The organism is Mesorhizobium sp. WSM4849 (assembly GCF_055811385.1).
Genome location: NZ_JBVVPW010000012.1, coordinates 165,985 through 218,448, shown reverse-complemented (window position 1 = coordinate 218,448; position 52,464 = coordinate 165,985). Strand labels below are relative to the sequence as shown.

At 62.6% G+C, this 52,464-nt stretch carries 44 protein-coding genes and 2 pseudogenes (1 of these 46 only partly in view); 19 read left to right on the top strand and 27 right to left on the bottom strand.

Annotated features, from left to right (window positions below; translation table 11 throughout):
* Positions 1 to 341: 341 nt before the first annotated feature.
* On the bottom strand, positions 342 to 3,491 hold the full coding sequence (gene uvrB, locus AC0L3L_RS16160; protein ID WP_473638290.1) for an excinuclease ABC subunit UvrB: 3,150 nt from the start codon (positions 3,489 to 3,491) through the stop codon (positions 342 to 344).
* 111 nt (positions 3,492 to 3,602) lie between these two features.
* Complete coding sequence (locus tag AC0L3L_RS16155; RefSeq protein WP_473638289.1) at positions 3,603 to 4,853, bottom strand: hypothetical protein; 1,251 nt, start codon at positions 4,851 to 4,853, stop codon at positions 3,603 to 3,605.
* A gap of 142 nt (positions 4,854 to 4,995) precedes the next feature.
* Between AC0L3L_RS16155 and AC0L3L_RS16150 the strand changes: the two genes are divergently transcribed.
* Together AC0L3L_RS16150 and AC0L3L_RS16145 are read left to right on the top strand one after the other, a co-directional pair.
* Positions 4,996 to 6,036, top strand: coding sequence for a CapA family protein (locus AC0L3L_RS16150; protein WP_473638295.1), 1,041 nt, complete (start codon positions 4,996 to 4,998; stop codon positions 6,034 to 6,036).
* Between the two features lie 132 nt (positions 6,037 to 6,168).
* Positions 6,169 to 7,140 (top strand): hypothetical protein, encoded by a 972-nt coding sequence (locus AC0L3L_RS16145; protein ID WP_473638294.1) that lies wholly within the window; start codon positions 6,169 to 6,171, stop codon positions 7,138 to 7,140.
* Here AC0L3L_RS16145 and AC0L3L_RS16140 read toward each other — a convergent pair.
* A complete protein-coding gene (locus AC0L3L_RS16140) occupies positions 7,137 to 7,646 on the bottom strand; it encodes a hypothetical protein (protein ID WP_473638288.1) in 510 nt (169 codons plus the stop codon). The two genes, AC0L3L_RS16145 and AC0L3L_RS16140, sit on opposite strands and share 4 nt — an antisense overlap.
* 949 nt (positions 7,647 to 8,595) lie before the next feature.
* Between AC0L3L_RS16140 and AC0L3L_RS16135 the strand changes: the two genes are divergently transcribed.
* On the top strand, positions 8,596 to 9,534 hold the full coding sequence (locus AC0L3L_RS16135; protein ID WP_473488722.1) for a diacylglycerol/lipid kinase family protein: 939 nt from the start codon (positions 8,596 to 8,598) through the stop codon (positions 9,532 to 9,534).
* A 91-nt stretch (positions 9,535 to 9,625) separates the two neighbouring features.
* On the opposite strand, the gene AC0L3L_RS16130 is transcribed toward AC0L3L_RS16135, so the two are convergent.
* The 4 genes from AC0L3L_RS16130 to AC0L3L_RS16115 all read right to left on the bottom strand — a co-directional run bounded on the left by AC0L3L_RS16130 (position 9,626) and on the right by AC0L3L_RS16115 (position 14,013).
* Positions 9,626 to 10,549 (bottom strand): NAD(P)-dependent oxidoreductase, encoded by a 924-nt coding sequence (locus tag AC0L3L_RS16130; protein ID WP_473527738.1) that lies wholly within the window; start codon positions 10,547 to 10,549, stop codon positions 9,626 to 9,628.
* Positions 10,546 to 11,757 (bottom strand): mandelate racemase/muconate lactonizing enzyme family protein, encoded by a 1,212-nt coding sequence (locus AC0L3L_RS16125; RefSeq protein ID WP_473638287.1) that lies wholly within the window; start codon positions 11,755 to 11,757, stop codon positions 10,546 to 10,548. Before AC0L3L_RS16125 ends, AC0L3L_RS16130 begins: the two co-directional genes overlap by 4 nt.
* Positions 11,754 to 13,370, bottom strand: a complete 1,617-nt coding sequence (locus AC0L3L_RS16120) for a GMC family oxidoreductase (protein WP_473638293.1) — start codon at positions 13,368 to 13,370, stop codon at positions 11,754 to 11,756. The genes AC0L3L_RS16125 and AC0L3L_RS16120 overlap by 4 nt, the downstream gene beginning before the upstream one ends.
* 163 nt (positions 13,371 to 13,533) lie before the next feature.
* Positions 13,534 to 14,013, bottom strand: a complete 480-nt coding sequence (locus AC0L3L_RS16115; RefSeq protein ID WP_473638292.1) for a GNAT family N-acetyltransferase — start codon at positions 14,011 to 14,013, stop codon at positions 13,534 to 13,536.
* A gap of 210 nt (positions 14,014 to 14,223) precedes the next feature.
* On the opposite strand from AC0L3L_RS16115, the gene AC0L3L_RS16110 reads away from it, so the two are divergent.
* A complete protein-coding gene (locus AC0L3L_RS16110) occupies positions 14,224 to 14,619 on the top strand; it encodes an acyl-CoA thioesterase (protein ID WP_473638286.1) in 396 nt (131 codons plus the stop codon).
* A 490-nt stretch (positions 14,620 to 15,109) separates the two neighbouring features.
* Here AC0L3L_RS16110 and AC0L3L_RS16105 read toward each other — a convergent pair whose 3' ends face one another.
* A complete protein-coding gene (locus AC0L3L_RS16105) occupies positions 15,110 to 15,478 on the bottom strand; it encodes a winged helix-turn-helix transcriptional regulator (protein WP_167391288.1) in 369 nt (122 codons plus the stop codon).
* A 92-nt stretch (positions 15,479 to 15,570) separates the two neighbouring features.
* On the opposite strand from AC0L3L_RS16105, the gene AC0L3L_RS16100 reads away from it, so the two are divergent.
* The gene (locus AC0L3L_RS16100) at positions 15,571 to 16,176 is read left to right on the top strand and encodes an NADPH-dependent FMN reductase (RefSeq protein WP_473638285.1); all 606 of its coding nucleotides are present in this window, start codon (positions 15,571 to 15,573) and stop codon (positions 16,174 to 16,176) included.
* A 63-nt stretch (positions 16,177 to 16,239) separates the two neighbouring features.
* On the opposite strand, the gene AC0L3L_RS16095 is transcribed toward AC0L3L_RS16100, so the two are convergent.
* The gene (locus tag AC0L3L_RS16095; RefSeq protein ID WP_473638284.1) at positions 16,240 to 16,662 is read right to left on the bottom strand and encodes a winged helix-turn-helix transcriptional regulator; all 423 of its coding nucleotides are present in this window, start codon (positions 16,660 to 16,662) and stop codon (positions 16,240 to 16,242) included.
* A gap of 97 nt (positions 16,663 to 16,759) precedes the next feature.
* On the opposite strand from AC0L3L_RS16095, the gene AC0L3L_RS16090 reads away from it, so the two are divergent.
* Positions 16,760 to 17,740, top strand: coding sequence for a quinone oxidoreductase family protein (locus AC0L3L_RS16090; RefSeq protein WP_473638283.1), 981 nt, complete (start codon positions 16,760 to 16,762; stop codon positions 17,738 to 17,740).
* Positions 17,741 to 17,985: 245 nt separating this feature from the next.
* On the opposite strand, the gene AC0L3L_RS16085 is transcribed toward AC0L3L_RS16090, so the two are convergent.
* Positions 17,986 to 18,423 carry a hypothetical protein gene (locus AC0L3L_RS16085; RefSeq protein ID WP_473638297.1) on the bottom strand — a complete coding sequence of 146 codons (438 nt, stop codon included), beginning with the start codon at positions 18,421 to 18,423 and terminating at the stop codon, positions 17,986 to 17,988.
* Positions 18,424 to 18,606: 183 nt separating this feature from the next.
* On the opposite strand from AC0L3L_RS16085, the pseudogene AC0L3L_RS16080 reads away from it, so the two are divergent.
* From AC0L3L_RS16080 to AC0L3L_RS16070, 3 genes and pseudogenes are all read left to right on the top strand, one after another.
* Positions 18,607 to 18,855: pseudogene (locus AC0L3L_RS16080) on the top strand (winged helix-turn-helix domain-containing protein); the annotation flags it as partial.
* A 126-nt stretch (positions 18,856 to 18,981) separates the two neighbouring features.
* The gene (locus AC0L3L_RS16075; RefSeq protein WP_473638296.1) at positions 18,982 to 20,133 is read left to right on the top strand and encodes a tetratricopeptide repeat protein; all 1,152 of its coding nucleotides are present in this window, start codon (positions 18,982 to 18,984) and stop codon (positions 20,131 to 20,133) included.
* 725 nt (positions 20,134 to 20,858) lie between these two features.
* Entirely contained in the window at positions 20,859 to 25,961 is a 5,103-nt protein-coding gene (locus tag AC0L3L_RS16070; protein WP_473638282.1) for a RecQ family ATP-dependent DNA helicase, read from the top strand.
* 240 nt (positions 25,962 to 26,201) lie between these two features.
* Here the strand turns inward: AC0L3L_RS16070 and AC0L3L_RS16065 are convergent, their stop codons facing one another.
* The 5 genes from AC0L3L_RS16065 to AC0L3L_RS16045 all read right to left on the bottom strand — a co-directional run bounded on the left by AC0L3L_RS16065 (position 26,202) and on the right by AC0L3L_RS16045 (position 31,699).
* Positions 26,202 to 26,948 (bottom strand): class I SAM-dependent methyltransferase, encoded by a 747-nt coding sequence (locus tag AC0L3L_RS16065; protein WP_473638281.1) that lies wholly within the window; start codon positions 26,946 to 26,948, stop codon positions 26,202 to 26,204.
* 350 nt (positions 26,949 to 27,298) lie between these two features.
* Positions 27,299 to 28,576, bottom strand: a complete 1,278-nt coding sequence (gene otnK / locus AC0L3L_RS16060) for a 3-oxo-tetronate kinase (RefSeq protein ID WP_473638280.1) — start codon at positions 28,574 to 28,576, stop codon at positions 27,299 to 27,301.
* On the bottom strand, positions 28,573 to 29,391 hold the full coding sequence (gene otnI, locus AC0L3L_RS16055) for a 2-oxo-tetronate isomerase (RefSeq protein ID WP_473638279.1): 819 nt from the start codon (positions 29,389 to 29,391) through the stop codon (positions 28,573 to 28,575). The genes otnK and otnI overlap by 4 nt, the downstream gene beginning before the upstream one ends.
* Positions 29,392 to 29,410: 19 nt before the next feature.
* Positions 29,411 to 30,355, bottom strand: coding sequence for an L-threonate dehydrogenase (gene ltnD / locus AC0L3L_RS16050; protein ID WP_473489042.1), 945 nt, complete (start codon positions 30,353 to 30,355; stop codon positions 29,411 to 29,413).
* Between the two features lie 30 nt (positions 30,356 to 30,385).
* Positions 30,386 to 31,699, bottom strand: a complete 1,314-nt coding sequence (locus AC0L3L_RS16045) for an MFS transporter (RefSeq protein ID WP_473489041.1) — start codon at positions 31,697 to 31,699, stop codon at positions 30,386 to 30,388.
* A 214-nt stretch (positions 31,700 to 31,913) separates the two neighbouring features.
* On the opposite strand from AC0L3L_RS16045, the gene AC0L3L_RS16040 reads away from it, so the two are divergent.
* Positions 31,914 to 32,930, top strand: coding sequence for a LacI family DNA-binding transcriptional regulator (locus AC0L3L_RS16040; RefSeq protein WP_473489040.1), 1,017 nt, complete (start codon positions 31,914 to 31,916; stop codon positions 32,928 to 32,930).
* Positions 32,927 to 33,592, top strand: coding sequence for a 3-oxo-tetronate 4-phosphate decarboxylase (otnC, locus tag AC0L3L_RS16035; protein WP_123148408.1), 666 nt, complete (start codon positions 32,927 to 32,929; stop codon positions 33,590 to 33,592). The genes AC0L3L_RS16040 and otnC overlap by 4 nt, the downstream gene beginning before the upstream one ends.
* A 7-nt stretch (positions 33,593 to 33,599) precedes the next feature.
* Here the strand turns inward: otnC and AC0L3L_RS16030 are convergent, their stop codons facing one another.
* From AC0L3L_RS16030 to AC0L3L_RS16005, 6 genes and pseudogenes are all read right to left on the bottom strand, one after another.
* Entirely contained in the window at positions 33,600 to 34,289 is a 690-nt protein-coding gene (locus AC0L3L_RS16030) for a hypothetical protein (protein ID WP_473489039.1), read from the bottom strand.
* Between the two features lie 376 nt (positions 34,290 to 34,665).
* A complete protein-coding gene (locus AC0L3L_RS16025) occupies positions 34,666 to 35,976 on the bottom strand; it encodes a hemolysin family protein (RefSeq protein WP_473489038.1) in 1,311 nt (436 codons plus the stop codon).
* Between the two features lie 179 nt (positions 35,977 to 36,155).
* Positions 36,156 to 36,862: pseudogene (locus tag AC0L3L_RS16020) on the bottom strand (LssY C-terminal domain-containing protein).
* An 89-nt stretch (positions 36,863 to 36,951) separates the two neighbouring features.
* Positions 36,952 to 37,752 (bottom strand): extensin-like domain-containing protein, encoded by an 801-nt coding sequence (locus AC0L3L_RS16015; protein WP_473638278.1) that lies wholly within the window; start codon positions 37,750 to 37,752, stop codon positions 36,952 to 36,954.
* Positions 37,753 to 37,953: 201 nt separating this feature from the next.
* The gene (locus AC0L3L_RS16010) at positions 37,954 to 38,922 is read right to left on the bottom strand and encodes an extensin-like domain-containing protein (protein ID WP_473638277.1); all 969 of its coding nucleotides are present in this window, start codon (positions 38,920 to 38,922) and stop codon (positions 37,954 to 37,956) included.
* 125 nt (positions 38,923 to 39,047) lie between these two features.
* The gene (locus AC0L3L_RS16005) at positions 39,048 to 39,473 is read right to left on the bottom strand and encodes a DUF3775 domain-containing protein (RefSeq protein ID WP_095491539.1); all 426 of its coding nucleotides are present in this window, start codon (positions 39,471 to 39,473) and stop codon (positions 39,048 to 39,050) included.
* A gap of 196 nt (positions 39,474 to 39,669) precedes the next feature.
* On the opposite strand from AC0L3L_RS16005, the gene AC0L3L_RS16000 reads away from it, so the two are divergent.
* Positions 39,670 to 40,209, top strand: coding sequence for a tetratricopeptide repeat protein (locus AC0L3L_RS16000; protein ID WP_473638276.1), 540 nt, complete (start codon positions 39,670 to 39,672; stop codon positions 40,207 to 40,209).
* A 285-nt stretch (positions 40,210 to 40,494) separates the two neighbouring features.
* Positions 40,495 to 40,968, top strand: coding sequence for a transcription elongation factor GreA (gene greA / locus AC0L3L_RS15995; protein ID WP_095491538.1), 474 nt, complete (start codon positions 40,495 to 40,497; stop codon positions 40,966 to 40,968).
* 261 nt (positions 40,969 to 41,229) lie between these two features.
* Here the strand turns inward: greA and waaC are convergent, their stop codons facing one another.
* From waaC to rfaD, 3 genes are read right to left on the bottom strand one after another with little or no spacing between them, the layout of a single operon-like run.
* Positions 41,230 to 42,216, bottom strand: a complete 987-nt coding sequence (gene waaC / locus AC0L3L_RS15990) for a lipopolysaccharide heptosyltransferase I (protein ID WP_473489031.1) — start codon at positions 42,214 to 42,216, stop codon at positions 41,230 to 41,232.
* Positions 42,213 to 43,220 carry a lipopolysaccharide heptosyltransferase II gene (gene waaF, locus AC0L3L_RS15985; protein ID WP_473489030.1) on the bottom strand — a complete coding sequence of 336 codons (1,008 nt, stop codon included), beginning with the start codon at positions 43,218 to 43,220 and terminating at the stop codon, positions 42,213 to 42,215. The genes waaC and waaF overlap by 4 nt, the downstream gene beginning before the upstream one ends.
* A complete protein-coding gene (gene rfaD / locus AC0L3L_RS15980; RefSeq protein ID WP_473638275.1) occupies positions 43,193 to 44,143 on the bottom strand; it encodes an ADP-glyceromanno-heptose 6-epimerase in 951 nt (316 codons plus the stop codon). Before rfaD ends, waaF begins: the two co-directional genes overlap by 28 nt.
* A 166-nt stretch (positions 44,144 to 44,309) precedes the next feature.
* On the opposite strand from rfaD, the gene AC0L3L_RS15975 reads away from it, so the two are divergent.
* The 4 genes from AC0L3L_RS15975 (at position 44,310) to AC0L3L_RS15960 (ending at position 47,822) form a co-directional block, all read left to right on the top strand.
* Positions 44,310 to 44,942 carry a LysE family translocator gene (locus tag AC0L3L_RS15975; RefSeq protein WP_473638274.1) on the top strand — a complete coding sequence of 211 codons (633 nt, stop codon included), beginning with the start codon at positions 44,310 to 44,312 and terminating at the stop codon, positions 44,940 to 44,942.
* A 151-nt stretch (positions 44,943 to 45,093) separates the two neighbouring features.
* The gene (rfaE1, locus tag AC0L3L_RS15970; RefSeq protein WP_473638273.1) at positions 45,094 to 46,584 is read left to right on the top strand and encodes a D-glycero-beta-D-manno-heptose-7-phosphate kinase; all 1,491 of its coding nucleotides are present in this window, start codon (positions 45,094 to 45,096) and stop codon (positions 46,582 to 46,584) included.
* A 7-nt stretch (positions 46,585 to 46,591) separates the two neighbouring features.
* Positions 46,592 to 47,164, top strand: coding sequence for a D-sedoheptulose-7-phosphate isomerase (locus AC0L3L_RS15965; protein WP_095491532.1), 573 nt, complete (start codon positions 46,592 to 46,594; stop codon positions 47,162 to 47,164).
* Positions 47,157 to 47,822 (top strand): D-glycero-alpha-D-manno-heptose-1,7-bisphosphate 7-phosphatase, encoded by a 666-nt coding sequence (locus tag AC0L3L_RS15960; protein WP_473489027.1) that lies wholly within the window; start codon positions 47,157 to 47,159, stop codon positions 47,820 to 47,822. The genes AC0L3L_RS15965 and AC0L3L_RS15960 overlap by 8 nt, the downstream gene beginning before the upstream one ends.
* Here AC0L3L_RS15960 and AC0L3L_RS15955 read toward each other — a convergent pair.
* Complete coding sequence (locus AC0L3L_RS15955; protein ID WP_095491530.1) at positions 47,819 to 48,304, bottom strand: Lrp/AsnC family transcriptional regulator; 486 nt, start codon at positions 48,302 to 48,304, stop codon at positions 47,819 to 47,821. The two genes, AC0L3L_RS15960 and AC0L3L_RS15955, sit on opposite strands and share 4 nt — an antisense overlap.
* Positions 48,305 to 48,562: 258 nt before the next feature.
* Between AC0L3L_RS15955 and trxB the strand changes: the two genes are divergently transcribed.
* Both trxB and AC0L3L_RS15945 read left to right on the top strand, forming a co-directional pair.
* A complete protein-coding gene (gene trxB, locus AC0L3L_RS15950) occupies positions 48,563 to 49,537 on the top strand; it encodes a thioredoxin-disulfide reductase (protein ID WP_123148546.1) in 975 nt (324 codons plus the stop codon).
* A 72-nt stretch (positions 49,538 to 49,609) separates the two neighbouring features.
* Positions 49,610 to 50,506, top strand: a complete 897-nt coding sequence (locus AC0L3L_RS15945; RefSeq protein ID WP_023799796.1) for a LysR family transcriptional regulator — start codon at positions 49,610 to 49,612, stop codon at positions 50,504 to 50,506.
* A gap of 301 nt (positions 50,507 to 50,807) precedes the next feature.
* Here the strand turns inward: AC0L3L_RS15945 and AC0L3L_RS15940 are convergent, their stop codons facing one another.
* Positions 50,808 to 51,305, bottom strand: a complete 498-nt coding sequence (locus tag AC0L3L_RS15940; protein WP_473489026.1) for a methyltransferase family protein — start codon at positions 51,303 to 51,305, stop codon at positions 50,808 to 50,810.
* A gap of 965 nt (positions 51,306 to 52,270) precedes the next feature.
* A protein-coding gene (locus AC0L3L_RS15935; protein ID WP_473638272.1) for an elongation factor G crosses the window boundary here: on the bottom strand, positions 52,271 to 52,464 show its 3' portion. It continues 1,858 nt past the right edge of the window; only the last 194 of its 2,052 coding nucleotides appear in the window; the start codon falls outside the window, past its right edge; its stop codon occupies positions 52,271 to 52,273.

The following is a 52,464-nucleotide window of genomic DNA, read 5'->3' as shown; positions in this document are numbered from 1 at the left end:
ACGGGGGCTGCGCGGCGGACACGCCAACGTCACCGCTGAATGCCACGCCATTTTTGCAGAACTTGACGCACACAACTGCTGACGGTGGTGGTCGAAAGTCACGCAGCCCCTCCTTTCAAGACGTTGAGTTATGGAAACTGGCTACACCAGGGGCAGGGCCGATGGCAAGCGGCACCGCCAATAGGGCTTCAGACAAGCGGTAGCGCCGATCTCCGGAGCAGGCACTGTCGGCGAAGCTGCCGATCTCCCCCCTTGCGGGGGAGATCGGATGTCGCTTCGGCTTCGCCAATCATCAACGCTGGAACGTGGTGAGCAGCGCAAATTTGAAGCAATTGCCTGCCCTACCGTCCCGGCCTGCCCGTCTTACCCGGCCGGCGCTTTTCACGGCGGGCATCGGCTGGATCTTCGTAGGAACCGATGCCGGCACGTTCGCGCTTGACTGGCTTGTCGCCCTCAACAGGCTTTTCGGTCCGGCGCACGGTCATCTCGTCGAGCGAGTTCTTCTTGAACAGCGGCTTGGTCGAGTCGCCGGGGATGCCGAAATCGGAGCCGTGCGCCTCTTCGGCCGACTGTTTCTTGAACAGCGAGCGCGACACCGCCCCGGCGGGCGTCGGCATGTCGGAGCCCGGACCCATCGCATCGAGCGAAGGCTTGGCGAATAGCGGCTTCTTGACCGGCACGGCGCCGTCTGCGCCCATCTCGTCGAGCGCGGGCTTGCGGAAGAGACCCTTGCCGTCATCGTCGACCGTGCGGTGAATGGCGCGGCCCTTGTTGTGCTTGCCCTTCTCGCGGCCCGAAACCGGGCTTTCCATATCGGCATATTTGGCCAGCGGATCGTCGGAGATGGACAGTTCCATCTCGCGCAGCCGCTTGATCTCGTCGCGGATGCGGGCCGCCTTTTCGAAGTCGAGATTGGCGGCGGCGTCGCGCATCTGCTTGTCCATCGCGTCGAGATGGGCTTTCAGATTGTTGCCCATCATGGCGCCGGCGCTGTCGGTGAACTGCGAGATGTCGGCGCGGACATGATCCTTCTCGTAGACCGAGTCCAGGATGTCGGAGATGCGCGACTTGACCGATTCCGGCGTGATGCCGTTGGCCGCGTTCCACTCCATCTGCTTTTCGCGACGGCGGTTGGTCTCGGCCATCGCCCGCTCCATCGAGCCGGTGACCTGGTCGGCGTAGAGGATGACCTTGCCGTCGACGTTTCTGGCGGCGCGGCCGATGGTCTGGATCAGCGAAGTTTCGGAGCGCAGGAAGCCCTCCTTGTCGGCATCGAGAATGGCAACGAAGCCGCATTCGGGAATGTCGAGACCTTCGCGCAAAAGGTTGATGCCGACCAGCACGTCGAAGGCGCCGAGGCGCAGGTCACGCAGGATCTCGATGCGCTCCAGCGTGTCGATGTCGGAGTGCATGTAGCGGACGCGAATGCCCTGCTCGTGCAAATATTCGGTCAGGTCCTCGGCCATGCGCTTGGTCAGCACGGTGACCAGCGTACGGTAGCCGGCCTTGGTGGTTTCGCGGATTTCGCCGACGACATCATCGACCTGGGTCTTGGCCGGGCGCACCTCGACCGGCGGATCGATCAGGCCGGTCGGGCGGATGACCTGCTCGGCAAAGACGCCGCCGGACTGCTCCATCTCCCAGGCGCCAGGCGTCGCTGAAACCGCGACGGAGAGCGGGCGCATGGCGTCCCATTCCTCGAAGCGCAACGGCCGGTTGTCCATGCAGGACGGCAGACGGAAGCCGTACTCGGCCAGCGTCGCCTTGCGGCGAAAGTCGCCGCGATACATGCCGCCGATCTGCGGTATGGTGACATGGCTTTCGTCGATGAAGACCAGCGCGTTGTCGGGGATGTACTCGAACAAGGTCGGCGGCGGATCGCCCGGCTGGCGGCCGGTGAGATAGCGCGAATAGTTCTCGATGCCAGCACAGGAACCGGTCGCCTCAAGCATCTCCAGATCAAAGCGGGTGCGCTGCTCCAGCCGCTGCGCCTCGAGCAGGCGTCCTGCCCGTTCGAGTTCGACCAGTCGGTGCTTGAGCTCTTCCTTGATCGACTTGATGGCCTGGTTCAACGTCGGGCGCGGCGTCACATAGTGCGAATTGGCGTAGATCTTGACGCTCTTCAGCTCGCCGGTCTTCTGGCCGGTCAGTGGGTCGAACTCGGTGATCGCCTCGATCTCGTCGCCGAACAGCGAAATGCGCCAGGCGCGGTCTTCCAAGTGGGCAGGGAATATCTCGATCGTGTCGCCGCGCACGCGGAATGAGCCGCGCACGAAATTGATATCCTGCCGCTTGTATTGCTGGGCGACGAGATCGGCGAGCAGCGCGCGCTGGTCGAGCCGATCACCGATCTGCATCTGGAAGGTCATCGCCGTGTAGGTCTCGACCGAGCCGATACCGTAGATGCAGGACACCGAGGCGACGATGATGACGTCGTCGCGCTCCAGCAGCGAGCGCGTCGCCGAATGGCGCATGCGGTCGATCTGCTCGTTGATCGAGGATTCCTTTTCGATGAAGGTATCCGTCCGGGGCACATAGGCTTCCGGCTGGTAATAGTCGTAGTAGGAGACGAAATACTCGACGGCGTTTTCCGGGAAGAATTTCTTGAACTCGGAATAGAGCTGCGCAGCCAGCGTCTTGTTGGGGGCGAGGATCAAAGCAGGGCGCTGCGTCTCCTCGATCACCTTGGCCATGGTGAAGGTTTTTCCCGAGCCGGTGACGCCGAGCAGCACCTGGGTGCGGTCGTTGTCGTTGACGCCTTCCACCAGATCCTTGATCGCCGTCGGCTGGTCGCCGGCCGGCTCGAAATCCGACACCATCGTGATGACGATGCCGCCTTCGGACTTTTCAGGCCGGGCAGGGCGGTGCGGCGTCCACAGCACGCCGTCTTTGTGCAGCGGGTTGCCGGATTCGATCAGCGCCGACAGCGCCGCAACGGTGGCGGTGACGCCGCCGGAGGCCATGGTCTCGGCTTCCTCCAGCGAAACATCGAGGCCGGCAACTGGATTGAGACCGGCTGCGGTGCGCTCCCGCGCCGACGCCGCGCCGCCCATTGAGGTGCCCCGCGCCGTGCGGCCGGGGGAGGAGGAGCGTTCGGGGATCTTCTTTTGCTTGGCGCCTTCTCTCCCCCTCGAGGGGAGGGCGGCGGCGGAGCCGCCGGGTGGGGTCGGTGCGGCAGCGCTCGGCGATGCCTTATGTTGAGCGCTTCCTTTGCCGACCCCCTCTCTCGCCTTCGGCGACATCTCCCCCTCAAGGGGGGAGACTTGGCGCCCTTCCTTTTCGGCTTCCTGCTCGATCTGCTCGGCCCAATCGGCGATCGAGCCGGTCAGCGGCGCGCCTGAAAACTCGGTCTGCGGCGTCTCGGCAAAACCGCCCTTGTGCAGCGGCTCCGACGCATCGAGGAAATCGGTCAACGGGCTGCGCCGCTTGGGCGGCGAAGCACGATCATCACGCGCCGGCGGCGGCGTTTTTTTATCAGAAAGTTTGGCCATGCCCCGAATATGGGAGGTATCGGCCAAAATGGAAAGAGCGGAGTGACGAGGGGCGCGAGAGGAAACCAAACTCCTGACACAAGGGTGTCAGGAGCGATGTCGAAACCGCGCTCAGTTGAACCACAGCGCAAATGTCAAAAACCCGGCGCCGCCGAACTGGCGCTGGATCTGGTCGAACTCTTCGCTGGTGAGGATCTTTCCGCTCTCGAGATAGGGCGCGATAGCCGGGCCGGTGATCGATAGCACCAGGTCGAAGGGCTTTGGTTCGTCAAAGAAGCGCTTCATATTGATGCCTTTGTCGGCGAAGCGGAAATGCGGCAGCAAGATGCGGCCTTCGAGCAGGTCCTCGGCCATATCAAGCGCGGCGTGCCAGGCTTGGACCTGCTCCTCGCCGACTTCCAGGCCGGTGAGCGGGCTGGCGCCTTTCTGTTGCGGGCCAGGCAGCCATTCGCGGTCGTTGTCGGTCTCGGCGCGGATCGCCTTCCAGTCTTCGCGGGACAGCCGGATCATTTCCATGAGATGGCGGCGCGCCGCCTGCCGCCGCTCCGGTTCGACCACCGGCCAGTTGACCAGATGGACCAGCGAGATGAAATCGGCGATGCGCCATTCGGACGACAACATGCCGCCGCTCATGCCGCCGTCCAGCGGAACGAGCGTGTCCTGCAGAGGCAGTTTGGCGCGCGGGAACAGCATGTGGAACGAACCGTCGAAGGCGTTCCTGAAATCATGGGCGAGCCAGAAATCGGCCTGCGCCATCAGGAATTCGGCATAGCCCTGCAGCCAGTAGCCATCGGCGCGGTCGAAGCGGAAGGTGAGGGCGGGTGCGGCCGGGTCTGGCGCGCCGCCGCGTGACAGCGATGCCATGATCGCGGCGGCGCTTTCGTCCGGCGCGATCTGGCCATCCTCGTTGAGGTCGATGCCGAGACGTGTGAGGTCGACCTCCATGCCGATGTCGGCATCGGCAGGCACGGATCCAAGCGTGGCGGCGGACTTTTCCAACCGATCGCGGAAGGCGACCAGGATGGCGCGGAAGTCGTCGTAGGTCAGCGGCTCGGGATTGGGATTATCCGGCACCGGCAGCCGCATCAGCGGCAGTATGAATGATTGCGGGCTTTCGAAACCGTGCCGGTGCAGGCCGCCGGCCAGGATCTCCAGCGCGGTGAAGAATTGGCCGGCGCCCGCGGCGTAGGCCGACGCGGGATCAGTGGGCGCAGCGGCTTCCAACGCGGTAAGCGTGCTGTCGCGGTCGGCTACGGTTTTTGCCTCGAACAGGGCGGCCGGTTCGGGGGCTGCGGCACCGGCAGAAGCAACCGGCAGCAGCAGAATAAGGGCGGATGCCAGCAGGCTCGAAAATCGCGTCATCTTGGTCCTCCGGTATGCTGTTCGGCGGCAAGCATACACGCAAGTCGCGTGCCGCGCCTTGTCCGCACGATTCCGAACAGAGGCGCTTCGCTATATCGGGCGCATCGTCTACCGTAGCAGTTCATTCCGGTACAGGCTGCGCGTGTCGAACTATCCGCTTTCCTACAAATTGTCTTGGCTGCCGCGTTTCCTGAAGCCGACGCTCGGCGGCGACGCTCGTGGTTTTGCACCGGCGGCAGGAACGATGATCGAGCCGCCGCCTGAGCGGACGGCGCGGCTCGCCTTTGTCGGCGATATCTCGGCGGTGGCCAATCGCAGTGCGCCGCAATGCGACCCGGCGATCGCCACGTTGCTCGGCTCCGCCGATCTGGTGGTCGGCAATTGCGAAAGCCCGGTGGTGGAGCGACCGAGCGCGGCGATGGGCACGAAGCTTGGCACCCGTCACGCCATGACCGAGCGGTTTCTTGCCGAGACGCTGGCGGCCGTCGGCATCTCGCGCGAGAAACTGGTGCTGTCGCTCGCCAACAATCATGTGCTCGATCAAGGCGTCGAGGGTTTCGACGAGACCGTGGCGGCGCTGAATCGTCTCGGCATCCGCAGCGTCGGTACCGCCGCCGGCGATCCGGTCGAACGCCTTGCGGTCGGGCCGCTGACAATAGGCTTCGCCGCTTTCACGCTGTGGCGCAATGCCGGCGCGGCTGCGTTCGCGGGCCGTGTGTCGATGCAAGGCGACCCGGCACGATGGCCGCGCGGCGCCGCCGTCGACCTCACCTGTGCCGTGCCACACTGGGATTGGGAATTCCGGCATTTTCCACAGGCTGAAACGCGGGCACTGGCACGGTATTTGGCCGCGCAAGGCGTCGGGCTGATCGCTGGCCATCATGCCCATGTCGTGCAGCCGGTGGAACGGATCGGCAAGGCGCTCGTCGCCTATGGGCTCGGCGATTTTCTTGGCACCGCCTTGGCGCGACAGCCATGGCCCGGCCGCATCGGCGGCATCCTGACCGCCGATGTCAGCGCTGATGCCGACACGCGTGGCGCCATTGCCGCCTACCGGCTGCATCCCTTCATGCGGCTGCGCGCCGGCGATCATGAGCGGCTGGTTCCCTTTGAGGCGCTGGAGGGCGCATTAAGGCAAAACGTTACGGACCGTTTCGTTGCGGTTTTTGGTAACGGGAATTGATGGCCACAGTTGACTGATGGCTCAGATAAATCGTGTGGGCTCACCACCATCCCAACGCTGTAGTCGCGCGACTTTTCGCAAGATCGGCTATTGTCCGAGCTGGGTGTTCGGTCTTTCGACGGTGGGATGGCGATGGAAGCAGCGGATTTCATGCCTGATGATACTGACATCGCCGGCATCAAGAGCAATCTCGCGGCCTACGAGGCCGAAAGGGCTTCGGCCTACTGGCAAGTCCGCTGGCGGGTGCCGCTGTTCGTCGGCCTGGTGCTGGTGTTCGTGGCGCTGGTGGCCTGGCTTTTCAACATGATTGCCGATCCACACGAGCAATGGTTCTCGACTCCGCATGTGTTCCTCTATGTCATCGGGTTCGTGGCGGCGATCCTGCTCTATTTCCAGGCGATCAAGCCGACGAGCACATTGCAGCAATCGTTCCGCAAGACGCTGCTGCCGATCATCTTCGGTTTCATCGAGGACATGCGCTACCAGCATGATGTGACGCCGAATTCGTTCGATCGGCTGCCGCGCGAGACGATCGGCACTTTCAACACCAAGCGCTTCGACGACATCGTATCCGGCCGCTACGAGGGATTTCCGTTCGAGCTTTACGAAGCGGATCTCCGGCAAGGCACGGGCAAGAGCGGCACGATAGCATTCAAGGGGATCGTCGTTGCCTTCGAGACGATCGTGCCGTTCCCCGGCATATTGGTGGCCGCCCGCCGGACTGACATGGCCGTCGGGTTCTTCCGCGGCATGTTCGCCAGCAGGATGCAAGAATTGTCATGCGGCGTGCCCGAGCTCGATGCCGCCTACGACTTCCGCACCGACAATGTCGAGGCGGCGCAGCCGCTGGTGAGCGGCAGGCTGGCGCAGGCACTCACATGGCTCAGCGAGACATGGCCCGATGATCCAGCGCGGGTTGCGCTCAATGGTAGCGATGGTTTTCTACTGTTGCCGCAGACGAAGGATTTTTTCGAGCTGCCTGATATCTCGGTGCCGCTCGACTACGCCAAGCATGTCGCGCCGATGATATCAGACATCGGCGCGATGCTGGCGACGGCTGCGCTGGTGCGCAAGATCGGTGCAAAGGACGAGGCAGCGGGTTAGCCGCCGGGCATCTTGGCCGCCAGCCAATTCGCCGACCGCTTGGCCATGCCGATGGTCGCGGATGCGGCGCGGCCAAGGTCTGTCTTGACGACGCCGTAGCCGTTCTTTGTGCGATACAGCACCGGGCGTCCGCTATCGACCACAGAGTCATAGGCAACCGGTGTGGCAGCTTCTGTTTCCGTCGCCGTTGCCTGCGATCCGACAGCAACGTTGGGCCGATGGCTCAATTCCAAGGGGAGCGGGTCGGTGCCTGTCTGCGCTGCCGTCGTCAACGCGGGCATTGAGGCCGTCGCGGCAAGCTGCGATGACGGCGTTTGCGTCGTGCGACATATGCCCGAGATCAGCGGGTAGTTGAAATTGCGCGCGTGCAACGTCTGGCTTTTCATGGCCGCTTCGCAATCGGCGATGGTCGACCACTTGGCCGGCGTCTCGCCAATATATTCGCAAAGCCTGGCATCGCAGTCGCAGCCGACGATGGTCATGGCGACAAGGGCGGTCTTGATCACGGTCTTGTCCCTTCGAGTTGCTTGAAAAATACCGCCGGGGTTCTTCGCGTGACCGAACAGGATGCGCGACGCTCAGGCATCGTCAATCACCGTGGAACAAGGCGGGATTTGGCCGCGATTATGGAATGAGCGTGAAGGGTACGCCACGGAACCTTTCACCATTGCTGACTGTGGCCGAAAGGTCTCACCAATCGTAGATGTGTTCGACTTGACGTCTGCTGCAAAGCTTCTGAATCAACGTCAGGAAGTTTCCGTCCGGGGCGATCGTAGTCGATCCGATGCGCGTGAGCCTGGCGGTCAAATCGCGAGAGAAGCCCAAACGACAGTCGGCGCCGGGATTTCTCCCGGCGCCTCCCTGTCAGATCAGGACACGGTCGCGGCAGCAACTTCCGTAAAGACGTCGCGCCATGCCGGCCTTGATGTTGACGGTCCTGCCAGTCACCGCCCGAGGGCAGCGTCCGTTCGGGACCTCGCCAGTTCCACCCTTGCGAGCTTCGTCCAGCGCGCCATCGAAGGTTTTTGCCGTCCTTCATGGCAGCATCGGTCCGCCGTAGGCGTTCGCACGCTTTCCGCGGCCCCGTAGGTCTCGGCATCCCTCCTCAAATCAGGCAAGCCTGCTTTCGTTCGGGGCCGTACGGGCCTCAGGAAATCCGCCGTTTCGCTTTGCCTTTCGACTTGGCGATCGGTAGCCGCCTGAGATGGGTTTAACATACGGGGGATAAGCGTTTGGCGAAACAGCCACGAGCCTGTGGATAGCGGGATTATCGGGGACTGAACTCGGCGGCCGAGCGTTTTTTTTCGACGAGATGCAGGGGCGGATCACGCCCTCATCTGCGGCGAGCAGCAAGATCGAACATTCGGCCCTTGCCCCACAGAGCGGCGCGGGCTTCAATGCCGGCAAAGGATTTTAGGACAGCAGTGTCGTTGCCGTCCTTTGGGGAGGGCGTTCTTGAAGGTCGGGGTGGTTCTCAATCCGATTGCCGGTGGCGGCCGGCTCAAACGGCATTGGCCGGAGGTCAGTGCTTCGCTCAGGAAATATTTCGGCGATTTCGAGCTGCGCGAAACGCAGGCGACCGGCGATGCCGAACGGCTGGCGCTCGTCCTTGCCGCCAGCGGCTTCGACCTGGTGATCGCGGCGGGCGGCGACGGCACCGCCAGCGAAGTGGCCGACGGGCTGCTGCAGGCGTTTGCAGAAAGCGGCCGGACGGCCGAGCTTGGCCTGCTGCCTTGCGGCGCCGGCATCGATTTCGCCCGCGGGCTCGGTCTTTCGGACGAGGTCGACTTGACGCTGAAGCGCATCGCCGAGGCCAAGGCTCGCAGGGTCGATGCGGGCCGCATCTCCTATGTAGATGACCATGGCGCGCTGGCCAGCCGTCATTTCATCAACATTGCCAGCCTCGGTCTTTCGGGCGCTACCGACCGGGCGGTCAACGCCGACAAGCGCAAGGGCAAGGTGTCGGCCAAGGCGCTGTTCTACTGGCGCACCGTGTGGGAATTCATGCGCTACCGGTTCCAGGACGTTGTGATCACCGTCGACGACGGCGTCCCGGTCGAGGCGCGCGTGGCGCTGGTGGCGGTGGCCAACGGAAAGTTCTTCGGCGGCGGCATGATGATCGCGCCGGATGCCGAACTGGACGACGGGCAGTTCGACATCGTCATCCTGCGGGCGGCGGGCAAGTTGAAACTGATCTGGGATATCCGTCTGCTCTATGGCGGGCGGCATCGCAACCATCCGGCGATCACCATTTTGCGCGGCAAGAAAGTGGTTGTCGAACCGTTGGGCGATGTCCAGAAGAACGGCGCGCTGGTCGACGTAGACGGTGAATCGCCGGGGCGCATACCGGCGACCTTCGAGATCCTGCCGGGCGCGCTTACGCTGAGGTATTGAATCAACGCGCTGAGAGACTGATTCAGGTCGTTACGGGCGTGATTTCGGCGATCCAGTCAATGTACTGAAATCGCGTGACAATTACCTGATGTCAGACGTCGACCTTGGCGGGGAAACCAGGCGCACGAAGGTCGGTCCCGACCGCATCTTCCAGAAGCTTGACGATCATGGTCGACCAGGCGCTGCCGCCATAGGTGTTCTTGCCTTGTTCGAATATGGCGTTGACGCGCGAGGCAAGCTCGAGCGGCACGCCGAATTTCTCGGCCATGTCCAGTGCGAAGCCCAGGTCCTTCAATGCGAGGTCCATGGTGAAACCGATATCGTAGGAGCCGTTCAGCACCAGCTGACTCTCGGTCTCGTGGACGAAGCTGTTGCCGGACGAGGCTGATATGGCGTGGTAGGACTGGGCAAGATCCAGCCCGCCCTTCCTGGCCAGCATGAGCGCTTCGCCGGCGGCGACGAGATGGATGAAGGCCAGCATGTTGGTGATGACCTTGATCACCGCCGCCGAACCGATCGGCCCCATCAGGAAAGACCTTGCGCACATCGCGTCGATGGCCGGACGGTGGCGCTTATAGAGTGCCGGATCGCCGCCGACCAGTGCGGTGATCTTGCCGACGGCCGCCAGATGCACGCCGCCAGTAACTGGACATTCGAGCGTCTCGACGCCGCTTGCCGAAGCCAGGAATGCAAGGCGCACAATCTCGTCTTGGCCATTGGTCGACATCTCGATCCAGCTTCCGCCCTTGGGCAGGCCTTCGAGCAATCCGCCGGGACCGGCCAGCACCGCCTCGCTGATATCAGGCGACGGCAGGCATGTGATGGCGTTGCCGGCCAGGGCGGCCGCCTCGGCTGGGCTCTTTGCGGCGGTCGCGCCGAGCGTCAAAAGGCGCTCGACAGCCGCGGGATCGCGGTCGAAGACGGTGATGGTGAAACCATTGCGGATCAGGCTGGCGACGAGGTGAGCGCCGAGATGGCCAAGGCCGATGAAGGCGTACCGCTCGCGCGCGCTCACGGCATCAACGGCGTCTGCATCATCTGCAGATGCAGGTCCGTACCGGTCCAGGGATGCGCCTCGCAGACGGCTTCGTCGAGCTCGACACCAAGGCCCGGTTCCTTCGACGGAATGACGTTGCCGTCCTGCCACTCGATCTTCTTCTTCAGCAGCTTTTCGTGAAAACCGTCCCACTGCTTCAGCGATTCCAGGATGAGGAAGTTGGGCAAGGTCACGGCTAGCTGGATGTTGGCCGCACCGACGATCGGCCCGCAATAGCAGTGCGGTGCGATCTGGATGTGATAGGCCTCGGCCATGGCGGCGATCTTCTTGGTTTCGAGAATGCCGCCGGAGCGGCCGAGGTCAGGTTGCAAAATGGTCGCCGCGCGGTTCTCGATAACACGGGCGAATTCGAACTTGGTCGTCAGCCGTTCGCCGGTGGCGATCGGGATCGGCGTGCCGCGCGCCACCTGTGCCATCACTTCCGGCATGTCGGGCGGCACCGGTTCCTCGAACCACAGCGGGTCGTAAGGTTCGATGGCGCGGGCCATGCGCAGCGCGCCCGATGCGGTGAACTGGCCATGCGTGCCGAACAGGATGTCGGCCCTTGTGCCGACCGCCTCGCGTATCGCCTTGATCATGCGGGCGGAGAGATCGATGTCGACGAGACGCGGCTGGTGACCGTCAAAGGCGGTGTAGGGGCCGGCCGGATCGAGCTTGACGGCATTAAAACCCTGCTCGACATATTCGAGCGCGCATTCGGCCGCCAGATCGGGATCGTTGTAGACGTTCTTGCCGCGCGCATCCTCCGAGTGGACGCTGCCGCTGTGCGGATAGAGGTAGGTATAGGAACGCAGCGTTTCGTGCACCTGCCCGCCGAGCAGCTTGTAGACCGGCTTGTCGGCCTCCTTGCCGATAATGTCCCAGCATGCCATTTCGAGCGCCGAGAAACAGCCCATGCCGGAAACGTCTGGGCGCTGGGTGAAGCCGGACGAATAGGCGCGGCGGAAGAAGTTCTCGATGTCGTGCGGATCGCGGCCGACGAGATAGCGTTCGGCCATGTCCTCGACCATTTTCGCGGTGACATGAGCCGAGAAGGTGGCGTTGTAGGCCTCGCCATAGCCGACCACGCCGCCGTCGGTGGTGAGCTTGACGAAGATGAAATACTTGCCGCCGATGCCGGGCGGCGGATTGCCGACAACCCAGGTCTTCACCTCGGTGATTTTCATTTTTGATCCTCCAGAACCAGTTCGGCGCCCTTCCATCCGGTCATGATCGAGGCGGCGTTGGTGTTGCCGGTGATGCTGTCGGGAAAGATCGAGGCGTCGATGACGCGCAAGCCGGCGAGGCCGTGAACTGTCAGGCGCGGGTCGACAACGGCGCGCGCAGCGTCCGGTCCCATGCGACATGTCGAGACCGGGTGGTAGACGGTGCCCGAACGTTTCCTGAAATCCTGAATGAGATCCGTGTCCGAGGTGATTGATGGGCCCGGCAAAACCTCTTCCTCGATGATCTCGGCCATCGCCGGCATGGCGGCGATCTTCCGGATGAACTTCACCGCCGCCAGCATTTCGGCGATATCAGCCTCGGTCGAAAAGGCATTGGCGACGATCTTCGGATAATCGCGCGGATTGGCGGAGCGGATCATGATCCCGCCACGGCTCGATGGACGGCAGTTGGACAGGCCGATGGAAAAGCCCGGCCACGGATCTGGGGTCAGGATCGGGCGTTCGCCGCTCTTCGGGATGACGGTCGAGAACGCCTGGAAATAAAGCTGCATGTTGGGCCGTGAAAGAGCCGGGTCGGTGCGGAAGAAGCCGCCGGCATTGTTCATCGACAGCGACAGCGGGCCGGAGCGCATCAGCATGTATTGCATGCCGACCATGAGCTTGCCCCACCAGGGACGCAGGATCTGGTTGAGCGTCGGCAGCCTGCCCCGATACGTGTAGTTGATGCCGACATGGTCCTGCAGGTTTGCCCCGACATTCTCATTGGCATGAATGACGGGAATGCCGAGAGCGCCAAGGAGCGCCGACGGGCCGACCCCGGAAAGCTGAAGCAACTGGGGGGAATTGATCGAGCCGCCCGACAGGATGACTTCGCGGCCGGCGCGGACAGTTTTCGTCTTACCGTTCTGCAGGTACTCGATGCCAACGGCGCGCTTGCCCTCGAACAGGATCCTGGTCGCCAGCGCATTGATCTCGACGCGGACATTGTTTCTCTTCATCGCCGGGCGCAGGAAGGCGCGGGCAGCCGACATGCGGCGGCCGTTTTTGGTGGTGATCTGATAGATGCCGGCGCCCTCTTGGGAGGCGCCGTTGAAATCCGGATTGAACCGCAGGCCGGCCTGGTTGGCGGCCGCCAGATAGCGCTTGGTGAGCGGATGGACTGAGGTCGAGCAGTCGGTGATATGCAGCGGGCCGCCAACGCCGCGCCACTGGTCGGCGCCGGCCTGATTGTCCTCGAGCGCCTTGAAGACGGGCAGCAGGTCATCGAAGCCCCAGCCGGGGTTGCCGGCCGCTGCCCAAGCGTCGAAATCCTCGCGCGCGCCGCGGATCCAGACCATGGCGTTGATCGAACTCGAGCCGCCGAGCAGCTTGCCGCGCGGCCAGTGGTCGACATTGCCGGCGAGCCCCGGGTCCGGCTCGGTCCTGTAGTTCCAGTTGACCGCCGGGTCGAAGAAGGTCTTGCCGTAGCCGAGCGGCATCTGCACGTAGAAACGCCGGTCGGTGCCGCCGGCTTCGATCACCAACACCGAGAAGCGGCCGGAAGCCGACAGTCTTTCGGCCAGAACCGAACCGGCCGAGCCGGAGCCGACGATGATAAAATCATAGGTCTGCATGGTGGCTGCGGTCGGCTCCGAATTCTCGCTCAACCTAGACGCCGCAAGCCGCCGCGATCCGCGGAGCTTGCGGCATCGCCTGTGAAAAAAGCGACCGGCACTTCGTTTGCATTCGGTGTCCTGCCCGAAGCGGCCCTTGCCTCGTGGGCAAGCGGTCCAAGCATCATACGCCATCATCAGAATTTTGCTTGAAATCATAACGCATGATCGGGCGGGCTGGCACCCCGCGAGCGACGACCCTGAACCCGGCGCGAGCGAAGGTGGAGGCGTATCCACTGCCGGAAGCGCTCGGCGAAACGTCGGCATCAAAAGGATAGGCTTCAAGCGCGGGGGCGTTTGCGCGCCTTGCAGCTTCCAGCGCCGCTGCGATCAGGTGAGATGTGATGCCTTGCCGGCGGTATTTTTTTCGCACGTAGAGGCAGGACAAGGACCAGACCGGCGCGTCATCCACTCGCTTCAACTGCCACAGCCGATCGAGCCAGGGCACGGCATTTCGGGGCGTCACCTGGCACCAGCCGACAGCAGTACCGCCGTCGAAAGCAAGTACGCCTGGAGGCGGACCATGCTCGACGGCTTGCCGGAACGCAGCCTTGTTTTCCTCGCCTGGTCGCTTTCGATAAGAACTGCCGATCCGCCCGTACATACACCAACAGCGACTGCAGACGGCGCTCTCCCTGAACAGGTCCTCGAGCGCGGCCCATAGATCTGGCGTCAGAGGGCGCGAGGTAAGTTTCATGTCAGCTGCCTTTCTCAACTCACCGTGCGCAGTTTAGCACCTGGCTGTGCGCGTTGACGCATCGGTGCCATCCCGATACGGGATCGGGAGAAGATCGATATCGAGGGGATTTGGCGCATGGTGCATCACGCGGACGGCCGGCCGATTGGCGATCTGACGCTCAGGACGCTGGCCATGCCTTCGGACGCCAATGCAGCGGGCGACATTTTTGGCGGCTGGGTGATGGCACAGATGGACCTTGCCTGTGGCATCCGCGCCGCCGAGCGCGCCAAGGGCCGCGTGGTGACGGCGGCGGTGAAGGAAATGTCGTTCGCCAAGGCGATGAAGATCGGCGACACGCTGTGCATCTATACGCATGTCGAGCGCGTCGGCCGCACCTCGATGACGCTCAAGGTCGAGGCATGGGCACAGCGCTACCTCTCCGACCTGATGGAAAAGGTCACCCACGCCGACTTCGTCATGGTGGCGCTGGACAGCGAAGGCAAGCCGAAGGCCGTTCCGGCGGAAAGCTGACCGGCTGGATGCAGTCAGCTTAAAGTCGAACGGCAACGCGCTGCCAGCCTCTCGCAATGAGACGTGAACAGCGATGCTATGACGCTTTTCATATTCGCCTTCGCACATTTTCGTGACCATGTCCGGCAGGACATGGGAAAAACAATGCGTCAACGATTGCTGAACGGCGCATTGGCAGGCGCGCTTGCCGCCTTGTTTTGCCTGATGGCAAAACCGAGGTCAAACGAGACGAGGCCGAAGCCAGTTGCGCCGCCGAAAACCACACCCTCAAGCGGCAAGTGACGAGGTGCGAAATCTGCGTTACGACGACGTAAGAAACCGGCGCGATGAGCGTGAGCAATTGCGGCGAAGGGGCGGCCTGCGCCATCGACGGCAAGGTGGCGATCGGGCCCGAAATCTAACCGGACCGAAAGCCGTCTGCGGGCCGGCAGCAGATGCAGCCGTAGAACTACGCTACGCGCCGTGCGCAAACCCTTGCAGCGCAAGAGTTTCAGGCATGAAGCCCATCGAACCTCGCCCGCGCGGCCTTGACCCGCTCGGTGTTCTTGCGCGCCCAGTCGCCGAGCGCGCCGACCGGCACAAGAAGCTCGTAACCAAGGTCGGTCAGTTCGTAGTCGACGCGCGGCGGAATGGTCGGGAACACGGTGCGGGTGACGAAGCCGTCGCGCTCAAGCCCGCGCAATGTGGTGGTCAGCATCTTCTGCGAAATGCCGCCGACGGCGCTGCGCAATTCGTTGAAGCGCAGCGGCCCGTCACCGAGCTTGCCGACGACGAGTACGGTCCATTTGTCGCCGACGCGCTGCAGGATTTCCGAGATGGCGCGGCAGTCCTCGGTGCGGTGCGGGTGCCTTGGTAACAAAAAGGTGCCTCCTTGCGCCTCGTGGGTGCAGTCACTCATATAGCTCAGGTATCTAAACGATACCAGAAATTTGCCTAAAGGAGAGCCCCTCTATGTCCAAACCCAAAATCGCCATTGTCGTCGGTTCGACCCGCGCCGCACGATTTGCCGACGTTCCGACCCAGTGGATCGCCAAGATCGCCAGGTCGCATGCCGACATCGACGTGGAAGTGGTCGATCTGCGCGACTTCCCGCTGCCGTTTTTCGACGAGGTCGCATCGTCCGCCTGGGCGCCGTCGCAAAATGAGGTGGCGCAGCGCTGGCAGAAGAAGGTCGCCGAGTTCGATGGCTTCATCTTCACCGCCGCCGAATACAACCATGGCCCGACCGCCGTGCTGAAGAACGCGATCGACTACGCCGCCAATGAATGGAACAAGAAACCGGCTGGCTTCGTCGGCTATGGCAGCGTCGGTGGCGCGCGTGCCGTCGAGCAGCTCAGGCTGCATGCCGTCGAGCTGCAGATGGCGCCGGTCAAGTCGGCAGTCCATATTGCCTGGGGCGATTTCCTTGCCGTCCGGCAAGGTGAAAAGAAGCTCGAGGAGCTCGAGCACCTGAACCAGGCGGCGACTGCATTGGTCAACGACGTTGCATGGTGGGCCAAAGTGCTGAAGGCGGCGCGTCAAGCCGACGCGGTGGCCGAAGAAGTCAAGGCGGCCTGAGCCGCAGACCAGAACAATCCTCCCAAGGATTCCGGGGCGGCGCTTGCGTCGCCCCTTCTTGATTCAGGCGATGGCTGGCTGGCGCGCCTGCCGAGGCCTGATGATGCAGTCGGCAAGGCGGTCCAACTCGTTCAGCTCATCCGCATGATGCTGGCCCCATTCACAGAGCGCCAGAAGGATAGGCTCGAGACTGAGACCGAGGCGCGTCGCCGAATATTCGACGCGTGAGGGAATTTCGGCAAAGATCTCGCGTCTGATAAGGCCGTGTTCTTCCATTTCGCGAAGCTGCTGGATCAGCACTTTCTGCGTGATATCAGGCACCAGCGTCTTCAGCACCGACAGCCGCCGGGGCCCGTCGAAGAGATGATAGAGAATGACGGCCTTCCATCGGCCCGAAATCACCTTCAGCGCGCGTTCCGCCGGCAGCATGGGCAGTCTTTTGGTTGGCAGCCTCTTGGTCGGCCCCCTTTTGGTCGGCTTGGCCATGGTCACCTCCTGGTCAGCAGGGGACAAATGAGTGTGTAGTCGCGATCAGGCAGATAGTGGCAAACAGCAGCCGATGCCATAGCGATGGGTGCGTGCCATGAGAGCCATTCAACTGAACCGTTTCGGCGGTCCCGACGTCCTGGATGTTGTCGAGATGCCGAAGCCGCTGCCGCAAGCAGGCGAGGTGCTGATCCGCGTTCATGCGGCCGGCGTGAATTTTTTCGAAGTGCTGATGCGCGGGGACCGCTACGCGGTGACGCCGCAATTACCGATGGTTCTCGGCGTCGAGGCTGCCGGCACAGTGGAGGCGCTTGGCCAAGGCGTGGACGCTTCGCTGGCCGGGACACGCGTCGCGGCGCCGTTGTTCGCTTCGAAGCGTCCCTTCGGCGGATGTGCCGAGTATGTGACGATCGACGCAAAGCTGGCCGTTCCTCTGCCGGATACACTCTCATTCGAAGACGCGACGGCCTTGATGGTGCAGGGGCTGACGGCCTTTCATCTGCTGCGGCAAAGCCCGCCCGCCGGCAAGTTGGTGCTGGTCACTGCAGCTGCAGGCGGTGTCGGGTCCCTGCTGGTCCAACTCGCCAAGCGCCAAAGAGCCAGCCTCGTGATCGCGGTCGCCGGCAGCAGGGCCAAGCTCGATCTTGCCCTGTCGCTTGGCGCCGATGCCGCGGTCGACTACAGCACGTCGGATTGGCCCATGCGTGTGCGGGAGGCGGCTGGCGGCGCCGGCGTCGATATCATCTATGACATTGTCGGCGGCGCGATGACGGCGGCATCGCTGGAGGTTCTCGCGCCCGGCGGCGAGCTGGTCTTTGCGGCGCTGGGCAGATACGCGATCGGCGCTGCGGAACTGGAAGCGATGATCACCCGGAACCAGTCCCTGCGAGGTTTTGCCCTGCTTCCGCTGCTCTCCGCCGACGGCCTCAGGGCCAGCCTGTCGGAGCTTTTCCAACTGGCCGCCGGCGGCCAGCTTGCCGTGACACAAGGCGGCCGCTACCCGCTCGACCAGGCCAACGAAGCGCATCGCTCGCTGGAGGAGCGCCGGTCGACCGGCAAGGTCGTGCTGATACCTTGAGTGGTGTGGTCGATTAACTGCGCACAGGCCAATCGTGGAACCCGTCCGCTTTGCGCCTCATGTCGGCCATAGAGATCGACTTCGCAACATCCTCAAAGCAGACGTTGCCGGGATCACGCAGGAGGTCATGGATTGCGCCGCCCGGGCCGCTACCTGTCGACCGTGCGCTAGGGCGTCATGCGGCGGCAAATCGCAAGGCTCCTTCGCGATCCGTTTCAAATCCGGCTGATGCCTGACACAGGTGCTCAGACGCGCTGCTCGGTCACGGCGTCCGGAAGGCGGTCGCGGAGGATGAAGAAGACACGAGCTGGCGGCGATACCGGACGGACGCGACCTCCTACGATCACGCCGACGAGTTCACCCTCGTATTTGACCAGGGAAAACTCGGCCGGGATTTCCCCGATGATCCGCGGTCGTTCGACGATGTAGTGCAGCAGATCCACGTAGGTGCAGACGATTTCCTCGTCGTTGGTCAGTTCGGCGGCCGCGCCCGGCGCTACGTTCCGGCTCATATGGCTGAGCGCCTCGTCGAGCTGCCCCTCCGTGTTACAGAACAGTCCACGAAGCTGGTGTGTCTGCTCACCCGCCGCGGTCGAGCCGGGGAGCACCGAACCGCAAATGGCGGCTACCAGGAGCGTCACGCAGCGATCGCGGAGCGACCGGACAAGATCGGTGGCAGACATCGTTTTTCCCCTCCTGCGCGGTCGTGCTTCGTTGCGACCATCGCACCACGCCTCGTCCGAGTAACGAGCGAGTTCCGATGGTTTGCCGAAATTGCGCCGGCCAGAGCCCTGAAAGAATGGAGAGCCGTCGGCGAAGACCTGGTGTATGCTCGGCGACGGGATCCGTCACACGTGAGGATCGTCATGCTCAGTTCGCCAGCAACTGCCACCCTTGTCCTCAACGACAAGGTTGTCGTCGACCTTGAAGGCGAGACGCTCCGTCTTGGCAACGGCGACGCAATCGCCCTCAGGCCGCAGGCCTTTGCGGTCCTTCGCCACCTCGTCCAGAACGCGAACAGGCTGGTCAGCAAGGCCGAGCTGCTTGAAGCCGTCTGGGGAGGCGCCGCCGTTACCGACGACAGTCTCGTTCAATGCATCCACGAGATCCGGCGAGCGCTCGGCGACGAACGGCATGCGGTCCTGGCCACCGTCTCGCGGCGGGGCTACCGCCTGTCGCTGGAGCGTGGCGACGAGAGTGCGCTCGGCGGCCCTTCGATCGCAGTGCTGCCGTTCGCCACCATGAGCGGCGACGAGCCCCATGACTACTTCGCCGATGGCCTGGTCGAGGACATCATTACCAACCTCTCGAAGATCCCGGGCCTGTTCGTCATCGCACGCAATTCCTCCTTCGGCTTCAGGGGCAGGGAAACCGATGCGCGCACCATCGCCGCCGAACTCCGCGTTCGCTACCTGCTGCAGGGCAGCTTGCGGCAGTCCGGGGGGAGACTGAGGATCAATGCCCAGCTTGTCGACGGCGCATCGGCCACTCATGTCTGGGCCGACAGGTTCGAGGGCGCGGCAACGGACGTGTTCGATCTCCAGGATCGGTTGACCGAGCAGATCGTGGGCTCGATCGAACCGAGTGTCCGCCGTGCGGAGATCGAGCGCGCGCGCCGCAAGCGGCCCGAAAGTCTGGATGCGTACGATCTCTACCTTCGGGCCCTGCCGCACGCGCATGCGAACACGCCCGTCGAGACGGACAAGGCCCTGCAACTGCTGGCGCGCTCGATCGAGCTTCAGCCAGACTATGTCGCTGCGCATGGCTATGCCGCATGGTGTTACGAGCAGCGCTATCTCCGCAACGGGTTGGATCCCGCAGACAAGACGGCCGCACTCAACCACGCCGACATTGCGTTAGGCATCAACAGCGACGACCCGCAGGCGATGAGCATCGGCGCGTTCGTCCGCGCCAACCTCACCCGGGAGTACGACGCCGCCCTCGAGGTGCTCGACCGGGCCCTCGCATTGAACCACAATTCGGCCTTGGCCTTTGGCTTCAGCGCTTTGGTCAGTGCCCACAGCGAGCGACACCAGCGGGCGGTGGAACATGCGCACAAGGCGCTGCGGCTGAGCCCGATCGACGATCCGCTGAGCTACCATCCCTACTGCGCCCTCGCCCTGACTCACCTCTTTGCCGGCACCTTCGCCGACGCGGCCAGATACGCCGCTCTGGCGGTTCGGGCCAATCCGGGCTTCAGCATCCCGTACGCCTATCTGGCGGCCAGCCACGTCGGCCTTGGCAATGTCGAAGAAGCGCACTCTGCGGCACGACGACTGATCGAGGTGGCGCCGAATTTCTCGGTCGGCGGCTACGTGCGAACTAACCTGTTTCGGCCGTACTTGATGGACGCGCTGGCAGCGGCCTTGCGAACGGCAGGGCTTCCCGAATGAGGCCAGCTGGCGCGGACCGAACCGCGCGTCAGGTGCTGCGCTGTCACAAGCCGCCGGTCCCCTCCCAGCCTCCTCTCTCAGGCACATTCTCGGCGGTGCGTTCCTCAAAATCGAAGACGTGTCTACCTTCGCATCGCCCGGCATGGGCGCGCCTATCCCTGGACCGTCGCTCAGGATCAGCCGATGACGACCTCTCGCCGACCCGTTGTCCGCTTCCGCCGATCCGAACCTCGGAGCTGCCAGTCCGCTCACGGCCCCAAGGCTGCCGGCAGCAATGTGCCTCAACTCGGTCAGTAGTCGCTCTGCCGTCGTTGCCAAAAAGCTGCCACTGTCGGAACTATGGCGCGCTTGGGCTGGCACTGGATCCTCGGGCAGCGAGTTGGCGCGACTTTCTCATCAGTCGCAGCGAGCAATTTCAAATCGAAACCTTCAGCCTCCTCAACCCTTCGCGGCACCTCTAGGCATCAAAGCACCGTGTGCTATAGCCCCCAGATTGCGGCATTTGGCAGATATTGCTTCTCGGATGGTTGCCGCTGCGCACATTACCCTCTGTGAGGCACAATCAGGATTAGTCGATAACCTGCGCAGTTACGGGTCGCGTTATTGAACTGAGCTGGATACGTGGCTGTCGGGCAACGTCTTTGTGGCTCAAGTTGAACGTTGACCTTTCGTCGAGCGCGACCATGATCGCTAACCGTTTCATCCCGTGAGTACAGCGTTGCAATATGACTGAGCCTTTCCAACCCTTTTTGCAGCGTTGCGTTTCGGTCGATCTGGAAGTGGATCCTGCAACCGCTACCATCTTCGCTTTTGCGGCGGTGCGTGATGACGCTCGTCCCTCAATCCTCGCAAAGAAACGCGATCTCGATGCGGCTCTTGACCGTCTGGGAGCAGAGTCAGCCGCGGCCGAGCATCTGCTCGGCCACAACATCATTCGACATGACTTGCCTCATCTGGTCGCATTGCGGCCTGCACTCGCGAATATTTTTCGATCGCCGATCGACACCCTATGGCTCAATCCGCTCGCATTTCCGCGCAATCCCTACCACCACCTAGTCAAGCACTACCATGACGGGCGCCTGCAAGCGGGCCACGTCAACGATCCGGAAATGGATGCGCGACTGGTGTTTCAGGTGCTGCGCAATCAACTGGCGGCTTTGACGCAGCAGAATGCCGACCAGCCCGATGCCGTAGCAGCCTTTCATTTCCTTACGACGAGAATGGAAAACCCAGGTGGGTTCGACGCAGCGTTCCAGGAGGTTCGGGGAGCTCCTGCACCGGGTCCTCTTGCGGCGAGAGAAGCGATTTCCCGGCTGCTGGCGGGGCGTGCCTGCGAGAGGCGGGTCGAGCAGACGCTGAGCCGCCTTTCGAACCCGCAACTCGGATGGCCCATGGCCTATGCTTTGTCCTGGATCCTGGTCGCGGGCGGGGATTCCGTCATGCCGCCCTGGGTGCGGGCGCAATTCCGCGAGGCTGCACTGATCGTGCGGCACCTGCGCGATACCAATTGCGATAGCCCGGATTGCGCCTGGTGCAGCGACAAAAACGACCCGGTCCGCGCGCTGTCGCGCTGGTTCGGGTTCAATGCCTTCCGCGCGGAGCCGGTGGACGATATGGGCCGCCCCCTGCAGGAGCGAATCGTCGATGAGGCGATGCGCGGGGCGAGCGTCCTCGGGATTCTGCCGACCGGCACCGGCAAATCGGTATGCTACCAAATTCCCGCCCTGTCGAAATTCGACAAGACTGGGGCGCTGACAGTAGTGATCTCTCCGCTGGTCGCGCTGATGGCCGATCAGGTGCAGGGCATGGCGCGGGCGGGCATTTCCTCGGCCGTAACCGTCAACGGAATGCTGTCGATGCCCGAGCGGCAGGATGCGCTGGACCGTGTGCGTATGGGCGAGGCGGCAATGCTGCTGATCTCGCCCGAGCAATTGCGCAGCAACTCGGTCCGCTCGGTTCTGGCACAGCGTGAAATCGGACTCTGGGTGCTGGACGAGGCGCATTGCGTGTCGAAATGGGGCCACGATTTTCGGCCCGACTACCGCTATATCAGCCGCTTCATCAAGGAATCCGTAGGGGATGAAGCTGCTGCCCCGGTGCTTTGTCTGACCGCCACCGCCAAGCCCGAAGTGGTGCGCGACATCCGCGACCATTTCCAATCACGTTTAGAGCGCGAACTGATGCTGCTGGACGGCGGCGCGGTGCGCACCAATCTCAGCTTCGAGGTCCGGCCGACGCAGCCCGGCACCAAGCTGGCCGATATCCTCGACGTGATCGAGGCCAAGCTGCCACAGGACGACGCTTCGGGTGCGGTGGTCTACTGTGCCACCCGCAGCGAGACGCAACGCGTCGCCGATTTCCTCAAACAGCAGGGTCTGTTGGCGGAACGATTCCACGCCGGTCTGACGCCCGAGGAAAAGCGCGACATTCAGGAACGCTTCCGCATCGGCGAACTGCGCATCATCGCCGCGACCAACGCTTTCGGCATGGGGATCGACAAGCCCGACATCCGGCTGGTGGTGCATGGCGATATTCCCGGATCATTGGAGAATTACCTGCAGGAAGCCGGGCGAGCGGGCCGCGATCGCGCGCATGCCAATTGCGTCCTTCTGTTCGCCGTCGAGGATGTCGAGCGCCAGTTCTCGCTTTCGGCGCGCTCGCGCCTGGCCCGGCACGAAATCGGTGCCATCCTCAAGGCCCTGCGGCGGCTGGACGACCGGACGAAGAAGACCGGCACCGTGGTCGCCACCCCAGGTGAAGTTGTGCGAGCCGAACGCGATCAGGAGTTCGAGCGCGACAGCGCCACCGACGACACGAGAGTGAAAACCGCTGTGTCCTGGCTGGAAGAGGCCACGCTCCTGAGCCGCGACGAAAACCGAGTTCAGGTCTTCCCCTCATCCCTTAGAATCCGCAACCTGGAAGAAGTCGAGGCGATCCTGGCCAAGGCCGTGATCACCGGCACCCGTCGCAAGCAGCTTCTGGATATTACCCGCCACCTGATGAACGCGCCTCCCGATCAGGGCATTTCCACCGATGAGCTGGCCGGGATCAGCGGATTGACAGCCGGTATGCTGAACAAGGCGATGGCGGATCTCGAGGCGCTCGGGATCGCCCGCAACGACGTCGTGGTCACGGTGTTTGTCCATGTCGCCGTCGAGGGGCATTCGCAGCAGCGGCTGGCGCAGGCCGCACGGCTTGAAACCGCGCTGATCACCCTGATGCGCGAGGCCGCCCCCGATGCCGAAGGTGCCGGAGGCACTCCCCTGCATCTGGCCGAAACCTCTCAGGCGCTCCGCAATCAGGGGCACAGCGCAGTGCGACCAGACATCGTGGAAAAGCTGCTGCGCAGCATGGGCCGTGACGGGCGCGATCAGGATGGTGGCAAGGGCAATCTGCGGCTGCGCAAGGCTTCGCGCAATACATTGCTGGTGACGTTGCAACGGACCTGGCAGGCACTGGAACAGACGGCAAGCCTGCGGCAGCAGGGCGCCGAACTGTTGCTGGGGCATCTTCTGGGCAAGCTGCCGAATGGCAGCCGCGGCAAGGACATCCAGGTCGAAACTACGATGGGCGATCTGCTCGCCACCCTGACCGGAGACGCCCTGCTGCGCGGCGGCGGCATTCAGGACATGACCAAGCTGATGGACCGCGCACTTCTGTGGCTGCACGAGCAGGAGGTGGTGACGCTAGGCAAGGGGCTGACGATCTTTCGGCCGGCGATGACGGTCCATCTGAACCCTTCGGGCGGCCAGTTCACCGCGAAGGATTTTGTACCCCTCGAGGAACACTACGCCGAGCAGACGATCCAGACCCATGTGATGGCGGCCTATGCCGAAAAGGGCCTTGTCGCGATGGATCAGGCGCTGCGGCTGTCCGAGGACTACTTCGTGCTCGATCGCGACGCCTTCCTGCGCCGCTGGATGCCCGGCAAGGGCGGCGAGATCCGGCGTCAAACCACCGGCACCTCCTGGAATGCGATCGTTGAGGCACTGAAGAACCCAGTTCAGCAAGAGATCGTCGCCGACGACCGCGAACAGACCAGCGTCCTGGTCCTGGCGGGACCGGGTTCGGGTAAGACGCGCGTTCTGGTGCACCGCATCGCCTATCTCATCCGGGTCCGTCGCGAGGATCCGCGCGGCATCCTCGTGCTGACTTACAACCGTCATGCCGCCGCCGAGATACGCATCCGGCTCCGCCACCTGATCGGCGATGACGCGAATACGGTGACCATATCCACATGCCACGCCCTCGCCATGCGGCTGGTGGGGGCGAGCTTTGCCGGAAGTGCGAACGAGACGACGCACGACTTCGACGGGATCGTCATGGAGGCCGTGCGCCAGTTGAACGGTGAAGGGCTCAGCAAGCCCGAGGCGGAGGCACAACGCGACACCCTGATCCAGGGTTATCGCTGGATTCTGGTGGACGAGTATCAGGACATCGGCCCTGAGGAATACGCGCTGATCTCCGCCGTTGCGGGCCGCTCCCTGGACGATCCGGAGCTTCGGCTCAGCCTTTTTGCGGTGGGCGATGACGATCAGAACATCTACGCCTTCGCCGGTGCGTCCATCCGCTTCATCCGGCAGTTCGAGACCGACTATCGTGCACGACCGCAATTCCTGGTCGAGAATTACCGTTCGACCGGACATATCATTGCGGCGGCCAACGCAGTCATTGCGCCCGCCGCTGACCGCATGAAAGCGGGACACGACATTGCCATAGATCGCAAGCGCAGCGTAGCGCCGCCCGGCGGAGACATGGCGGCGCTTGATCCGGTTGCGCAAGGGCGAGTGCATGTGCTGGACTGCCGGGCCGGTGACGTGGCGCAGGCCATGGCCGCGATGGATGAACTCGTCCGGCTTTCGCGCCTTGATCCGGAGTGGAGCTGGTCGCGCGCCGCGATCATCGCGCGCGACTGGCGGCGGCTGGCTTCGGTGCGGGCCTATGCCGAAACGCTTGGCATCCCAGTGGAGATGGCAAACGAGAGCCTGCCCAGCATCTGGCGCCTGCGCGAGATGCAGCAGTTCATCGACACACTGCGCAGCGATAATACGCGTCTGCTGGCCGTCCGTGATCTGGTGGATATGCTGAACGCGATACCGTCCAACCGCTGGACGGATCTGATCGCCGAAGGCATCGCCGCGCTTGCAAAGGAGCTTGCGAACAAGACCATGCCCGTGCCGGACCTTGTCGAGTGGTTCGCTGAGTGGGCCAATGATGCCCGCAGCGATCAGCGCGCGCTGCTGCTGCTGACGGCGCATCGATCGAAAGGCCTGGAATTCGAGGATGTCGTCATCCTGAATGGCGGTTGGGACAAGCCTTCCCAAGGCGAGGACCCTGATGCGCCGCGCCGCCTCTTCTATGTCGCAATGACCCGGGCGCGGCGCAGCCTCGCGATCATTGCTCAAGGTCAGCACCCGTTCGTCCAGCAGGACAAAGAGCATGTGCTGCGCCGAGCCGCGCCGGCTGTCGCCGACGGTGTCCCTCTTCCGACCGCGCTGTACCAGGTGCCGAACCTTAAGACCGTGGACCTGTCATGGGCCGGGCGTCTCAGGCCGGGCGATCCCTCCCTCGCCGCCATCTCGGCGGCGAAAGTAGGAGATCCGATTCAGATCGTGCGCGATGGCCCGCTCTGGATGATACAGGACAAACAAGGGCAGGCCCTCGGACGCATGGCCAGAAGCTGGTCGCCTCCCGAAGGCCTCAGCTTCCTGCGCGGCGAGGCCGGCGCCTTCGTGCGCTGGCGCAAGTCCGATAATCTGGAAGAGTTCCGGGTGCACCTTCACCGAGATGTCTGGGAAGCGGTTCTGCCGGAGCTTGTATTCGGCTGACGGTTTGCCCGCAGGGACGGTGGGTCGACTAGGACAGCTTCACCCAGGTGCTTAACATTGTACGATGGGTTGATATCGCGCATTGCTCATGGAAAAACGGCAAAATCTCTTGTCTGAGCCAGTTCGAGACCTCACCAGCGGCAGCAGCTTAACTCCTTGATGGAGCTTGCCGTTGGGACTGGACCAAGATGAGATTCTCCGCCGCCGAGTATGACCGCGGGCTGGAAGAGCCGAGCGATGTCAGGCGAGCTTCCTGAGAAGGAAAACATCGTTGCTCGCCATGTCGTTCAGTGAGCACCTCAATACCAACTGAAGTTCCAGCTCTTGAACATTGCGGACGCTGACAGAAAGTCCATCCATAGACAGCCGCTCCAGAATATCCTTTCCGTAACGGCGAACGTGGTCTTCCTGGTAATAGACCCGCACGCGTTCGGAAGTTGGGAGGTCGCCTTCGATGGTTTTAGATCCCCAAAGAGGTACCTGAATCACGGCGATGCCGTTTGGGGCGAGGATTCGGCGGATTTCGCTCAGAGCCCTTCGGTCATCGGGGACGTGTTCAAGAACGTGCGAGCACCAGATGAGATCGTAGATGTTGTCCTCAAACGGCATGTCCTGAATGTCAACCTTATGCATAACTTGCGGATCCATAAGATCGGCAGTGTGGTACTCAGTGCAACTTCGCTGGAGCCATTTCTGGATCTCTGGTTCGGGAGCGAAGTGCAGAATTTTATCTATCTTGGCCGGGAGGGAATCCTTCAGAAGGATGTAAGCTAGCCTGTGACGCTCCGCGGACCAGCATGATGGGCATCGAGCGTCAAATCGGAAGAACGGGCCAGGTTTACCGGCAGAAAATTGGAATCCCGTCCACCCACACAAGGGGCAATGCCTGTGTTCACGAACCTTGCTCAATCCTCTCAGCGTCGCAGCATATGTCCGATTAAGGGCCACGATTTGAATCCGTCTCAACGTCGATTGAAGACTTCTCATGAGGACCTCCCGCAAGCTACGCGGCTCGCACTTTGACACTGGAGTCGGCGACAATAAAGGAATTGCTTGCAGCGTTTTGCTGAGATTTCACGCCAATCCCGCTAACCATCAGTGATGATGTGGTTGCGCCATTCCGGACCTACACGGTGGGCGGTCGTATCTTGCCCCTAACGGTTCCGGCAGACCTGCACCGATCTTAGGACGGACACATGTGTGTGGCGGATAACGGCTTCGGGTCATGGGCGTGAGTTCGACCGAGGGCGAGCGAGTTCCGCAAAGGGGTCGGAGAACGAACCCGATGCGCGGGATGGGCGCGCGCGGTGAGGTAGAGGCCCCAGAGCCGCCACGGCTTACGCCATGATGGCCAAAGCGTCCGCGAAGAAGCTTTCGCCGCCGAAATTTCCAGATTTAAGAGCCAACACCATGCCGCCGTGGCGACCTCCGATACTGTGCAAGACAGGCACGCCCGCAACGATCTCCTGCCCGAGTTGAAATGCGGGAATTGCAAGCCGGTCAACCACCGCGCCGGATGTCTCTCCGCCCGCTATGATCAGCCGACGCACGCCCCGTTCCACCAGGCCTTCGGCAATCGCCGCGAGGGAGCGTTCAATGACCTGGCCGACCGCGTCGCGTCCGTAGCGGGTTTGCAGCCTTGATACATCATCCGGATTGGAGCTGCTGGCGATGATGACTGGAGTTTGGGCCATCCGCTCGGCCGCCCAATCGATGGCAAGCTGGGCCTCCTCCCGCCCGTTCATAAGCTTTTCCGGATCGAGCCGCAGGACGGGCATCGTCTGCTCGGCTTTGGCGATTTGTTCCAAAGTCGCCTGTGAACAGCTTCCGGCAAGAATAGCCGCTGGTCCCGCGACCGGTCTGCCATAAACAGCAGTCCTCTCGTGGCGACGTACGGTGCCCGCCGCGATCAGGCCGCGGGCAAGACCTAATCCCAAACCGGAGGCTCCGATCGACAATCGCTGACGAAGCGCCGCCGCGCCAATTGCTTCGAGGTCGCTTTCGAACACGGCATCGGTGATGGCCGCTCCGTTCCCATCGGAGGCAAGCCGTGCCAGCCGCTCGACGATCGCCTCGGCGCCGCGCGCAACGATTGCGAGATCGACCAGTCCAACCGCCGCAGCACTCTGCCGAGCCAGAACGCGGACCAGGTTGGCATCGTGCATGGGGTTGAGCGGATGATCCTTCAGTGGGCTTTCGTTGAGCGGCGCCGCTCCGACGAAGAGATTGCCCTGATAAACGGTGCGACCGGTCTGCGGAAAGGCCGGCGTCACCAGCACCGTTGTTTCACCGGCATCGGCGCGCAAGGAATCGAGTACCGGGCCGATATTGCCCTTGTCGGTCGAATCGAAGGTGGAACAGATCTTGTACATGACATGATCGGCGCCGCGCTCGCGCAGCCAGCGATCAGAGGCACGGGCACGTTCGACCGCCTCAGATGCGGCGATCGACCGGATCTTCAGCGAAACGACGATCGCATCGACTTCGGGCAAAGCCAGGTCGTCCGTGGGAATTCCGATGGTCTGGATCGTCCGCAGACCCTCTTTGGCCAGCGTGTTCGCCAGGTCCGAGGCACCGGTGTAGTCGTCCGCGATGCAGCCGAGCGAGAGCGTCATGGTAGAACTCCACGCTTGGCACCGGAAATTGGGCGCTGGCGCTCGCCGCTATAGGGAGCGAGCCAGCTGAGCCCGTCGAGCGTCTTGCTCCTCGGCCGGTATTCGCAGCCGACAAAGCCGGCATATCCTAGCCGGTCCAGCTCGTCGAAAATGAAGTGATCATCGAGTTCCCCTGTCGCCGGTTCATGCCGCGATGGCACGCTGGCAATCTGGATGTGACCAATGAGCGGCATCAGCCGCCGAAGCGCCATGGTGACGTCACCATGCATGATCTGGCGATGGTAGACGTCGAATTGCAGCTTGAGATTGGGTAGCGCCAGGTCGCGGACGAGAGCTTCAGCGAAGCCGAAGTCGTTGAGGAAGTAACCCGGCATGTCACGGCCGTTGATCGGCTCGATCAAGAGATCGATGCCTCGGTCGGCGAGTTTCCCGGCCGTCCAGACGATGGCCTTCCGGTAGGCCTCGACAGCTTCCTTGTCGTCGCGAGAGGCAATGCCCGACATGAGATGGAGGCGCTTGACGCCGGTCGCCTCTGCGTAAGAGAGAGCTGCTTCAACGCCGACCCGGAGCTCGTCGAACCGTCCCGGGAGGGAGGCCAGCCCACGCTCGCCGCCAGCCCAGTTGCCGGGCGGCAGGTTGAACAGGACCTGGCAAAGACCGTTCTTTGCGAGGCGTTCCGCGATCGCATCGGGTCTATGCTCGTAAGGGAAAAGGAACTCGACCGCTTCGAAGCCGGCATCGGCAGCGGCAGCGAACCGGTCGAGGAACGGCCATTCGTTGAACATCATGGTGAGATTGGCGGCGAAGCGGGGCATTGGCTGGGTCCGGTCCTGGTCAGGTTTGCGGTTCGCCGGGCAAGTCGGTGCCCGTGATCCGTGCGTAGAGTCGGGCGACCGAGGCATCGTCATCGCGCCCCATCCCGGCCGCCGAGGTCATCAGGAACATCTGCAGCGCTGCGGCAGCCACCGGCACGGGGAACTTGGCGCTGCGCGCCATGTCCTGGACGATACCGAGATCCTTGACAAAAATGTCGACGGCGCTGCGAGGGGCATAGTCGCCGTCGAGCACGTGCGGAACGCGGTTCTCGAACATCCATGAATTGCCGGCCGAGGCGGTGATGACCTCATAGACCTTGCGAATATCGAGCCCTTGCCGAGCGGCAAAGGCGACGGCTTCGCTCGCTGCCGCGATATGCACACCGGCGAGCAACTGGTTTATCATCTTGAATGCCGCGCCGACGCCCGGTTCATCTCCAAGCTCATAAAGCTTGGCTGCCATTGCGTCGAGTGCGGGCCGCGCCTTGGCAAAGGCGGCAGCGCTGCCGGAGGCCAGCACGGTGAGGGCACCTTCCGCCGCGCGGACCGATCCACCACTGATCGGGGCGTCAAGATAGAGCCGTCCGGTGGTTTCCAGCCGGGCGGCCAGATTGCGTGCAACGTCAGGATCCATGGTGGCTGAGGAGACGAACACCGCGCCGCCTGGCAGGGTTTCGGCCACTCCATCGGCGCCAAAGAGGATCGCTTCGGTCTGCGCCGCATTGACGACGACGCAAACCACGACGTCCGCGGCTTGGGCGGCCTCGGCGGGGGTTTGTGCCCCCCGCCCGCCGTTGGCGACAAAGCGCGCCACCATCTGGTCGTTGACGTCGAAGCCGGTCACCTCGAACCCGGCGCGGCGAAGCGACGTCGCCATCCCGAACCCCATCGAACCGAGGCCGATAACCGCGACCCGCAGTGTGGCTGCAGCTGGGATATCCTTCTGCTCGTCGTTCATGGTCATAATGGAAACTCCTTGCATGAGGCGGTTCGGCTAGCGGTTGACCAGTTTGGGCGGGACTGTCAGCACCAGGATCGCGCCGACCACCAGGATTGCGGCCAGGGCGTACATGCCGACCTGGGTCGTGCCGGTCAGATCCTTGAGGTAGCCAACGAGATAGGGGCTGACGAAGCCGGCAAGATTTCCGACCGAATTGATGAGCGCAATACCAGCCGCAGCACCAGTTCCGCCGAGGAACGCTGTGGGCAGTGACCAGAACAGCGGCGCACAAGTGATCGCACCTGCTGCGGCCAGCGACAGAAAGGCAATTGCGATGGTGGGATCGGGCGAGGTGGCTGCGATCACGAAGCCGATGGCTCCAAAGAGAGCGGGAACCACCAGGTGCCAGCGGCGCTCGCGATATCTGTCGGCGCTGCGGCCAAAAAAGTTCATGGCGATCACAGCGCAGATAAACGGGATTGCGCTGATCAGTCCGATATTGAGGTTGCCGGCGACCCCCGTCGCCTTGACCAGCGTGGGCATCCAGAACGTCAATCCGTACTGGCCCATCACGAAGCAGAAATAGATGAGACACATCAGCCAGATCCGGGGATCGCGGAAAATGCCGGCGACGGAGTGTGAGCGTTCCTTGCCGCGCTCTTCTTGGGCGATCTCTCGCTCGATTGCCTGCTTCTCCGCTTCACTCAGCCACTTGGCGTGACGGATGCCGTTGTCAAGGAAGAAAAAGACTGCGATGCCAAGCAGGATTGCGGGAACCGCTTCGATCAGGAACATCCACTGCCAGCCGGCAAGGCCGTTGCTGCCATGGAACGAATCCATGATCCAGCCGGAAAGCGGATTGCCGAAAATCCCGGAGATGGGGATCGCGGACATGAATATCGCGATGATCTTGGCGCGCCGGTGCGAGGGATACCAATAGGTGAGGAAGAGGATGATGCCGGGGTAGAAACCAGCCTCGGCGACACCGAGCAGGAAGCGCAGCAGGTAGAACATCGGGGCAGATGCAGTGAACATGAAACCGGCCGAAATCAGGCCCCAGGTGATCATTATGCGGGCGATCCAGACGCGTGCCCCTACTTTGTGCAGGATGACGTTGCTCGGGATCTCAAACAGGAAATAGCCGATGAAGAAGATGCCGGCGCCAAGGCCGTAGACGGTTTCACTGAAGGCAAGGTCGGTCGACATCTGCAGCTTGGCAAAGCCGACATTGACCCGATCGAGGTACGCAACGACATAGCACAACATCAGAAACGGCACGATGCGCCAGAAGACCTTGCCGTAGGCCTTCCTTTTGATGTCGTCTTCTGCTCCGGCCTCCGCCGGAAGCGTCGAGGTCTGTATCGTCATCTGTTTCCTCCCAAGTGTAAGGGGTGGTCCCTCAGGCCTCACGCGTCTCTGGCTGGATTTTGGCAGCGCTTGCATAATCCGATATACGAGAATGGCAGCGCTGCCAAACGAAAAGTGGCAGCGCTGCCAAAGTTTGTTGAGTGCGGCGCCTGAATGTGACAAAAGAAGCGTCAGAAACTAGCGTCGTACCGACGCATCGAGCCGAGAAACTGGAATGCAGAGCGAAGCAGAAGACGGTACGCAAACCGGCGCGATGATAACCCTCACCGACGTTGCGCGCGCGGCGGGCGTCGGCGAAAGCACTGCTTCGCGCGTGTTGCGCGGGCATGGTTCCTTCTCAACCAAGACACGCGAGAGTGTACTCACTGCCGCGCGGAGCCTCGGTTATGTGCCAAATCGGATCGCGGGAACCCTGGCCTCCATGGGGTCCAAGCTCGTCGGTGTTGTCATTCCTTCGCTAAGCAATATCGTCTTTCCGGATGTGCTGCGCGGCGCCAATACAGTACTGGTCGGAGCCGGCTTCCAACCTGTCGTCGCAGTGACAGACTACGATCCGGAGCGAGAGGAGAGCGTCATCGAGTCACTCCTCAGCTGGCGTCCAGCCGGGATGATGGTAGCGGGGCTCGAGCATACCGAGCGCACCGGCGCCATGCTGCGGAACGCCCGCATCAGAGTGGCCGAATTGCTCGATACCGATGGCGAGGGCATCGACATCGTCGTGGGCTTTTCCAACCGCAAGGCGGGCCGGGTGAGCGCTCGGCATTTGATATCGCGTGGCTATCGCTGCATCGGTTACGTTGGCCACGACCTCAGCCTGGACCTTCGCGCAGCCAAGCGCTTCGTAGCATTTCGCGCGGCCCTGGGCGAAGCCGGGCTCAGCGTCATCGGAGAAGAAATCATTCCTGCCGCATCCTCGATCGAAGCCGGGCGCGACGGGCTGGCTCGATTGCTGGAGCGTTGTCCCGATCTGGATGCGGTTTATTTCTCCAACGACGACATGGCGATCGGCGGCTATTTCCACTGTCTCGCCCACGGCATCACCATACCGGACCGGCTGGCGATCTTCGGCTACAACGGTCTCGATGTAGCCAGGAGTGCGCCGCAGCCACTTTCGACCATCCTGACGCCGCGCGTGACCGTCGGTGAGATCGGAGCACGGCTCGTCTGCTCCGACGGACCATCCGCAGTGGTCGATATCGGGTTCGAGCTGATTGAAGGAGCGACGACGTGACTGAAACCAAGCTGAGGGACGATATCTGCCGCTTCGGACGTTCGTTGTTCGAGCGCGGGCTGACGCCGGGATCATCAGGCAATATCAGCCTGCGGCTCGATGATGGCGGCTGGCTGGTCACACCCACCAATGCCTCGCTGGGATTCCTGGATCCTGGCCGAATTTCACGCCTTGATGCGCAAGGCCGGCTGACCTCTGGCGATGCGCCGACCAAGGAAATTCCGTTGCATACTGCGCTCTATCAGACGAGGGCAGAGGCGCGCGCCATCGTGCACCTGCACTCGACCCACGCAGTTGCCCTTTCCATGCTGCCGGAAATCGATCCTAAGGCGGTGCTGCCGCCGATGACGCCCTACTATCTGATGCGCGCCGGACAAACCGCGCTGGTGTCCTACCATCGGCCAGGCGACCCGGCGGTTGTCGCTGCGATCAAGGGCCTTGCCGGACGCTACTCCTCAGTGCTGCTGGCAAATCACGGTCCCGTCGTCGCGGGCGAAACGCTCGAGGCCGCAGTATTCGCTACCGAGGAGCTGGAAGAAACCGCAAGGCTCTATCTGCTTTTACGCGGCCTCAACCCCCGCTACCTGTCGCCGGAACAGGTCGCCGATTTGGTGCGGGTTTTCGGGATATCCTTGCCGGAGCAAGACGAGCACCACCATTAGCATAGCCTTAGCGCGTGCGTGACGTTATCTCACGGTATGAGAGTAATGCGTAGATAAAGGTCAATGTCCCGGCAAGTTCGAGACCTTCTTCGATGTTCGCCAGAATGCGATAGCGCAAGGATTCCATACCTTCCGCCTCTGCAACGCTGCCGCCGACCATTTCAAACCCGACCGCTCCGCCAAGAAACAGCGCCGCCGAAACCGCCAACAGCACGGCGAGCGATGTCGGGAAAGAGCGGATGAATGGAACAAATGCAGCTAGCCCCACTAAGCTAAGAATGCCTGCCGGCGCTGCCCATGCAAAATACAGCAGGCCCGTATTGGTTGACCTCGCAGCCAACGCAGCGGATAGCTTCTCATGAAGGCCCGTGAATTCATCGAAAGAAAGAAGCAGGAACAGGAAGCCTAAGAAGTACCAATGCCAGGTGAACCGACTGCTACGGCCCGCCGCATCGTCTCCGCACTGAAATAGAAGACGGCTACAGAAAAAAAGCACCAGCACGGAGACCCAAGTGAACGCGCTCCGTTCCACATCGACATCAAGGAGCCATATTTTTCTCGAAAGGTCCGGCTCCTGTCCAGCGTACAAGCTTAAATCTTGTGCGAAACTTGCACAAAGAATCAGTAGAGATAATACTGTAACTAGGGCGAGTATCGGTCTCCATTCGCTGAACAGAAGCGGGGCTTCCTTTTCCACCCTTGCAATTGTCACAAAAGTGTCACATAAAGATTAGCAACTTGTCAACCATTGGCGTTCCAATGCGCAGCGACGGAAACAAGTTCGAGTCATTACTCGGCGCAGGCTTGCTTGCTCTCCTATTGGCGTTGGCCGGGCTCATCGTTTTCTACGAGGTCGAGGTGGTATTCCCGTTGGGGTGACGCGTTGCCAACGATGGCGCCGACCGCCGTCACGAAGGGCATAAGTGCCCTCTCGGCTCCTCCAGAAGCCGCTTGAACTGCTTGTTGTCCAAGAGCCCGCGCAACGTCCAGATGCAGGCTCTTTCAGTTGAGATCAGCGCTCGATCGAGGCGAAACGGACCGTTCCGTGGTGCCTCTTCACCTCGACACGCTTGTCACCGCACGATTTCGCGGTGACCGCCGGGCAGGCGGGTGGCGATGAGCTTGTCGATGCGGCGGCCGTCGAGGTCGACGACCTCGAAGCGCCAGCCCTGCGCATCCACGCATTCGCCGGTCGTCGGCAGATGGTGCATGTGCGACAGCACGTAACCGGCGACGGTCTCGTAGTCGCGGTTCTCGGGCAGGTCGATGCCGAGAACGTCCGCCATCTCGTCGGCCTGCATGTAGCCGGCGAGCAGCCATGAGCCGTCCTCGCGCTTGACGGCGTTTTCCTCATCACCGGCGTCGAGGTCCGCCCGGAAGACGCCGGTGATGGCTTCCAATATGTCCGCAGGGGTGACGATGCCTTCGAAATGGCCGTATTCGTCATGGACCAGCGCCATCGGCACGTTGGACTCCTTGAGTGTCGAAAGGACATCCAGCGCGTCGGCCTGGTCATGGACAATGGGAGCGGTGCGCACGTGCCGGCGCGGGTCGAGTGCGCGACCGCCAAGCATCGCGGCCAGCACGTCGCGGGTCTGGACGACGCCGATCATGGCGTCGACACTGCCATCGCCGGCTGGCAGGCGCGAATGCTGGGTCTCCATCAGGAGTTTGCGGATCGCCGTGTCGTCGGACTCCAGGTTGATCCAGTCGACCTCGGTGCGCGGCGTCATCACCGCGCGGACGGCGCGGTCGCCGAGCCGCATGACGCCGGCGATCATGCGCCGCTCGTCGGATTCGATGGTGCCGTGATGCTCGGCCTCGGCGACCAGCATCTTGATCTCCTCGTCGGTGACCTTCTCCTCGCTTTCACCGCGTTGGCCGAGCAGCCACAGCATAGCGCGGCCGGAAATGTCGAGCAGGAAGACCAGCGGCGCCGAGACGGTGGCGAGGATGATCATCGCCGGAGCAACCTTGGCGGCGACGCGTTCGGGATCGCGCAGCGCGATCTGCTTGGGCACCAGTTCGCCGATGACGAGTGAGAAGTAGGTGATGAGGGCGACGACGATGCCGACGCCGATCGGGTCGGCAAGGCTTTCGCGGACGCCGGCCGATGCCAGGAACACGGACAGCCGCTCGCCGAGCGTGGCGCCGGAAAAGGCGCCGGATAAAACACCGACCAGAGTGATGCCGATCTGCACCGACGACAGGAATTTGCCGGGATTGGAGCCGAGCGCCAAGGCGCGGCCGGCGCCCTTGACATCGCGGTCGATCATCGCCCTGAGGCGGGCCGGCCGTGACGAGACGATGGCAAGTTCGGACATTGCCAGAAGGCCGTTCACGCAGATGAGGGCGGCCACGATGGCGATTTCAGCATAGAGCATGCGGGGTCAATAGCATTGCGGCGCGGTCTTCGAAAATAGATCGCCATCATTTTTCATGCCGGTTTCATGCAGCATCCCATGGCGGCGACGAAAAATGATGATCAAGGCGTCGACGCGACGCCGACCTTTGGCGTCAGGCTGCGCGTCACCGGCCAGATGGCGTGCACGACGTCTTGCGCCTACGGCAACTGCAGCAGCACGCCCACTACCGCCTTGCCGTCGGTGAAATAGGGGTCGCCACCGCCATTGCGCCCGGTCTTTGTCGCGCCGATGCCTGCGATTTCGTCGGTCGAGATCAGCATGCCTGCGGCAGACAGGTCGCGGATCAGGAAATCGCGCTCGGCGTCGATGTCGGGAGCGATATGGTGGGTGATCGCGCCGGTGTCGTGGCTGAGGCCGACACCGCGATCGAAGCTTGCCGAACCCAGCCAGAGCGGCCGGCCGTCGTCGCCGGTCGCCTCGGTCTGCCAGAAGCGGACGTGATGACGCCGGTCGGCACTGTCGCCGACCGGCTTCTCGAAGGCCAGATCCTGTGCACGGCCTTCGAATAACAACCGGCTGACCGGCGCGTCGGGATAGGGCCGATCGAACAGCACGCTTTTGCCGATCTCGATCGCGGTCTTCAGCGTGAGGGCGTCGGCCGTGTCCCACCCGGCGACGGCGAAGGCGTGGACCAGCTCTTTTTTGGTACCGACAAGGCCGACATTGATCGGATCGCCCGCAATACCTTGCGGCGTGTGCGTCACCATCTCGAAGCGCTGCGTACGGAAGTTGCGGTCCCGCAGGGTCCAGAATTCCGGTGCGGCGAATAGGCGAGCACGAGATAGCCGTCACAGAACGCCACCAGCCAGATCGTTGCACGTCGTCGAAGGCTTCGTCGGCTCACGAGACACCACCCAGGCGATACGGCATCACCCTATGTGGCGTCATTCTACGCGGCGGCGCAGACCTTGGGCAGTGGGCATGCGCTCGGGCTCAGCGGCAGGCGCGGTAGCCGTTCTTGCGGTTCTTGATGTCGAAATGGAAGTGGTTGCGGTGGTCATAATTGTAGCCGGGGCCGAGCACAGTGGTGAAATACTGGCAGCCGTCGGCGCGCACAGTGTTGAGGAAGCCGCGCGTGCGGAAGGCAAACAGGCCGGGCTTGCGCACGTCGATATCTTTGCCATTGCCGAGCTCGATGCTCATGACGTCCAGCGCGTTGCCCTTGCCGTGCTCCGACAGCACGCCTTCGCCAGCGATCCTGCGGCAGGAATAGCTCGAGCCCTGGCGAATGGTTTTGACGCCGGAGAAATAGCGCCAGCGGGCGGAGGGGACCAGTTCATTCCTGGTCCAGCCGGCGAAGGTGGCGGCCATGTCGCAGGTCAGCGTCGCGGCAGGCTTCACCCCGATGCTGCCGATGGCCGAGATCTTGACCGGATAATCGATGCCGCACTGGCCTTCGCGGATCGGCGCAAGATCGGTGTAGACGACGCCCAGGCGTTTCAGTTCGTTGCGGCAGTCGATCTCGCTGGCCGGCATCTGTTCGGTCGGCGCCATCGGCTCGTCCATGCGCGGATAGGCGGCGGTCATGTATGGGTTGGACGGGACGAGGCGCTGCATCCCCGCGTAGTTCGGAACGGCCGATGTCTGGCTGCCGACATCGACGGCCGGTTCAAGCGAAAGCACGCTGCCGGTGGTGCAGGCCGAGATCGCTGCGATGGCAAGGCCGCCGGCAATCATGCGCGCGCGTCTGGTTTGCCGCACGGCGACGAACGCGGCGCGAATTATCCCGGCCATCGACAAGATCCCTGTCCCCAAGCCTGATCCCGATCAGGCTCTGTCTCATCGTTTGATCATGATCTTTCTCCGAAAACCGGATCCGGCTTTTCGGGATCATGATCAGACGAGACGGAGATTAGCCGCCAAGAGTAAAGGAAAAATCAGCGGCCGCGTTTACGGCTGCGGCCAAATTGCGGCGCGCGACGGTCTGGGACCATATCACTGGCAGAAGGTGCCGCCGTTGCGGCGCGGTGCGAGATCGAGATGGAGATGTAGCGAATGATCGGCATCGCTGCCCGGGCCGAGCACGGTCTTGAACGGTCCGCAGGCCGCCTTGCGTATTGCGTTCAGGAATTTCGCCTCCTTTTCCGGCGGCGCCGGGCCGATGTCGATCCTCCTGCCGTCCGAAAGCGTGAAGCTGGCGATGTCAAGCGCGTTGCCGAAGGCGTGCTCCGACAATTTCCCTCCGCCATTGCGCCGTCGGCAGACGAAGGCGGATGCCTGGCCGACCGACTTGAGATTGGCGCCGAGCTCGGCCTTGGCCGCCGGCTGGATGATATTCGCAGCGAAGCGCGCGGCGGCCTCGGCCATCTGGCAGTTCAGCTCGGCTTCGGGGTTGATATCCAATGACTTGCCCAGCGTCTTCAGCGCGATCGGATAGGGGATAGAGCAGCCGACCGCCGCATCGTGCTCGGCTTTGCGTTCCTCGAAGTCGACGCCCATCGACTTCAGCCGCCTGCGGCAGGCAAGTTCCTCGTCCGGCATTTTTTCCTGCGGGACAAAGGTCGAGCGCGGGTCGGGAGGGATCTCTTTCTGCTGCGCTTGCGCCGGCTTCTCCGGTGGTTTCGGGGCGGTGGCCGGCGGTTCCGCCTCGGCGGGCCTTTCGCTCGGCGTTGGAGCGATTGCCGGCGGCTCCGGCCGGGCTTCCTGATGCTGGTCCGACTTCTGCTGGTCCATTTTGTCGGTGGCGGGTTGATCAGCCTCTGGCGCATCCGCAGCGCGCGGCTCGGGGATCGGCACGTCGGCAGGTGCGGCTCCTTGCGCTGATTGCGAGCGATAGAGCTCCGGGACGGGCACGGTATCAGGCAATTCCGGAGCTTGGGCCAGGGCCGCTCCTGCCGACAGCATCGCCGCCGCCAAGGGCAGCGCCAATTTGGTCAATCCGGCCAATCTGGTCAATCCGGCCAATCTGATAAATCCGGCCATCTGATGAATAAGAGAGGGGTCAGCGCCGCCATTTGCCGTAAACGGCGGGCGAATGCGGAAGTTGCCTGAACGAGGGTTTTGGCCGATCACGAACGGTAACCGCCGCGTTACGCACCGATCGCTTCCAGCCCTTCCTCCAGCCAGTCGGCCAAGAGCGGCATGCCGAGCAGATATTTCGCCGTGCGCTTGTTGGCGCGCTCGCGCGCGGCCGTCAGCGCGTCCGCCCATTCCGAGGCGTCATAGTCACCGCGTCCGACCCAGGCGAGGGCGACGAGTTCGGCCGCCTCGTCGACATTGAGGTCGTTGATCAGTTCGCGCAGTTCTTCTTCGGTGAGGTCTTCGGAACTTTCCTCGACGAGACCGTCATGATGATGGTTGTCATGCGCCTCGCCATCGAGTTCTACCTCGTGCTCGGCGCCATCGGCATAGTCTTCGTTGACGGCAGCGCTCAACGCCTTCGCCTTGAGGATGAATAGGCGCACCGTGTCGGGACCGATCGAAAGCTCCCATTCCTTTTCAAGGCGCCGCTGCACTGGCCGTCTCCGCATACTCCGTTGCCGTTTGCTGGATGATAGCGAATTTGCAGCGCTCGTCACGTCATGTTCGGCGCTTCTATTTTCCGCTGGCGCGGATCGTTAAAAAAGCTTTCAGTGGCCATGACTTTTTTCCGGGATGAAATGGCTTTTGCCCGGCGTTTATCTTGCATTGTCATGCTTCAAGGAGGGTTCGATGCGCAGACGATTGCTGATCCAGGTTCTGGCGGTTGCCGCCCTGCTGCTGTTTGCTGTTCCAGTGTTTTCGGCCGGTGAAGGTGGAGGCGGTGGCGATGGCAGCCAGACGACACAGTGCAAGAAAGGCATGGTCTGGGACAAGAAGCTGAAGAAATGCGTGGCACCCAAGCAAGGCATGCTGGACGACGACAACATCTATGAAGCCGGCCGCGCGCTGGCGATGGCCGGACGTTATGACGAGGCGATCGTCGTACTCAGCCTGGCTGCGGACAAGAAAGACCCTCGCATCCTCAACTATCTCGGCTACTCGCATCGCCATTCCGGACGTGTCACCGTCGGCCTCGGCTATTACGAGGAAGCGCTGCGCATCGATCCTGATTACACGCTGGTACGTGAATATCTCGGCGAGGCGCATCTGCAGATCGGCGATCTCGACGGTGCCCAGGAACAGCTCCGCGAGATCGAGAAGCGCACCGGCAAGGGATCTCGTGAATACGGCATGCTGTCTGAGCAGATAGACCGTTTCACGAAGAGCTGATTTGAAGCCCAAACACTCCTCACACCGGCTGTGAGCAATCGCAGCCGGTTTTTTGTTTGCCGCTCGCCCTGCCTGCCGCGCGGCCGTTACGGCATTTCTACAAATGGCGCGTGAATTTTTCAAAACTGATTTTTTGGCGTGAAAAACCCACGAAGATTGCTATATTGGGGGAAATTGCGGTGACACGGTTCCGTTAGCCCGAGGCTGCCGGACCGTTTTCTTTTTGTACCCATCGACAAGGTCGCTCCCGGAATGCGGGGGCGGCGGCAGGAAAGGTCAGGCATCATGAACAAGGTCCCGATGACAGGCGAGGGGTTCGCGTCATTGAAGGAAGAACTGCGCTGGCGCCAGCAGGAAGAGCGGCCGCGCATCATCGAAGCGATCTCCGAAGCGCGCTCGCATGGCGATCTTTCCGAAAATGCCGAGTACCACGCGGCGAAAGAGGCGCACAGCCTCAATGAGGGCCGCGTCAACGAGCTCGAGGACTTCATCGCCCGGGCCGAAGTGATCGACATCACCAAGCTCAGCGGCGAAAAGGTCAAGTTCGGCGCGACCGTGGTGCTGGTCGACGAGGACACGGAAGAGAAGAAGACCTACCAGATCGTCGGCGACCAGGAAGCGGACGTGAAGTCCGGCCGCATCTCGATCTCCTCGCCGATCGCGCGGGCGCTGATCGGCAAGGAAGTCGGCGATGCGATCGAGGTCAACGCGCCAGGCGGTGCACGGGGCTATGAGATCGTCCAGGTGCAGTTCATTTAGGGTAAAGCGGGCAGGATTGTTCCTGAATCGCGCTGTTTTAACCCGACGATTGCGCTGCCCCTCATCGCCCTGCCGGGCACTTCTCCCCGTATAGTGACGGGGAGAAGGACGCCGTCACCGACGGTTTCGCCAATTGTCAGCGTTGCAGATAGGCGCCGAGTTCGCGTCCAGCCCCCTTCTCCCCGTCACTATACGGGGAGAAGGTGCCGGCAGGCGGATGAGGGGCGGCGCCGGCCTTTCCATTTGGATTGATTCAATAAATCAACGCCTTCCGGCTGCCAGATCATGCACGTGGCGCTCCAGCAACTTCTCTGCCTCAGCCAACACCTCCTCAGGCGTAACGCGGCCGCCGGGCGCGGCCAGCAGCGTTGACGAGAACGGTCCGCGCGGGCCGGTCAGGCCGGGTTCTGTCGCCAGAAACACGGCGACCGTCGGCAGGCCGAAGGCGCTGGCGAGGTGGGTGAGGCCGGTGTCGGCGCCGATGACCAGCGCCGACCGGCCGATGATCGCGGCGATCTCAGAAAGCAGTGATTTCGGCACCAGCACGGTTTGCGGGACGGCCTCGGCGATCGCCTCGGCAACCGCCTTTTCACTGTCGTTAGACCAGGTGGTGACCGGCGTCATTCCTCTTTCCACGAGAAGCCGGGCAGTTTCGATCCAGTCGCTGACCGGCCATTTCTTGTCCTCGCGGCTGGTGCCGTGCAGCAGGAAGGCGGTTTTTTCGCCGACAAAGGTCGAACCGCCGGCCGGCGGCACGATGCCGGACTCGAGCCCGGAAAAATCCGTTTCATAGCCGAGCGCCAGCCCGAACAGCCGCCTGGTGCGTTCGATGGCGTGCAGATCGCGCGGCACAGCATAGCGCCGGTCGTAGAACAAAGTCGCCGAAGGCTCGCGGGCGCTCGACCGGTCGAAGCCGGCGATCGGCGCCGCAGCCAGTTTTGCCACCAGGGCCGACTTCAGCAATCCTTGCGCGTCGATGACGAGATCGTAGCGGCAATCTCGCAAGGCGCTGCGCAGTGGCGCCGCCTCGCGCCATGTGCTGCGGCCGAGCGGGCTTGTGCGCCAGCGCCGGATCGCCACGGTGTGAATGGTTGCGATCGCCGGATGCAGCGCCACGATGCCGGCAAAAGCCTCTTCCACACACCAGTCGAACGACACATCCGGCTGGTTGCGGCGCGCATCCTCGACGGCCGGAAAGGTGTGGATTACGTCACCCATCGAGGATGTCTTGACGATGAGCACCTTCATGCGGCGGCCGGCAGTTCCAGCAGCCGTTCCGCTGCTGCCGCGACCTGTGCCACCTCAAGCGTGTTCAGGCAGTTGAGATGGCCGAGCGGACAGATCTTCCGGTGGCAGGGCGAACAGGACAGGCCGAGCCAGACCAGTTCGCGCTGCTCGGTGAGTGGCGGCGTATTCTGCGGCGAGGTTGAGCCGTAGACGGCTACGATCGGCGTGCCGACCGCGGCGGCGACATGCATCAGCCCACTATCGTTCGACACCGCAAGCCTGGCCGCGGCGATCAGGTCGATGGCGTCCTCCAGCCGCGTCTGGCCGGCGAGGTCGACAACGCCTGGGGCAAGCGTGGCGATTTCCGCCGTAACGTCGGCGTCGTTCTTCGATCCGAACAGCGCGACCTCAAAACCTTTCGCCATCATGTCGAGCGCAAGGCTGGCATAGCGTTCGCTCGGCCAGCGCTTGGCCGGGCCGAATTCGGCGCCGGGCATCAGCGCGACGAATTTTTCCGCCTCCAGCCCGAAGCGACCCAGCAATGCCGCTTGGTTTTTCGTGTCGACAGCGAGCTTGGGAGCACGGAACGTGCCGCCTTGCGCGAGGCCGAAATAGGCCTGCGCCGTGCGCCGTTTCACATTGTCGGGCAAGGGGACGATATCGGTCAGCAGCCCGTAGCGCATTTCCTTGAGATGGCCGACGCGGCGCGGAATGCGGGCAAAGAACGGGACAAGCGCCGACTTCCAGCTTCCAGGCATGACATAGGCGATGTCGTAGTGGCCGCGCAGCCGTCGGCCGAAGCGCCTGCGGATGCGGAATTCCAGCGCGCCGGATTTCAGCGGCAGATCGATCTGCTGGCGTATTTCGGGCATGCGCTTGACCAGTGGCGCCGCCCATGCCGGGGCCAGCACGTCGATCGCGGCGTTCGGGTGAAGCTCTCTCAGCGCCGAGAACAGGCACTGCGCCATCACCATGTCGCCCACCCAGCGTGGGCCGATTACGAGGATCGCTGGGCTTTCAGCCATTCGACATAGTCTCTGACGCCGGTTTCCACTGTGCGGAACTGACCATTGTAACCGGCGGCGCGCAACCGGGACATATCAGCTTGCGTAAAACTCTGGTAGCTGCCCTTGAGGTGGTCTGGGAAGTCGATGAACTCGATCTCGCCTTTGCCCAGCGTGCCGATCACCGTTTCGGCAATGGCGCGGAACGGCTGGGCACGGCCGGTGCCGCAGTTGAAGATGCCGCTTGAGCCCCGTTTCCACAACCACAGGTTGACGTCGGCAACGTCGCCGACATGGATGAAATCGCGGCTCTGCTCGCCAGGTCCAAAACCGTCATAGGCGCCGAACAGTTTCGGGTTCTGGCCTTGCTCGACCTGGTTGAACAGGTGGAAGGCGACCGAGGCCATGGTGCCCTTGTGCGCCTCGCGTGGCCCATAGACGTTGAAATAGCGCAGGCCCGCCACCGGCGAATGGTCGGTTTCGAAGACGGTGCGGCGGACGTAGTCGTCGAACAGCTTCTTTGAATAGGCATAGACATTGAGCGGGCGTTCGCATTCCGGCTCCTCGCGAAACTCGGCTCCGCCGCCATAGACCGAGGCTGAGGAAGCATAGAGGAAAGGCACCCGCAGCGCCAGGCAGGCATGCAGCAGCCGCTTCGAATAAGCGTAGTTCACCTCCATCATGAACTTGCCGTTCCATTCGGTGGTGGTCGAGCAGGCGCCCTGGTGGAAGACGGCCTCGATGCGGCCGAGGTCTCCGGCCTCCATCCGCGGCAGGAAATCGTCCTTGTCGAGGTAATCGGCGATCTGCAGGTCGGCGAGATTGGCGATCTTGTGGCCGTCGGTCAGGTCGTCGACGACGAGGATGTCGCTGATCCCTTCGGCGTTAAGGGCGGCGACGATGTTGGAGCCGATCATGCCGGCGCCGCCCGTGACGATGATCATGAAAGCCTCTGGTATCTTGTGCCGATTCCGGCCCTTATAGGGGAGGCTGGCGGGGCTGTCGATAAAGCAGGTCGCAATCCGGCGGCTGGGTGAGCGTCACAGTGCCGCCGCAAAGCTTTCGCTTCAGTCGGCGATCCACCGGCGAAGCGCGACAGGAGCAAGGATAATGCCGTCGACCGAACTGCTTATCGCCTTCTTCGCCACCACGGCGATCTTCGCCTACATTCCCGGTCCGGCGATGCTTTACGCTGCTGCGCAAACCATGGCGCGCGGCCGCTGGTCCGGCCTGACGGCGGCGTTGGGGATCCATCTTGGCGGCTATGTGCACGTCGTCGCCGCCGCTGCCGGGTTGTCCGTGCTTTTCCACGCCGTACCGACGCTCTACATCGCAGTCAAGCTGGCTGGCGCGCTCTATCTGATCTGGCTGGGTGTGTCGCTGTTCCGCGCCAGGGCGCAAGACGATACTGTTATCTCAGGCATTGAGCCGAAATCCGCCAGCCGCGCCTTTTTCGAGAGTATCACCGTCGAGGTGCTCAATCCCAAGACTGCAATCTTCTTCATGGCGTTCCTGCCGCAATTCATCGACGCGTCGGCGACGTTTCCCGTCTGGCTCCAATTCCTCGTCCTCGGGACGATCGTCAATCTGATGTTCTCCTCGGCGGATGTCATGTGCGTGGTGCTGGCGGGTGCGCTGATCACCAGGCTACGGCGTTCGAGCCACGCACAGCGCCTCATGCGGCGTGCGAGCGGTGCGGTGCTCGTCGGATTGGGCGTTCATGTGGCTTTGCAGAAAAGCTGATCCGTCGACCGGCGTTGGCTGTGGGCCGTTCGGTGCCTGCCGTTGCGCTGAGCCGAATTGCGGTATATCGGCTTCGCCATGAACGACCAGCCCTGCCAGTCCAGCGTTTTCACAGCAGCGGGACCGGCTCTCATTGCACGTCGCGGATGACATGAGCGAGCAATACCTGCCTTCTCCCGAACCCCTTCACCGCGCCATCTCGCGGTTCGGCAACGTCACCGTACTGGTGGTCGGCGACTTCATCCGCGACCGTTTCGTCAACGGCGTCATCGAGCGGATTTCGCCGGAAGCACCCATTCCGGTGCTGCGCGGGCGTGGCGAAACGTCGGCGATGGGCGGCGCCGGCAATGTCGTCGCCAACATCGTCTCGCTCGGCGCTGCCGCGATACCGGTCTCGGTGATCGGCGCCGATCAGGCCGGCGACAATCTCATGCGCATGCTCGCCGAGTTTGGCGTCGACACCGGCGGCCTCGCGCAGAACGCGAACCGGATGACGTCGTCGAAAAGCCGGTTCAGTGCGCTCAACCAGCAGGTGCTGCGCTTCGACGAGGAGGAAATCAAGCCGCTGGGCGACGCTGAGCGGGCAACGCTGGTCCGGCATTTTCGCGCCGCGCTCGCGCAAGCCGACATCGTTATCCTGTCCGACTACGGCAAGGGCATATTGCTCGACGGCGTCGCCGGCGAGCTGATCTCGATCTGCCGCGAGGCGGGAAAGCCGGTGCTGGTCGATCCTAAGGGCCGCGACTATGCCTGCTATGCCGGGGCGACGGCGATCACCCCCAATCGCAAGGAACTTGGCGAGGCGGTTGGACGCGTGGTGTTTGCCGATGACGAGATCGAGGCCGCGGCGCGTGAGCTGATCTCGGCACACGGCTTCGATTTCGTGGTCGCGACGCGCAGCGAAAAGGGTATGAGCGTCGTCGGCGCGGACGATGCCCGCCACATTGCCACGCAGGCGCGGGAAGTGTTCGACGTTTCCGGCGCCGGCGACACTGTGATTGCGACGTTTGCGTTGGCTCTTGCCGCAGGCGCCGACCGCATCATGGCCGCCGCCATCGCCAACGCGGCGGGTGGCGTGGTGGTGGGAAAGCGCGGTACCGCGCGGCTGACGGTCGAAGAGCTTACCGGGGCGCTGTTTCGCTCGCATGGACCGATTGCCCACAAGGATTCAATTCTCGATGCCGCCGCCGCTGCACGGCTGGTGGCGACGTGGAAGGACGAAGGCCTGAGCGTCGGTTTCACCAATGGCTGCTTCGATATCCTTCACGCCGGCCATGTCAGCCTTTTGCATGCAGCCCGCAGCCAATGCGACCGGCTGGTTCTCGGCCTCAACAGCGATGCCTCGGTGCGCCGGCTGAAAGGGCCAGGGCGCCCGGTCAATGACGAGCATGACCGCGCCTGCGTGCTGGCGGCGCTTGCCTCGGTCGATGCCGTCGTCGTCTTCGAGGAGGACACGCCGCTCGCGCTGATCGAAGCGCTCAAGCCCGACATACTGGTCAAGGGCGCCGACTACACGATCGATCAGGTGGTCGGCGCCGAAATCGTGCAAAAGGCGGGCGGCCGCGTCGTGCTGGTCGATCTCGTCGCCGGCAAGAGCACCACCGGCACCATCGGCAAGTTGCGCGCCGGCAGTACAAACTGAGGTTTTCATGTCCGAACTGAACGAATACCTGGTCCGCTCGGCGGCCGCGATCACCGCGATGGTCGAGCGCGACCTCACCGGCGAGATGGAGCGGGCGGTGACCGCCGTCGTCGCCGCGCTTTCGCACGGCAAGGCGCTGCTGATCTGCGGCAATGGCGGCTCGGCCAGCGATGCCATCCATATCGCCGGTGAACTGGTCGGCCGCTTCCTGAAGGAGCGCAAGGCCTACAACGTCATCGCGCTGCCGGCCAATGCGGCGGTGCTGACCGCGTGGGGCAATGATTACGGCTTCGACACGGTGTTTTCACGCCAGGTCGAGGCGCATGGCTCTGCTGGTGCCGTGCTGCTCGCCATCTCGACCAGCGGCAACTCGGCCAGCATCCTTGCCGCTGCCGAGCAGGCGCGCACGATGGACATGACGGTGATCAGCCTGACCGGCGACACCGGCGGCAAGCTCAAACCGCTCTCCGACATCCTGCTCAACGTGCCCTCGACCTCGACGCCGATCATCCAGCAGGGGCATCTGTGCCTCTATCATCATCTGTGCGAAATGGTCGAAGCGCGCCTCTGTGATGGCTGATAGGGACGCTGTCAGGACCTCGCAGCCGTACCCGCTCGAAGAGCCGGGCCTGTGGGTCGAGCGGATTGGTACCTCGGTTTTTGCAGCTGGCACGCCGGCGCTGTTTCTCGACCGGGACGGCACCATGAATGTCGATAGCGGTTATCCCAGCGATCCGGCTGACATCGTGCTGCGGCCGGCGATGCTGCCGGTGATCCGAACGGCCAACATCGTAGGCCTTCCTGCGATCGTGGTCTCCAACCAATCAGGTATAGCCCGCGGCTATTTCGGCTGGCCGGAGTTCGCCGCAGTCAATGCTCGGCTGCTGACACTTCTCGAAGCACAGAATTGCCGGATCGATCTGGTGCTCGCCTGCGCCTACCATTCGAGCGGGACGGGTGAACTGGCAGTAGGCGATCATCCGATGCGCAAGCCCAATCCGGGCATGCTTCTGCGCGCCCGCGATCTGCTGGGCGTGGATATCAGCCGGTCAATCATCGTCGGCGACAAGGCCGATGACATGGAGGCCGGACGGCGAGCCGGGCTATGGGAGGGCTGGTTGGTGCACGGCAGATCCAATCGGACTTCTAGCGATGGCATGTTCACGACGCGCAAACTGACGACCGGTAACGATCACAGCAAACTCTGCGACGCCATCGCCGAATTCGGCCGGGATTAGATTCTCACTTCGCTGAAAGCCACCAGGCCCTCGTCCTTGACGCGACGGATGGTCAGTGCCGTCCGCACCGTGTCGACATTCGGCGCCGAGGCCAGTTCCTCGATGACGAAGGTCTGGAAGGCGCCGAGGTCGCTCGCCACGCAATGCAGCAAAAAGTCGGATTCGCCCGACACCATCCAGGCGTCGCGAACGATCGGCCAACCGCGGGTGCGTTCGGCGAAGGTTTTCAGCTCCGCGTCGGCCTGGTGATGCAGGCCGATAAGGCAGAAGGCGACGACATCCAGGCCGAGCGCCGGCGCATTGAGCAAGGCGCGATAGCCGCGGATGATGCCGGTCTCTTCCAACCGCCTGACGCGACGCAGGCATGGCGGCGCCGAAATGCCGACGCGGCCGGACAGCTCGACATTGGTCATGCGCCCGTCTTGCTGCAGCTCGCGCAGGATTTTCCAGTCGATTGCATCGAGATCGGCTTTGAGCGGCATGGATACCTTCGGCGCTTCACGCAAGAATCTTTCGTAATTTTGTAATTAAACGACTTTGGTGTCCATTCCATCCCTTCAGTCGCTGATTTTCGGACAGTCGCCGCGCAAGATGTTCATGGATCGTCTGTTTGCGGGCAAGCTTTCCGGGGACGAAGGCCAGGTCGTCTTGCTGGCGTCGCCTGCAACACCTAGATTAGGGCCGATATCGAACCCTGTGCCGGACGCTTCATTCGCGTCCGGTTTTGTGAAAGCCCGTCCATGATCACCAAGCACGCACCCGTTCTCATCATCGGTTCCGGCCCCGCCGGCTATACGGCGGCAATCTACGCCGCCCGCGCCATGCTGAAGCCGATGCTGGTCGCCGGGCTGCAGCAGGGCGGCCAGCTGGTGATCACCACCGACGTCGAAAACTATCCGGGCTTCGCCGATCCGATCCAGGGTCCGTGGCTGATGGAACAAATGTTGAAGCAGGCCGAGCATGTCGGCACCGACGTCATCAATGACATCATCACCGAAGTCGACCTCAATGTGCGGCCGTTCCGTGCCAAGGGCGATTCCGGCACCACCTATACCGCCGACGCGCTGATCATCGCCACCGGTGCGCAGGCGAAATGGCTGGGCATCCCGAGCGAACAGACCTTCATGGGCTTCGGCGTATCGGCCTGCGCCACCTGCGACGGCTTCTTCTATCGCGGCAAGGATGTCGCGGTGATCGGCGGCGGCAATTCGGCGGTGGAGGAGGCGCTCTACCTTTCCAACCTGGCAAAGAGCGTGACGGTCATCCACCGGCGCAGCGACTTCCGCGCCGAGCGCATCCTTAGCGAGCGGCTGTTCAAGAAGGACAATATCCGCGTCATCTGGGACACCGTCGTCGACGAGATCACCGGCCAGTCCGGCAAGACGCCGCTGCCGCCGTCGGTGGAAGGGCTGAAGCTGCGCAATGTGGTGACCGGCCAGGAGATGCATCTGACGGTCGACGGGGTGTTCGTGGCGATCGGCCATGCGCCGGCGGTCGAGCTGTTCGCCGGCAAGCTGAAGCAGAAGCCGAACGGCTATCTGTGGACGGCGCCGGATTCGACCTGCACCGACGTGCCGGGCGTGTTCGCCGCCGGCGACGTGACCGACGACATCTACCGCCAGGCGGTGACGGCGGCGGGGCTCGGCTGCATGGCCGCGCTCGAGGCGGAAAAGTACCTCGCCGGGATCGAAGTTCACCGCGAAGCGGCGGAGTAAGGAAGCGGCCGAGAAAAGCCGCGCAAAAGCCTGATTTTTCATTCAGACGCCAGAAAACAGAACGGGGGCATCATGGCGTTGGACTGGGACAAGCTACGCGTGTTTCACGCTGCGGCGGAAGCTGGGTCGTTCACCCATGCCGCCGAGACACTGCATCTGTCGCAATCGGCGATCTCGCGGCAGGTCAGCGCGCTCGAACATGACGTCGGCGTGCCGCTGTTCAATCGCCATGCCCGCGGCCTGGTGTTGACCGAGCAGGGTGAGATGCTGTTCCGCACGGCGCATGACGTGCTGATGAAGCTGGAGACGATCAAATCGCGGCTGACCGAGGCCAAGGACCGGCCCTCCGGCGTGCTCAGGGTGACGACCACGGTGGGGCTCGGTGCCGGCTGGCTGACCGAGCGCGTGCAGGAATTCATCGAGCTCTATCCTGAGATTAGCCTGCAGTTGATCCTGGCGAACGAGGAACTCGACCTCACCATGCGCCGAGCGGATTGCGCGATCCGGCTGCGCCAGCCGCAGCAGCCCGATCTCATCCAGCGCCGCCTGTTCACCGTGCATTTCCATCTCTACGCCGCTCCTTCTTACGTCAACAAGTATGGCAAGCCGGCGTCGATCGCCGAGTTGAAGAGCCATCGCATCGTCACCTTCGGCGTGCCGGTGCCGGCGCATTTGTCGGAATTGAACTGGCTGGAAACGGTCGGCGATTTCGAAGGCGGGCAAAGGGTGCCGACGCTGCAGATCAACGACATATTGTCGATCAAGCGCGCGGTTCAGGGTGGTGCCGGCATCGCCATGCTGCCCGACTATGTGGTCAGCAAGGACTCAGGGCTGGTGCAGTTGCTGCCGGAGACCGAAGTGCCGTCCTTCGACACCTATTTCGCTTATCCCGATGCGATGAAGAACCAGGCGAAACTGCACGTCTTCCGCGATTTTATCATCGCCAAGGCGCGCAGCTGGTCGTTCTAAAGCGCGTCGCGTTTGAACGGATACATGCGACGCGCTTAGGTTCTTGTCATTATGCATGTCGTTATCCCAAAACCGCTGCGCCCCTCGGGTCAAGCCCTGGGTCAAGCCCGAGGGCAAGCTTTTGGGCGACACGCATTAGGGTATGTCGATATTCAGGTGATGCCGGCCTGCGAACGGCTGATACCTGCGCTTCCGGTACTTACGGACCCTTGTCCGCTCCGTTCCGTTTCTCGGAACCCACCATTCTCGACTCGGCCTGACCTGAACACACCCTGAAACGGCGCCATCTCCGCTTTCCGGCTCACCCGCGCCATGGCGTCAGGCGGGGCAGCCAGCCGGGGACGGCGCGGCGGTAGGCCTCGTAGTCGGCGCCATAGCGCCGAGCAAGCGTCGGTTCCTCATAGAACTTCACGAAGGAGACCATGGCGATGGCGGCGATAGCGGCATAGGCGACGAGAGCCCAGCTCGAAAACAGCAGCGCCTGGCCAAGGATGATCGCCAGCACCGCCACATACATCGGGTTGCGGACATGGCGGTAGATGCCGCCGACAACCAGTCGCTCGGTTGGCGCGACCGGGGCGGGCGTGCCCCGGCCTTCGAGGGAAAAACGGGCGAAAGCATGAAGCAGCAAGGCCGCTGCGACGACAATCAGGACCCAGCCGACGGGGACCAAGCCGGGCCGGGTCGACCATGGCAGACGATAGCGATCGGTCAACAGCCAGGGCAGCAATCCCGCGACCACGCCGGGCGCTGCGATGAAGAATAGCGCGCTGCCGACGATCGCCTGATGTGTCCTCATTGAGGCTTCCTTCTAAAGCGCGTCGCGTCTGAAGGATTCAAAGGGATTCATGCGACGCGCTTTCAGTTCTTGTTTTTATGCACGTCGTTGTCCCAAAACCGCTGCGCACCCTCGGGTCGGGCCCGAGGGCATGCTTTTGGGCGACATGCATTAGAGCGGCGTGCGCCCGCTTGGACGCACAAATACGCTTTAGCACTTTGGATCTGCGCACCGTGCTTTCCGAACATCGATGCCAATTTTCGGGCCGATGCGCGGCTGCTGCAAAAATAAACGCGTGCTGCCTGATTCGACGTCATTCGTTGTTTCTGCATTCCGGGCCGAGAATTGGCTCTGATTCGCTATTTCGCGATGGTTTGTGCCTGGCTGTGCACCGCATTTCGACGATTCTGCTGGTCCTACGGGGCCAAGGAATGGGTTAGACCACAGCCTGTGTCATTTTGCATGCGTGTGTTGCAAAATAGATGCTTGTTTCTTGGGCATGATGAGCACATATATAGATCATCTCCTGGGCGCGTTCTCCTCCCATTAGCGCCCTCGAGTGTTCCCCTCTGGAGGTTAGCCTTAACAGGCACTTCCAATCAAACTCAGCCGGATCTTCATTGATCCGGCTTTTTTGTTGCCTGAAACCTGCTGGCGCCCAGGGAAAGCCGACCGAAATTGTCACGTAACAGTGACATGTAACCTCAGGTAACATATCCTAGGCGCCTATCATCGACTAAGCAGATCATAGGACGCGGTGTGGTTCGTGCGGGAGATGGGGGCATCACTCGGACGATCCGGGCTCAGGCGGCTACCGCGTCCGAACCATTCTTCCGCTGAGGCCGTCAGGCGGCTGGCGGCATGTGCGGCGGACCTGCCGTTTTCGCCTCCCACGAAGACGGTCCGCAAGGAAACGGCGTCCGGATCACTCCGGACGCCGTTTCCCTGTGTTCTGCAGCCTGCGATACTGGCGTCAAAATCCAGTATCAGGCGGCCTTGCCATTGGCGTTCAACGCCTCATCGGCCAGGCGACCGGTGAGTTCGGCCATATGGTCGAAGGTGGCACGATAGCTGGCAACGCCCGCGGTGGCCGAACGCAACTCGATGATCAGGTCGCCGATCTCGGCCTGCGGCATGGTCGCCTCGACGACATCCCATCCCGGCCAGCCGGGCCGCGCAT

What these genes read in the sequence shown, in the direction of transcription:
- AC0L3L_RS16085 (WP_473638297.1), bottom strand. Translation starts at nt 18,423, where the DNA reads ATGTCTGCCACCGATCTTGTCCGGTCGCTCCGCGATCGCTGCGTGACG.
- AC0L3L_RS16040 (WP_473489040.1), top strand. Translation starts at nt 31,914, where the DNA reads ATGCAGAGCGAAGCAGAAGACGGTACGCAAACCGGCGCGATGATAACC.
- AC0L3L_RS16145 (WP_473638294.1), top strand. Translation starts at nt 6,169, where the DNA reads ATGGAAGCAGCGGATTTCATGCCTGATGATACTGACATCGCCGGCATC.
- ltnD (WP_473489042.1), bottom strand. Translation starts at nt 30,355, where the DNA reads ATGACCATGAACGACGAGCAGAAGGATATCCCAGCTGCAGCCACACTG.
- AC0L3L_RS16125 (WP_473638287.1), bottom strand. Translation starts at nt 11,757, where the DNA reads ATGAAAATCACCGAGGTGAAGACCTGGGTTGTCGGCAATCCGCCGCCC.
- AC0L3L_RS16095 (WP_473638284.1), bottom strand. Translation starts at nt 16,662, where the DNA reads ATGGCCAAGCCGACCAAAAGGGGGCCGACCAAGAGGCTGCCAACCAAA.
- AC0L3L_RS15955 (WP_095491530.1), bottom strand. Translation starts at nt 48,304, where the DNA reads ATGCCGCTCAAAGCCGATCTCGATGCAATCGACTGGAAAATCCTGCGC.
- AC0L3L_RS16000 (WP_473638276.1), top strand. Translation starts at nt 39,670, where the DNA reads ATGCGCAGACGATTGCTGATCCAGGTTCTGGCGGTTGCCGCCCTGCTG.
- AC0L3L_RS15960 (WP_473489027.1), top strand. Translation starts at nt 47,157, where the DNA reads ATGGCTGATAGGGACGCTGTCAGGACCTCGCAGCCGTACCCGCTCGAA.
- otnK (WP_473638280.1), bottom strand. Translation starts at nt 28,576, where the DNA reads ATGACGCTCTCGCTCGGCTGCATCGCGGACGACTACACCGGTGCCTCG.
- AC0L3L_RS15975 (WP_473638274.1), top strand. Translation starts at nt 44,310, where the DNA reads ATGCCGTCGACCGAACTGCTTATCGCCTTCTTCGCCACCACGGCGATC.
- trxB (WP_123148546.1), top strand. Translation starts at nt 48,563, where the DNA reads ATGATCACCAAGCACGCACCCGTTCTCATCATCGGTTCCGGCCCCGCC.
- AC0L3L_RS16110 (WP_473638286.1), top strand. Translation starts at nt 14,224, where the DNA reads ATGGTGCATCACGCGGACGGCCGGCCGATTGGCGATCTGACGCTCAGG.
- AC0L3L_RS16115 (WP_473638292.1), bottom strand. Translation starts at nt 14,013, where the DNA reads ATGTACGGGCGGATCGGCAGTTCTTATCGAAAGCGACCAGGCGAGGAA.
- AC0L3L_RS15940 (WP_473489026.1), bottom strand. Translation starts at nt 51,305, where the DNA reads ATGAGGACACATCAGGCGATCGTCGGCAGCGCGCTATTCTTCATCGCA.
- AC0L3L_RS16070 (WP_473638282.1), top strand. Translation starts at nt 20,859, where the DNA reads ATGACTGAGCCTTTCCAACCCTTTTTGCAGCGTTGCGTTTCGGTCGAT.
- AC0L3L_RS16015 (WP_473638278.1), bottom strand. Translation starts at nt 37,752, where the DNA reads ATGGCCGGGATAATTCGCGCCGCGTTCGTCGCCGTGCGGCAAACCAGA.
- AC0L3L_RS15945 (WP_023799796.1), top strand. Translation starts at nt 49,610, where the DNA reads ATGGCGTTGGACTGGGACAAGCTACGCGTGTTTCACGCTGCGGCGGAA.
- AC0L3L_RS16090 (WP_473638283.1), top strand. Translation starts at nt 16,760, where the DNA reads ATGAGAGCCATTCAACTGAACCGTTTCGGCGGTCCCGACGTCCTGGAT.
- rfaD (WP_473638275.1), bottom strand. Translation starts at nt 44,143, where the DNA reads ATGATCATCGTCACGGGCGGCGCCGGCATGATCGGCTCCAACATCGTC.
- AC0L3L_RS16120 (WP_473638293.1), bottom strand. Translation starts at nt 13,370, where the DNA reads ATGCAGACCTATGATTTTATCATCGTCGGCTCCGGCTCGGCCGGTTCG.
- AC0L3L_RS16065 (WP_473638281.1), bottom strand. Translation starts at nt 26,948, where the DNA reads ATGAGAAGTCTTCAATCGACGTTGAGACGGATTCAAATCGTGGCCCTT.
- otnI (WP_473638279.1), bottom strand. Translation starts at nt 29,391, where the DNA reads ATGCCCCGCTTCGCCGCCAATCTCACCATGATGTTCAACGAATGGCCG.
- AC0L3L_RS15965 (WP_095491532.1), top strand. Translation starts at nt 46,592, where the DNA reads ATGTCCGAACTGAACGAATACCTGGTCCGCTCGGCGGCCGCGATCACC.
- AC0L3L_RS16045 (WP_473489041.1), bottom strand. Translation starts at nt 31,699, where the DNA reads ATGACGATACAGACCTCGACGCTTCCGGCGGAGGCCGGAGCAGAAGAC.
- AC0L3L_RS16025 (WP_473489038.1), bottom strand. Translation starts at nt 35,976, where the DNA reads ATGCTCTATGCTGAAATCGCCATCGTGGCCGCCCTCATCTGCGTGAAC.
- uvrB (WP_473638290.1), bottom strand. Translation starts at nt 3,491, where the DNA reads ATGGCCAAACTTTCTGATAAAAAAACGCCGCCGCCGGCGCGTGATGAT.
- waaF (WP_473489030.1), bottom strand. Translation starts at nt 43,220, where the DNA reads ATGGCTGAAAGCCCAGCGATCCTCGTAATCGGCCCACGCTGGGTGGGC.
- rfaE1 (WP_473638273.1), top strand. Translation starts at nt 45,094, where the DNA reads ATGAGCGAGCAATACCTGCCTTCTCCCGAACCCCTTCACCGCGCCATC.
- AC0L3L_RS16075 (WP_473638296.1), top strand. Translation starts at nt 18,982, where the DNA reads ATGAGCGGCGACGAGCCCCATGACTACTTCGCCGATGGCCTGGTCGAG.
- AC0L3L_RS16155 (WP_473638289.1), bottom strand. Translation starts at nt 4,853, where the DNA reads ATGACGCGATTTTCGAGCCTGCTGGCATCCGCCCTTATTCTGCTGCTG.
- AC0L3L_RS16100 (WP_473638285.1), top strand. Translation starts at nt 15,571, where the DNA reads ATGTCCAAACCCAAAATCGCCATTGTCGTCGGTTCGACCCGCGCCGCA.
- waaC (WP_473489031.1), bottom strand. Translation starts at nt 42,216, where the DNA reads ATGAAGGTGCTCATCGTCAAGACATCCTCGATGGGTGACGTAATCCAC.
- greA (WP_095491538.1), top strand. Translation starts at nt 40,495, where the DNA reads ATGAACAAGGTCCCGATGACAGGCGAGGGGTTCGCGTCATTGAAGGAA.